This is a genomic window from Micromonospora desertarenae (genome assembly GCF_056150265.1).
In genome coordinates, this window is sequence record NZ_JAXCFQ010000009.1 from 115,343 (window position 1) to 173,013 (window position 57,671).

51 protein-coding genes and 1 pseudogene (1 of these 52 cut by a window edge) are annotated in these 57,671 nt (G+C 70.8%); 31 read left to right on the plus strand and 21 right to left on the minus strand.

Annotated features, from left to right (window positions below):
* Positions 1–182 precede the first annotated feature (182 nt).
* Together SM577_RS19670 and SM577_RS19675 are read left to right on the plus strand one after the other, a co-directional pair.
* Positions 183–860, plus strand: coding sequence for an HNH endonuclease family protein (locus SM577_RS19670; RefSeq protein WP_474587645.1), 678 nt, complete (start codon positions 183–185; stop codon positions 858–860).
* 256 nt (positions 861–1,116) lie between these two features.
* Positions 1,117–1,467, plus strand: coding sequence for a histone-like nucleoid-structuring protein Lsr2 (locus SM577_RS19675; protein WP_474587646.1), 351 nt, complete (start codon positions 1,117–1,119; stop codon positions 1,465–1,467).
* A gap of 132 nt (positions 1,468–1,599) precedes the next feature.
* Here the strand turns inward: SM577_RS19675 and SM577_RS19680 are convergent, their stop codons facing one another.
* On the minus strand, positions 1,600–1,797 hold the full coding sequence (locus tag SM577_RS19680; RefSeq protein WP_474587647.1) for a hypothetical protein: 198 nt from the start codon (positions 1,795–1,797) through the stop codon (positions 1,600–1,602).
* A 187-nt stretch (positions 1,798–1,984) separates the two neighbouring features.
* Between SM577_RS19680 and SM577_RS19685 the strand changes: the two genes are divergently transcribed.
* Both SM577_RS19685 and SM577_RS19690 read left to right on the plus strand, forming a co-directional pair.
* Positions 1,985–2,296, plus strand: a complete 312-nt coding sequence (locus SM577_RS19685) for a hypothetical protein (protein WP_474587648.1) — start codon at positions 1,985–1,987, stop codon at positions 2,294–2,296.
* A gap of 638 nt (positions 2,297–2,934) precedes the next feature.
* On the plus strand, positions 2,935–3,150 hold the full coding sequence (locus SM577_RS19690) for a hypothetical protein (RefSeq protein ID WP_474587649.1): 216 nt from the start codon (positions 2,935–2,937) through the stop codon (positions 3,148–3,150).
* Between the two features lie 21 nt (positions 3,151–3,171).
* On the opposite strand, the gene SM577_RS19695 is transcribed toward SM577_RS19690, so the two are convergent.
* Complete coding sequence (locus tag SM577_RS19695) at positions 3,172–4,212, minus strand: endonuclease/exonuclease/phosphatase family protein (RefSeq protein ID WP_474587650.1); 1,041 nt, start codon at positions 4,210–4,212, stop codon at positions 3,172–3,174.
* A 700-nt stretch (positions 4,213–4,912) separates the two neighbouring features.
* On the opposite strand from SM577_RS19695, the gene SM577_RS19700 reads away from it, so the two are divergent.
* On the plus strand, positions 4,913–5,275 hold the full coding sequence (locus SM577_RS19700; RefSeq protein ID WP_474587651.1) for an ArsR/SmtB family transcription factor: 363 nt from the start codon (positions 4,913–4,915) through the stop codon (positions 5,273–5,275).
* A gap of 16 nt (positions 5,276–5,291) precedes the next feature.
* On the opposite strand, the gene SM577_RS19705 is transcribed toward SM577_RS19700, so the two are convergent.
* From SM577_RS19705 to SM577_RS19715, 3 genes and pseudogenes are all read right to left on the minus strand, one after another.
* On the minus strand, positions 5,292–5,465 hold the full coding sequence (locus SM577_RS19705; RefSeq protein WP_474587652.1) for a hypothetical protein: 174 nt from the start codon (positions 5,463–5,465) through the stop codon (positions 5,292–5,294).
* 448 nt (positions 5,466–5,913) lie between these two features.
* Positions 5,914–6,275 (minus strand): annotated as a pseudogene (locus SM577_RS19710) (multicopper oxidase domain-containing protein); the annotation flags it as partial.
* A 304-nt stretch (positions 6,276–6,579) separates the two neighbouring features.
* The gene (locus SM577_RS19715) at positions 6,580–6,837 is read right to left on the minus strand and encodes a transcriptional regulator (RefSeq protein WP_474587653.1); all 258 of its coding nucleotides are present in this window, start codon (positions 6,835–6,837) and stop codon (positions 6,580–6,582) included.
* 66 nt (positions 6,838–6,903) lie between these two features.
* Here SM577_RS19715 and SM577_RS19720 point away from each other — a divergent pair, with 66 nt between their 5' ends.
* Complete coding sequence (locus SM577_RS19720; protein ID WP_474587654.1) at positions 6,904–7,539, plus strand: hypothetical protein; 636 nt, start codon at positions 6,904–6,906, stop codon at positions 7,537–7,539.
* 28 nt (positions 7,540–7,567) lie between these two features.
* On the opposite strand, the gene SM577_RS19725 is transcribed toward SM577_RS19720, so the two are convergent.
* From SM577_RS19725 to SM577_RS19735, 3 genes are read right to left on the minus strand one after another with little or no spacing between them, the layout of a single operon-like run.
* The gene (locus SM577_RS19725) at positions 7,568–8,317 is read right to left on the minus strand and encodes a hypothetical protein (protein WP_474587655.1); all 750 of its coding nucleotides are present in this window, start codon (positions 8,315–8,317) and stop codon (positions 7,568–7,570) included.
* Between the two features lie 18 nt (positions 8,318–8,335).
* The gene (locus tag SM577_RS19730; protein WP_474587656.1) at positions 8,336–8,653 is read right to left on the minus strand and encodes a hypothetical protein; all 318 of its coding nucleotides are present in this window, start codon (positions 8,651–8,653) and stop codon (positions 8,336–8,338) included.
* 10 nt (positions 8,654–8,663) lie between these two features.
* Entirely contained in the window at positions 8,664–9,152 is a 489-nt protein-coding gene (locus SM577_RS19735) for a hypothetical protein (RefSeq protein ID WP_474587657.1), read from the minus strand.
* A 460-nt stretch (positions 9,153–9,612) separates the two neighbouring features.
* Here SM577_RS19735 and SM577_RS19740 point away from each other — a divergent pair, with 460 nt between their 5' ends.
* The 3 genes from SM577_RS19740 (at position 9,613) to SM577_RS19750 (ending at position 20,697) form a co-directional block, all read left to right on the plus strand.
* Positions 9,613–10,065 (plus strand): hypothetical protein, encoded by a 453-nt coding sequence (locus SM577_RS19740; RefSeq protein WP_474587658.1) that lies wholly within the window; start codon positions 9,613–9,615, stop codon positions 10,063–10,065.
* A 536-nt stretch (positions 10,066–10,601) separates the two neighbouring features.
* Positions 10,602–13,814, plus strand: coding sequence for a LamG-like jellyroll fold domain-containing protein (locus SM577_RS19745; RefSeq protein WP_474587659.1), 3,213 nt, complete (start codon positions 10,602–10,604; stop codon positions 13,812–13,814).
* 64 nt (positions 13,815–13,878) lie between these two features.
* Complete coding sequence (locus SM577_RS19750) at positions 13,879–20,697, plus strand: RHS repeat-associated core domain-containing protein (protein WP_474587660.1); 6,819 nt, start codon at positions 13,879–13,881, stop codon at positions 20,695–20,697.
* A gap of 717 nt (positions 20,698–21,414) precedes the next feature.
* Here the strand turns inward: SM577_RS19750 and SM577_RS19755 are convergent.
* Positions 21,415–22,182 carry an IS5 family transposase gene (locus SM577_RS19755; RefSeq protein ID WP_474587661.1) on the minus strand — a complete coding sequence of 256 codons (768 nt, stop codon included), beginning with the start codon at positions 22,180–22,182 and terminating at the stop codon, positions 21,415–21,417.
* A gap of 173 nt (positions 22,183–22,355) precedes the next feature.
* On the opposite strand from SM577_RS19755, the gene SM577_RS19760 reads away from it, so the two are divergent.
* Positions 22,356–22,607, plus strand: coding sequence for a hypothetical protein (locus tag SM577_RS19760; protein WP_474587662.1), 252 nt, complete (start codon positions 22,356–22,358; stop codon positions 22,605–22,607).
* 153 nt (positions 22,608–22,760) lie between these two features.
* A complete protein-coding gene (locus SM577_RS19765) occupies positions 22,761–23,027 on the plus strand; it encodes a VOC family protein (RefSeq protein ID WP_474587663.1) in 267 nt (88 codons plus the stop codon).
* A 67-nt stretch (positions 23,028–23,094) separates the two neighbouring features.
* Here the strand turns inward: SM577_RS19765 and SM577_RS19770 are convergent, their stop codons facing one another.
* The 3 genes from SM577_RS19770 to SM577_RS19780 form a co-directional block, all read right to left on the minus strand.
* The gene (locus tag SM577_RS19770; RefSeq protein WP_474587664.1) at positions 23,095–23,652 is read right to left on the minus strand and encodes a GtrA domain-containing protein; all 558 of its coding nucleotides are present in this window, start codon (positions 23,650–23,652) and stop codon (positions 23,095–23,097) included.
* A 451-nt stretch (positions 23,653–24,103) separates the two neighbouring features.
* Positions 24,104–25,000, minus strand: a complete 897-nt coding sequence (locus tag SM577_RS19775) for an RNA polymerase sigma-70 factor (protein WP_302921277.1) — start codon at positions 24,998–25,000, stop codon at positions 24,104–24,106.
* Positions 25,001–25,232: 232 nt separating this feature from the next.
* On the minus strand, positions 25,233–26,426 hold the full coding sequence (locus SM577_RS19780; RefSeq protein ID WP_474587665.1) for an NAD(P)/FAD-dependent oxidoreductase: 1,194 nt from the start codon (positions 26,424–26,426) through the stop codon (positions 25,233–25,235).
* 169 nt (positions 26,427–26,595) lie between these two features.
* Here SM577_RS19780 and SM577_RS19785 point away from each other — a divergent pair, with 169 nt between their 5' ends.
* Together SM577_RS19785 and SM577_RS19790 are read left to right on the plus strand one after the other, a co-directional pair.
* Positions 26,596–27,051, plus strand: a complete 456-nt coding sequence (locus SM577_RS19785) for a hypothetical protein (RefSeq protein WP_474587666.1) — start codon at positions 26,596–26,598, stop codon at positions 27,049–27,051.
* The gene (locus SM577_RS19790; protein WP_474587667.1) at positions 27,038–27,622 is read left to right on the plus strand and encodes a DUF3995 domain-containing protein; all 585 of its coding nucleotides are present in this window, start codon (positions 27,038–27,040) and stop codon (positions 27,620–27,622) included. Before SM577_RS19785 ends, SM577_RS19790 begins: the two co-directional genes overlap by 14 nt.
* Here the strand turns inward: SM577_RS19790 and SM577_RS19795 are convergent.
* Positions 27,606–28,613: an endonuclease/exonuclease/phosphatase family protein gene (locus SM577_RS19795; RefSeq protein ID WP_474587668.1), complete on the minus strand. Its 1,008-nt coding sequence runs from the start codon at positions 28,611–28,613 to the stop codon at positions 27,606–27,608. The two genes, SM577_RS19790 and SM577_RS19795, sit on opposite strands and share 17 nt — an antisense overlap.
* 60 nt (positions 28,614–28,673) lie before the next feature.
* A complete protein-coding gene (locus SM577_RS19800; RefSeq protein ID WP_474579702.1) occupies positions 28,674–29,804 on the minus strand; it encodes a DNA glycosylase AlkZ-like family protein in 1,131 nt (376 codons plus the stop codon).
* 253 nt (positions 29,805–30,057) lie between these two features.
* On the opposite strand from SM577_RS19800, the gene SM577_RS19805 reads away from it, so the two are divergent.
* Complete coding sequence (locus SM577_RS19805) at positions 30,058–31,011, plus strand: sulfite exporter TauE/SafE family protein (protein WP_474587669.1); 954 nt, start codon at positions 30,058–30,060, stop codon at positions 31,009–31,011.
* Between the two features lie 114 nt (positions 31,012–31,125).
* Here SM577_RS19805 and SM577_RS19810 read toward each other — a convergent pair whose 3' ends face one another.
* A complete protein-coding gene (locus SM577_RS19810; RefSeq protein ID WP_302921283.1) occupies positions 31,126–32,169 on the minus strand; it encodes a LacI family DNA-binding transcriptional regulator in 1,044 nt (347 codons plus the stop codon).
* Positions 32,170–32,406: 237 nt separating this feature from the next.
* Here SM577_RS19810 and SM577_RS19815 point away from each other — a divergent pair, with 237 nt between their 5' ends.
* From SM577_RS19815 to SM577_RS19860, 10 genes are all read left to right on the plus strand, one after another.
* Entirely contained in the window at positions 32,407–33,513 is a 1,107-nt protein-coding gene (locus SM577_RS19815) for an amino acid ABC transporter substrate-binding protein (RefSeq protein WP_302921284.1), read from the plus strand.
* An 8-nt stretch (positions 33,514–33,521) separates the two neighbouring features.
* Entirely contained in the window at positions 33,522–34,409 is an 888-nt protein-coding gene (locus SM577_RS19820) for a branched-chain amino acid ABC transporter permease (RefSeq protein ID WP_474587670.1), read from the plus strand.
* Positions 34,393–35,712, plus strand: a complete 1,320-nt coding sequence (locus tag SM577_RS19825) for a branched-chain amino acid ABC transporter permease (RefSeq protein WP_474587671.1) — start codon at positions 34,393–34,395, stop codon at positions 35,710–35,712. The genes SM577_RS19820 and SM577_RS19825 overlap by 17 nt, the downstream gene beginning before the upstream one ends.
* Before the next feature lie 70 nt (positions 35,713–35,782).
* Positions 35,783–36,523: an ABC transporter ATP-binding protein gene (locus SM577_RS19830; protein ID WP_474579699.1), complete on the plus strand. Its 741-nt coding sequence runs from the start codon at positions 35,783–35,785 to the stop codon at positions 36,521–36,523.
* Entirely contained in the window at positions 36,513–37,262 is a 750-nt protein-coding gene (locus SM577_RS19835) for an ABC transporter ATP-binding protein (RefSeq protein WP_302921288.1), read from the plus strand. Before SM577_RS19830 ends, SM577_RS19835 begins: the two co-directional genes overlap by 11 nt.
* A gap of 139 nt (positions 37,263–37,401) precedes the next feature.
* Positions 37,402–38,358: a LamG-like jellyroll fold domain-containing protein gene (locus SM577_RS19840; RefSeq protein ID WP_302921289.1), complete on the plus strand. Its 957-nt coding sequence runs from the start codon at positions 37,402–37,404 to the stop codon at positions 38,356–38,358.
* A 37-nt stretch (positions 38,359–38,395) separates the two neighbouring features.
* Positions 38,396–40,486, plus strand: a complete 2,091-nt coding sequence (locus tag SM577_RS19845) for a PQQ-dependent sugar dehydrogenase (protein WP_474579698.1) — start codon at positions 38,396–38,398, stop codon at positions 40,484–40,486.
* A gap of 112 nt (positions 40,487–40,598) precedes the next feature.
* Positions 40,599–41,753 carry a Gfo/Idh/MocA family protein gene (locus SM577_RS19850; protein ID WP_302921291.1) on the plus strand — a complete coding sequence of 385 codons (1,155 nt, stop codon included), beginning with the start codon at positions 40,599–40,601 and terminating at the stop codon, positions 41,751–41,753.
* 76 nt (positions 41,754–41,829) lie between these two features.
* Positions 41,830–42,981 (plus strand): DUF993 family protein, encoded by a 1,152-nt coding sequence (locus SM577_RS19855; RefSeq protein WP_474587672.1) that lies wholly within the window; start codon positions 41,830–41,832, stop codon positions 42,979–42,981.
* Positions 42,978–43,781, plus strand: coding sequence for a sugar phosphate isomerase/epimerase family protein (locus tag SM577_RS19860; RefSeq protein ID WP_474587673.1), 804 nt, complete (start codon positions 42,978–42,980; stop codon positions 43,779–43,781). Before SM577_RS19855 ends, SM577_RS19860 begins: the two co-directional genes overlap by 4 nt.
* A gap of 120 nt (positions 43,782–43,901) precedes the next feature.
* On the opposite strand, the gene SM577_RS19865 is transcribed toward SM577_RS19860, so the two are convergent.
* The 4 genes from SM577_RS19865 to SM577_RS19880 all read right to left on the minus strand — a co-directional run bounded on the left by SM577_RS19865 (position 43,902) and on the right by SM577_RS19880 (position 48,202).
* Positions 43,902–44,468, minus strand: coding sequence for a CBS domain-containing protein (locus tag SM577_RS19865; protein ID WP_302921294.1), 567 nt, complete (start codon positions 44,466–44,468; stop codon positions 43,902–43,904).
* A 101-nt stretch (positions 44,469–44,569) separates the two neighbouring features.
* Complete coding sequence (locus tag SM577_RS19870) at positions 44,570–45,064, minus strand: Hsp20/alpha crystallin family protein (protein WP_474587674.1); 495 nt, start codon at positions 45,062–45,064, stop codon at positions 44,570–44,572.
* Between the two features lie 87 nt (positions 45,065–45,151).
* A complete protein-coding gene (gene groL, locus SM577_RS19875) occupies positions 45,152–46,777 on the minus strand; it encodes a chaperonin GroEL (RefSeq protein WP_474587675.1) in 1,626 nt (541 codons plus the stop codon).
* Positions 46,778–46,960: 183 nt separating this feature from the next.
* A complete protein-coding gene (locus SM577_RS19880; protein ID WP_474579692.1) occupies positions 46,961–48,202 on the minus strand; it encodes a PucR family transcriptional regulator in 1,242 nt (413 codons plus the stop codon).
* A gap of 85 nt (positions 48,203–48,287) precedes the next feature.
* Between SM577_RS19880 and SM577_RS19885 the strand changes: the two genes are divergently transcribed.
* The 7 genes from SM577_RS19885 to SM577_RS19915 all read left to right on the plus strand — a co-directional run bounded on the left by SM577_RS19885 (position 48,288) and on the right by SM577_RS19915 (position 56,204).
* On the plus strand, positions 48,288–49,376 hold the full coding sequence (locus tag SM577_RS19885; RefSeq protein ID WP_302921298.1) for a ferredoxin reductase: 1,089 nt from the start codon (positions 48,288–48,290) through the stop codon (positions 49,374–49,376).
* Between the two features lie 13 nt (positions 49,377–49,389).
* On the plus strand, positions 49,390–50,556 hold the full coding sequence (locus SM577_RS19890; RefSeq protein WP_302921299.1) for a fatty acid desaturase family protein: 1,167 nt from the start codon (positions 49,390–49,392) through the stop codon (positions 50,554–50,556).
* A 314-nt stretch (positions 50,557–50,870) separates the two neighbouring features.
* Positions 50,871–52,046 carry an alanine--tRNA ligase-related protein gene (locus SM577_RS19895; RefSeq protein ID WP_474587676.1) on the plus strand — a complete coding sequence of 392 codons (1,176 nt, stop codon included), beginning with the start codon at positions 50,871–50,873 and terminating at the stop codon, positions 52,044–52,046.
* A 75-nt stretch (positions 52,047–52,121) separates the two neighbouring features.
* Positions 52,122–52,646 carry a SigE family RNA polymerase sigma factor gene (locus SM577_RS19900; protein WP_302921301.1) on the plus strand — a complete coding sequence of 175 codons (525 nt, stop codon included), beginning with the start codon at positions 52,122–52,124 and terminating at the stop codon, positions 52,644–52,646.
* Positions 52,643–53,800 (plus strand): hypothetical protein, encoded by a 1,158-nt coding sequence (locus SM577_RS19905; RefSeq protein ID WP_302921303.1) that lies wholly within the window; start codon positions 52,643–52,645, stop codon positions 53,798–53,800. Before SM577_RS19900 ends, SM577_RS19905 begins: the two co-directional genes overlap by 4 nt.
* 182 nt (positions 53,801–53,982) lie before the next feature.
* Positions 53,983–55,803, plus strand: a complete 1,821-nt coding sequence (locus SM577_RS19910; RefSeq protein ID WP_302921304.1) for an acyl-CoA dehydrogenase — start codon at positions 53,983–53,985, stop codon at positions 55,801–55,803.
* Between the two features lie 41 nt (positions 55,804–55,844).
* Entirely contained in the window at positions 55,845–56,204 is a 360-nt protein-coding gene (locus SM577_RS19915; protein ID WP_474587677.1) for a hypothetical protein, read from the plus strand.
* Positions 56,205–56,269: 65 nt separating this feature from the next.
* On the opposite strand, the gene SM577_RS19920 is transcribed toward SM577_RS19915, so the two are convergent.
* Positions 56,270–57,277 carry a hypothetical protein gene (locus tag SM577_RS19920; protein WP_474587678.1) on the minus strand — a complete coding sequence of 336 codons (1,008 nt, stop codon included), beginning with the start codon at positions 57,275–57,277 and terminating at the stop codon, positions 56,270–56,272.
* Positions 57,278–57,416: 139 nt separating this feature from the next.
* Positions 57,417–57,671, minus strand: the end of a protein-coding gene (locus tag SM577_RS19925; RefSeq protein ID WP_474587679.1) for a polyamine aminopropyltransferase. The gene runs 465 nt beyond the window's last position; only the last 255 of its 720 coding nucleotides appear in the window; its start codon lies off the right edge, out of view — the gene reads right to left on this strand; it ends in the stop codon at positions 57,417–57,419.

Consider the following 57,671-nt stretch of genomic DNA (forward strand, 5'->3'; position numbering starts at 1 on the left):
TACCTGCCACCGGCCGTCGCCACCATACGCAGGGATCGATCTCCCTAGCGAGGGCCAAACATCACGGCGAGGGCCGCCGCGATCGTTCGTCTTGTGGTTGCCCGCCTGTTACGAAATCACCGAACCGCGGCCATACTCATCGGAGACCGTCAACTTCCGCGCGGGCGGCTCAGGAGGTTCCCATGAGACTGGCTCGACTCTTCGCACCGCAGTTGGGCCTACGGCGCACCCGCGTCGCAGTAACCGTGATGGCGATGGTCGCCGGTGCCGGCCTCGTCAGCGTCGGCGCCACAGCGGCTGCGGCCACGCCCCCGGGCATCCCCTCGAAAGCCACCGCACAGTCGCAACTCAACGCCCTGCGAGTAGCGGCGCAGGGATCCACCAGCGGCTACTCGCGGGACCTGTTCCCGCACTGGATCACGATCAGCGGAAGCTGCAACACCCGCGAGCAGGTCCTCAAGCGCGACGGCACCTCCGTGGTCGTGGATAGCTCCTGCGTGGCCATCTCCGGTCGCTGGTACAGCCCGTACGACGGGGCGACCTGGTACGCCGCTTCCGATGTCGACATCGACCACGTCGTACCGTTGGCCGAGGCGTGGCGGTCGGGCGCGAACTCCTGGACGACCAGCCGTCGGCAGAGCTTCGCCAACGACCTGACCCGTCCGCAGCTGATCGCGGTCACCGACAACGTCAACCAGGCCAAGGGCGACCAGGACCCGTCGACGTGGCAGCCGCCGCTGTCGTCCTACCGCTGCACCTACAGCAAGATGTGGATTACCGTGAAGTACAGCTGGGGCCTGACGCTGCAGTCGTCGGAGAAGTCGGCGTTGCAGAGCATGCTCAACACCTGCAGCTCCTGACCGCGCACCCTGCTCCCGGCTATCCATAAACCGTGCCATGCCGACCCCAGGACGTTCGTCGCCGGACGAGTAACCGTCGGTCGTCTTCAACGCCTGGAAGCTTTCGTTCGATGGAGCATCTTCGTCGAGATTTAACTGCCAATCGTCGACCTATGCGGATCGGTGCGATCCCCGGTTGTCGCTGGTGCAACAGGCGGGGCGTACCATTTCCCCCCCGGTTCAAGCTCAACCAACGAATTCGCCGGGAGTGACCGCCATGGCTCGGAAAATGATCACCGTGCTGACCGACGATATCGACGGAGGACCGGCGGACCGGACCATCGAATTCAGCCTGGACGGTGCCGCCTACGCCATCGACCTGTCCGACCACAACGCCGGCGCCCTGCGGAAGGCCCTCGACGTGTACATCACCGCGGGCCGGCGCATGGGGCGGGGCGGCATCGACTCGGGTCGGGTGGCGCGACGCGCGCTGCGTCCCGCGACCTCCGGCAGCAGCAGTCGTGCTCACACTCGCGCGATCCGCGAATGGGCCGCCGAGAACGGCTACCAAGTCTCCGAACGGGGCCGCATCCCGACCTCCGTGGTAGAGGCCTACAACAACCGCTGAGCAGACGGGCAACTCAGGGCGCTGCCAGCAGGCCTCGTTTACAGCTGGCCCCGAACCGCCGACTTGGCAGCGTCGTGCGCCGGCAGACAGGCGTACCTCCCGGGCATGCGTGTCGCCCTCCTAGCGCTCCGCTTATTCGCAGCGATCCTCCGCGCCGCGCCCGTACGGCTGACAGCAGTCCGGCCGGTGCTGGTACACGCGCAGGTCCCGCCCACGAGAGCGGCCAATGTCCGACGTCCGCTCGTAGAGGCAGGAACCGCAGACCACAGCTTCGCCTCCGCCGACGACGACTCGCCCATCACAAGGCCCGCCACGCAACAACACCTGCACCTGACTGACGTACCACGCGAAGCTCCTTCGCGGTGGCGAGAACGGCCAAGGTGCCGAGGCAACACACCGGGCGCCGCAGTCGCAGCCGCTCAGTGGCGGCGAGACTTGGGGTGGGCGACATGCGTGAGCATCATGGAAAGCGCCACGCGTGGGGAGGGGCATCGTGGATCCGTACACCCTGGCTGAGGTGGATCAGTGGCTTGACTGGATCCATTCGCATCACGACGAGTTCGACTACCGGCACATCTACTTCGCCTACCTGGCGGTACGCATCGGCCAGCCCCGCGGCGGTGAGGTGACGATGACGATCGACCCAGACGGCAGCTACCTGCTCCAAGCCGGAGACGGCGATCGCGGGATCCGACTGGCGACCGACGGCGAGCGCGCCGCGTTCGCCGACCACCTGCGGCGGCGGTACTGCGGTGACCGATACCCGAGCATGCGGGAGTGGGAGGCAGCCCGGCACGCGGGCTACCTCGAGGACCGCTGGTGGATCTGACACCTGACAACGCCGCCCCGCTGACAGCCGATCCTCGGGCCGAACTCGCTGGCATCGGATGTCTCCAAGGACGCTGGTGCCAGGCAGCGAGCCGGCTTCGCTTGGCGAGGCCCAAGCTCACGGGCGGATCCGGCGTGTAGTGACGGGATGACGTGGGCGTCATACTCATGCTTGGCTATGCGTATGCAGGCGGGGGAGGCGCGGCCGGCGATCGACTGCGGCACCACCACCACGGTCGCGATGCTCGCCTGGCCCGGCGGCCACGCCGCCCCCTTGTCCTTCGACGGGACGACCCATCTCCCAGCGCTGTCTACGTGTCCGCCGATGGTGAGGTCTGGACGGGGCAGCGGGCGTGGCAGGGCGCAGCCGGGCAGCCGCAGCGGTTCGTGCCGAACCGCGCCTCCCCGCCGACGACGTCATCACGGTCGAGGAAACGCGTGTCGAGGCTGCCGAGCTGACAGCGGCAACCTTGCCCCGCGTCACCGCCAAAGCCGAACGCGTCGCCGGTGGCCCGGTACGGGATGTGCGGTTGGTGGCCCCGGCCGGGGGTGGCGACCACGCCGGCGCACATGGATGCGGCAGGTCGCTCACCGCGCTGGCCTGCCGCAGCCGCGTCTGGTGGAGGCCGACCGGTCAACATGGCGAAAGCGATAGGGATCGCCGCAGCCTTCGCCGAGCCGTACCGCTACACCCTGGTCAGAACAGCGGACTTCTACGACGACGCCGGATTCTGCGGGCCCTGCGACGCGCCGTACTGCCGCCACCATTGGAACGTCTCCAGCAGCGGTTACGGCACCTACCTCCGCGGCCACGGCAAGAGCATCGGCCCTCACTCGTGGCGCGAGGACCTCTAGCCGCAGGCGACCTGCTGGCGGTTAGTGCAGGTCGAGGTCGATGTAGGCGGGGTCGTGGTCGGATCCGTCACCGCTGATTTGGGTGCGGCGCATGACGTGCGCGGCCGTGACTGTCAGGTCCGGGCTGGTCCAGATCTGGTCGTAGAGGGCGAATGTGGTGACGCCCTTCGCGCGGTGACGGTGCGTCCACATGGTGGGGGACAGGTCGGCGAACTGGTCATCGACCAAGGAGCCGCTGCGCTTGGGGCCGGCGACCGTGGAACCCCGGTGAATCTGCTCGGTAAGGCTGACCTGCCGTAGGCCGCCGAGGCTGGCGGCGTCGGGTTCGTCGTTGAGGTCGCCGGTGACCACGACCCGGCGGGTCAGCCGCTGCCGACGCAGAATCTGCCTGATCGCCGTGGCCTGCTCGGTACGTCGCCGGACGATGTCCTCACGGGCGGCGGCGACCTGGTCGGGGGTGAGGGTGTGCTCGTCGGCGATGAAGTTGCTCTTGAGGTGGTTGACGAAGACGTGCAGCGGTCGGCCGTCCGGGGCGGCGATCTGCGCTTGGAGCAGATCCCGGCCGAACACCGGCTCCCCTTGAGAGTCGGGCCAGAACCGCCACGAGCTGACACGGGTGATCGGTAGCCGGGAGCAGATCGCGACGTCGATACGGCGAGGGTCGTTGCCGTCCACGACGACCCGGTAGCGGTAGTCGACGCCGAGGGGACGCAAGTCGTCATGGTGGAAGGCGTCCAGGGCGTCCTGGTCTTCGACCTCCTGCAAACACAACACGTCCGCGTCGAGTGCGGCGATACGCCGGGCGATCCACGCCCGAGCCTTCGGATCCTTGCCCTGGACGAGCTTGCCGCGGAACGTGCGCAGCACCCCGCTCATCCGTGTGCCGTCAGGCAGGACCACCTCGACCACCGACGGTTGACCGCTCGGCGTGCCGGTCCCGCCCGCTGTGCCGGTAGCGATCTCAGCCACCGGCGGCTTGGCCAGGGACCGAGGAAGCTCCGCCTGGAACGACCAGCGGGAGAACAGGTTGTTGGCGTTGAACGTCGCAATCCTCACCGCCACCGCCGACTTTCCACTCTGACGCTCGATCTTCCCTACGTGAACCCGACGATACGGTCTGTGCTGCTTAGTGGACCGGCAACTATCAGCAAGCCGCCAGTACGCCGCCGTCAGCTTGGGCGGCGGCTGGCTTCGGAGACGCCCCTCCTGACGGCGTTCCGGCGCTACCTTGGCTTTGTGTAGGGAAGATGAGCTGTTCGTGCATGGGCCGGTAGGTATCCCGTCGTTGTTGGCTCCGCTGCACAAGCACGGTGCTAAGCGACAGGCCCACGGCGACGGTTGCGATGACTACACCAAGCAGGTCCTTGTAGGTGCTCACCCACTGAGGTCAGCGACTCATCAGGTTGAACGGACGGCTTGCCGGGGCCGCAACTTAGTCTCGATCTCGTGACGCATCTCGCGGCTCCGGCCCGCCGGATCCGGCCGCAGCCTCCCAGCCCTACCGCCACCACCATCGGGATGCGACTGGGCGTCGAGGACGCGTACTCCAGACCGGCGCGGCGCAGGTAGTACCCCGCCGCCAGACCCCGCCTGCCCACCCCTAACGACCACCACGTCACACGAGCCGGGCACGCTCGACACCTCCCTCGATCCGTAGATCATCCAGCCGAGACGGTAGAAGCGGTGGGCTCCTACACGAACTCACGGTGATCCTGCCCTCGTTCACCAGCTGATCCATGGTGTTTGCTGCAACGATGCAGACGTGGGAACTGTGAAGACTGCGACGCCCGCCATCTCGCCCCTCGCCGGCGAGCCGATCGAACGCGCCGACGCCGAACGGCTCGCGGGAGTGCTCAAGGCGTTCGCCGACCCGGCTCGGCTGCGACTGCTCAGCCTGATCCAGTCGGCTCCGCAGGGGGAGGCGTCCGTCAGTGATCTCACCGCGCCCCTCGGACTTTCCCAGCCGACCGTCAGTCACCACCTGCGGATCCTCACCGAGGCCGGCCTGCTCGAGCGTGACAAGCGCGGCGTCTGGGCGTACTACCGCCTGGTGCCGTCCGCCATCGCCACGATCGCCGACCTGTTGACGCCACCCCGCAAGCGAGTAACGAAGAAGACCCGCTGACCAGCGCCATCGAAGGTCACCGCCGGCGCCGCCTGACCCGGCGTCCGGTCGCTGCGCGTGAGCGGCCTTCACGCCGGAAGAACCCGTCGAACACGCACCTGACCTCGTGGCCGTTGCGTTCCAGGTAGCTGGCCATGACCGTGCCCAGGCTCTGCTCGTCGTCGACCACCAGTACACAGGTCGCGTCCATCCTGCGGTCGTGCCGCTCACCTCGGGGAACGCCAGGGGAGCATTCAGCCTCGCGGAAGCGGTTGCCGGCGGTGCCTGCGGCTCAAAAACGGGCAGCGTGTCTTTCGTGATCTGTGCGGCTGCCGGCTGCCGACGGGCTGGACAGGACAACCGACAGTCGGGGTTCGACCGGGGGCGGGAGTCCGGGAGGCGTAGCTGATTCCATTCGGCTGATCGCCCACCTTGATCGTGGCGACCGTGGCGCGAGTGGCCAGGGCGACGCTCGCGACCAAACGGGTCGCCGGGAGCCCGCCTGCCCTGGGAGCGCGCGTTATACCAGGGCGTAGCGGCGAGTCCACGTAGTCCCGCCGTCGGTGCTCGCCACGATCTCGTCCCCGCTCACCGCCGCGAAGACGGTGGGCTCGTGCGTGGTCAGGGCATGCGGCTGGGCCGGCAGCCGGCAGCGGCCGCGCCGTGCCGTGCCAGTGAACGCTGGTGTCAGCGGGCAGGTCGTTGACCACGTCGACCCGAATCAGATCACCGGCGCGAGCCCTGATCAGCGGACCGGGCAGGTCGTCCGTGCAGCCCAGGTTCGCACCTGCTGCCCGCCCAGGTCGATGGTGACCGGTCGGGGATTCAGCGACGAGGCCACCGTGGCCGCGTCAGGACTGCGTCGGGCCGCCTCGACGCGGGACGTCGGGTCGAGCTGCGGCCTCGCTTGCCGAGGATTGAAGGCATCGCCGGCCCGGTAGGCGCTGGCAGCCGTTCCGACAAGCCCCACCGTGCCCGCCAATCCGACCAGCAACCGACGGCGGGTGATGGCGGGTGTCATGGCATCTCCTCGGTCGACAACGGCGGCGACGGCAATCGCCGGCGCGGCGGTGCTGTCATGAGCGAGTCTCGCTGTGACGGTCCGTATGAGGGGGGTTTCACGGGTGGTTGCCCTGGCTGTTGGGCCCACATCTGGTTCCGACAGATGGGATGCCGCACCCGGACGGCGACCGCCTGCACCGCGAGCCTGACAACGTTGGACGCCTTCGACAGCTAAGCCCGCGGCCGGTTAGGCCCATGCCTAGACACCTGGCTCTGCGAATCAGTGGAATCGTTCACCCCTGCCCCTAGGAGGCGGGCGGGTGTCAACGTCGGCGCAGGATGGCGTGGACTGTTCTGTTGCTGCCGATCTCGGTGATCGTCACGAGTTGCCAGCCTGTCGCCTCGAGCGCCTCGGCCGCGGCCAGAGCTTGGGTCACCTGGTCCGCTCCGACACCGCGGTTCACCGCCACCGACAGCAACCGGTAGGGGTAGCCACGCAGGTCGACGCGGTTGGCGAGGACCGCCTCGGCGGTGACCGTGCGGGTGCGCATGATCTGTTGGGGTGTTTCCTGCGGGCCCACGTCCTGCACCGTAGCCGGATCGTTGACGGGCCGTCCTCCGGGGCCGTCCGCCGGTACGGTCATGGCGTGCGTCACTCGCTGCGTCGCTCTGGTCTGGCCGCCACTCTCACCGCCCTCGTCGCCGTCGCCGGGGTCGGCGGATGCGACCGCGTCGAGGATCCACCGGACGCCGCACCCACGACTCAACCGTCGACAGTTGCGCCGGCCAGCCCTTCATCAGCCGCCGGGCCCTCCTACGCGGCCGACGGACTGGACCTGTGCGCACGCACGAACCTGGCGCCGCTGGCGGACCTGGAGTTGACGGTGACGCGCGCCGACCCGAAGCCGCCAGTCGGGCGACCCGGCGCGGCCTGCCTGTTCGAGATGCGCACGAGGACGGGACACCAGGCGAACCTGCGAATCGAGGCGTCCACGCCCGCGACCGCGAACGAGGCCCGCCATCTGTATCGGGGTACGCGGCAAGCGACGGGGATGACCCCGGCGGGCTCGGTGACCGGGGTGGGGGAGGAGGCAGAGGCCTTTACCAAGCAGTCGAGTCCCGGGTTCAAGTACGCCGAGTACATGGTGCATGCCCGAAGCGGTAACCTGGTGGTGAAGGTGTGGCTTGCCGTGGGCGGCGACTCGTTCACCCCCACCAAGACCTTGGCCGAGAAGTCCCTGGCCATCCTGACCGCGACGCAGGCGGCGATCCCGACGGCCTGAACCCACCCGCGCGATGCGGCGGGAGGCGCTATCCGCGCACCGCGTGCGGCCACTGACCGCCGGGCAGCTTCGAGTGGTCCCCGACCTGCGTGGCGATGTCCCGCACGTTGCCCAACGCGTCAACGAACCGCTGCCCGATCGTTAGCAGGGTGTCGAGGCCGTCGGTGACCAGGTCACCGACAGACTTGGCGAGCGTGGAGATGGCCCAGGGCAGATCGATGACCGTGCCCGCCTCGGTCGCGGCCTGCACGAGCTTGCCCGCCAGCCCGGTGACGATCTTGGCTAGTTCCACGGCGTAGTCGACGTTCGCCTTAGCGATGTTGAACAGCCACTGGCTGATGAACTCCGACTTGAGCACCGTCTCGTCGACGGCGGCCTTCTGCTTCACCGCCTTGGCGGTGTAGGCGCTCGCCGCGTCGCCGGTCCACTTGGCGAGGTTCTCGTTCACCGGCTCGGTGGTGACGAACGACAGCTCGGAGACAGGCGTCTTCACGTCGTTAACCCACCGGAAGCTGATATTGATCAATGACAGGACGGGTATCTGGTGTTCCAACGCTCGGTCGACCCGGTCGAGCACACCGTCCAACGCGTTGCGGACGCTATCGAGGTTGTGCTTGATCCACCACAGCGCCGCCGGGCCCAGCAGCCACTTCCAGTCGTTGACCTGCTCGACGATCTTGTTGAACGTGCCCACCGCGGTGTCGATGCCGGAGCGGATCTGGTCGAACGCCTTGTTCAACGGCTCGCCGTACTCGAGGTCAGTCGTCGTTGGCTGCACGTGCTCGTGTCCTCCCGGTCAGGCCGTGTAGATCTTGTTGAGATCGAGCGAAATGATCTCATCGGCGCGGTCGTACTCGTCGGCGATCCGCCGCAGCGCCTCCCCGACCTGCTCGAACTCCACCACCGCCCCACCGAGAACCTCGACCATGAAGGCGTGGAAGTCCCGGTACGCCATCGAGTGGATCAGCGTGTTCGCGTCCCCGATGAAAAACGCCGACGCGTCCAGGTCCAGCTGCTCTGCTGCGGTCTTGATGGCGGCGATCCGATCGGACAGGGTCAACCACTTGCCGCCCTCGTCGCGGACCGCGTCGGTGATGACGTTCAGTTCCTTCATCGCGGGCACCTCACGATCGATCCCGGGAACGGACCAGGGCGCAGGTCCGCAAGAGCGAAAGGGCTTCGAACTGCAACTGCCCGGCGTCCAGACCGGCAACCCGGTCAGGATCGCCGGCGACAGCCACGATGCTGCCGGCCCGAAGCCGAGCGGTGAGGCCTCCGTGAGGGCTGGTAACGGTCTGCTCGGCGACCGCCTCCGGCTGCCGGGCCAACCGGTCCAGGTCGGTGTCAATGTCGTGCAGGGTGCGCCACACCCGACGCAGCCACAGATGCTCATCCACCTCATCGGCGGTTGCCGACTCCGGCCCGGAGACGGCCGGGGAGACCACCACCGGCTCGCGCCGCAGCTGTCGCGCGGCCGCGGCCTCCAGCGCGGACTGCACCCCCCTCGCGTACGCCTCGAACACCGCGTCCCCGACGGCAGCGGGACCGACCCGGCGGCGCCAGTCCCGGCTGACCGTCACCTCCCGCACCTCGCCGTCGTCGCCGACGAGCACGGTGACCGTCCCAGTCTGATCCCGCCCGGCGTGCGGGCCGGTCAGTTGGTGAGCGTCCCGCTCCTGGAGCGCGCCCTCGGCGTTAGCGCGCAACTGGGCGTCGTCTCCGAGGACGTCCAGACTCGCCAAGGACAGGCGTACGTTGCGTCTGTCGCGCTGCATCTTCCCCCGACCATCACACCGACCAACGCGGCCCACATGCGCCTGCCACAACCAAGCAAGCACCACCGTACGACAAGCCCCCGCCACTGGGGGACCCCATGATCGCTCGGCCACCTCCGACCACCACCCAGATCCTGATATCGGACTGTCAGGCACGCCCTACCTACCCCGGCACGGACTGACAATCGTCTGTCATCGATCATCAACCGAAACGGGCCATACTGACTCCCATCGCGGTCGATTCGGCCGCCCGGCCCAATACTGGAGTCCAGAGGGGATCAACATGCGGGTTACGCGGGTGATCGCGGGGCTGACAACCGTTACCACTGCCGCTCTAGGGCTGAGTTTGGTGACCGCCCACCCCGCCGCAGCCGCGGAGAGAGGCGCGTGGCGTGCCTATGGCAACACCAACCCGATCACCTCCAGCTCCAGCACGTGGAAGTGCGGCGTCACCGGGACGGTCGCCATCAACGTGGTCGCCCAAGCCTGCGCGATCCGCTCACCCGGCGGGCAATACGTACAGGGGGCAGTGATCGTTCGCAACAACCGATCCAGCCTCTACTCAGCGACGGCAAATACCGACCTGAGAAACGAGAACGGCCAATTCCTGGGGGAGTGGGAATGCCCATCGTCCGGGGTTGCGGCGAACTCGTGGTCCGTATGCTTCGGGCAGACTATCTACGAGTATCTCTCTGTGCTGTCGGAAGGCATGGTCAACGGCGGATACCTCGAGTGGTCACCGTACGTCTGAACTTGGCCGCGTCGATATGGCACGAAGCCGGGGCGTTCCCACATCCGATTCGGCCCGCAGTGGCTCGATGGTGTCAGCAGTGGGCTACGACTGCTTCGAGCCCGGCCGTGTTCGCGGTGGCTCCAAACGCCGCCTGTCGTCCAGGAACTCCATGCGGCCGTCTTCGAGGACCGGCGGATGCAGGCGCCGCCTCTCGTTCAGCGTTGCCGGGTTTTCCATCCGGCTGATCGCTGGTGTGGAGGGCGCAGCTGTCGTGGTCGGCCCTTACGTTGCCTAACGGGCCGGGGTGGCACAGGCTAAGTCGCGTCAGTGCGTATCGCAGTCAACATAGTTACGGTGGGCGACCATGTCGCCAGTCTTCTACCTACCTGCCCGATTTGTGGTGTCAGGTTGTGACGGGTCTTTACACCTGTTCTTAGGGATCTTTAAGGTCGCCGTGATCTTCCAGCTTGATCACGGGGGCTGCTGTGGATACGTGGGTGAGGTCTGTCCTGGTTCGGCGGGTCGGGGGTCGGGGTAGGTGGTCGCTGGCTGTCGTGGCGGCGCTGGCCGTGGCGATGGGGCAAGCGGTGGCTGTCGCTCAGCCGGTGCTGGCTGCGGCGCCACCGCTGGTACAGCAGCGGCCTGCCGGGCAGTTGGAGGCGGGGGACGAGTCGTCGGCGATGGCGCTGGCGTATCGGTCCCGCAAGCCGGTGCTGGTAACGGGTCTGACCTCGCCGACGTCGATGGTGTGGGCGCAACCGGATGGGACGTTCCGGGCGGAGATGCATTCGTCGCCGGTGCGGGTGGCGTCGGCGACGGGTTGGGTTGCTGTTGACCTGACGCTGGAGCGGAAGGCCGACGGGTCGGTGGCGCCGAAGGCTCACCCGTATGGGCTGTGGCTGTCGGGCGCGAGGTCGGCGGAGTCTGACGCGTTGGTGCGTGTGGGCCCAGGTGCGCAGCGGACGACGCTGGGCTGGCGCGGAGCGTTGCCGGAGCCGCAGCTCGACGGACCGAAGGCCCTCTACCCAGATGTGAAGCCGGACGTGGACCTGGTTGTCGAGGCGCGACCGACCGGCTTTCAGTATTCGTTCGTGGTGAAGACGCCGCAGGCCGCGGCGGGCATGGCGACGGTGAGCATGCCCTGGTCCCAGGGCGAAGAGACAGCGCCTGCGAGCAGGTTGACGGGGCCGGAGCCGCCGGTGGCGGTGTCGCAGGGGGAGATGTGGGACTCGCGGCTGTCGGAAGCGGGCGAGCCGCTGCATCACGCCCCTGTTGATGTGTCGACTGAGGTGGTCAGCGGCCGCACCGAGCTGGTACTCCGTCCCAACCAGGAGTTTTACGAGGATCCCGGGCTCACCTTCCCGGTGACCATCGACCCGTCGATCAACTTCAGTCCCTCGTTCGACACGTATGTGCAGGACACGATCTCCAGCACGGACAAGTCCGGCGATGACGAGTTGCGGTTGGGTTATAGCGATGACGCGGACGAGGGCTGTGGTAGTGGGTGTCTCGCCCGGTCCTTTCTGAGCTTCCGCAATCTGGGCGGCTACTCGGGGACGACGGTGCTGTCGGCGGAGCTGTTCTTGTGGAACTTCTACTCCTGGCAGTGCGACGCGGCGTCCTGGCAGACGTGGCGAGTTGGCGCAGTCAACTCCTCGGTGCGGTGGGGGAGCCAGCCCTCGTGGATCAAGCACAACGGCACATCGAGTGGCACGGCCGGCTACAACTCGAACTGCGGGGATGACTGGGTGTCCGCCTCAGTGAAGGACGTGTTCCAGACGGCCTTCACCGGCGACGACGATGTCGCCTATGTGGGGCTGCGCGCGAGCAGCGAGACGAACCACAGCGGGTGGAAGAAGTTCCACTCCTCAGAGGCGTCGAAGAAGCCCTACGTGCAGGTGGTCTACAACCGGACGCCGAACGTGCCGACCGGGCTAGCGGTGGACTCCTGCTACTCGTCATGTGCCTCGCCGGCGGTCGTCCGCTCGGGTAAGCCGCAGCTGTCGGCGACGGTGTCGGATCCGGACGGCGGCACGCTGCGCGCCGAGTACGAGGTCTTCGATCAGACCGGCACCACGGTGAAAGCGAGATCGGGCACCGCGCTGACTGGTGTTGTGTCGGGTACCGCGAAGCCGTGGCGTGTCGTTCCGCTGTCCGGCACCACGTTGCCTGATGGGAGCTACGCATGGCGGGCGAAGGCGTGCGATTCGTACACCTGCGGCGGCTGGTCCGGCTGGTTCTACTTCGACGTGATCACTTCCGATCCGGCTGCGCCGACCGTGACCGGCACCCCATACGCCGAGGCATCGACGGGCACGTGGAACGGCGGCCCCGGCCAGGCGGGAACCTTCACCTTCGGCCAGCCGCTGGTCGGAGGCGTTGAGGAGTACGTCTACAGCCTGAACGATGGACCGTCGGTGACCGTGCCCGCGGGTGTGCCTCAAGCGGAGCAGCTCACGCTCAATCAGCGGCAGGTGTCGACCGACCTGACGGGATTTTCGGGCCACAATGCCACGATCGCTCGGGACACCACCCGGGGGCATGACAGCGGGGAGTCCTTGACGGTGACGCCGCTGGCGTCGGGTGGGACGCCCACGGCGTCGCAGGGCGACACGTTCGCCTCGCTTGGCGGCGACTACGGGGGCATGCGGCTGGGCATGTACGCTGGCCAGCGGTACTCGATCACCGGTTGGATCTACGTTCCCGCCAGCACGGGATTGAATACCACGGGCACCTACGGGACCAGCCGCGGCTTGCGGATCGTCGCCTTCTACAAGACCGGTACCACCACGGTCGAGGTCGCCTCAGCGAAGGCCACGGTTACCGACGGTTGGCAACGACTGTCCCTGACCCTGAAGGTTCCTGCTGACGCGACAGAGGCGTTTGTCCGGCTCTACAACGGCTTCTCCACAGGGCAGACCAGCAAGCCGGTGTACTGGGACGACCTGTCCGTGCGACGGCTCCTGTTCACCTACACCACCCAGACGATCACGCCGACCAGCGACCTTCTCAATGTGCTGTCAGTGCAGGCGCGAAACGAGGCGGGAGCGACGTCCGACCCCCGCATCTACCAGTTCCTGGTCAACCCCAGTGACGGCAGTTGGACCTGGACCTTCGACAACGACCCTCCAGGGAATGCCGCCTCAGTGCCGGATACCGTCCCCGCAGCGCACAGCCCGACCGGCGTAGCGCCGCTGACACCGGGACGTGTCGGCGACGGTGCGGTGTCTCTCGATGGGACGGGCGACCTGACCACCGCATCACCAGTGCTTAACACCAGCCATACCGCCGGGTTCACGGTGGCCGCCTGGGTACAGCTGACCAACTTGACCACTGCACGAACGGCCCTCGCCCAGCTGGGTAGCACCACGGAGATGTTCCGACTCGGCTATCGCAACGATCGAGACGTCGACGGCGACTCGGTCGCGGACCAAGCCTGGTGCTTCACCCTCACCCGTTCGGACTCCGCGACGGCAGACGAGGTCAACGCCTGCACCACCGACGGGGTCACTCAAGACGTGTGGGTCAGCCTGGTCGGCGTCTACGACAAACCCGCCGGCGAAATGCGGCTCTATGTCAACGGCGCCGCGAACGTCGATGGAACGGAAGTCACTCTCCCCTACAGCAGCGGCTGGTCCGCCACCGGAGCGTTCACGATGGGACGCGGCTTCGGAAACGCCGGAAGGTGGATTGGTGGCCTCGATCATGTCTACGCCGTGCAGCGAGTATGGGCCACCACCGAGATCAACCGACACGCCGCGCTGTGATCCCACGATGACCTCATCCCAACGCTCTATGCCTGCCTTCACCTCTCGCAGGAAGGGAACTCCCGTGACGTCTGCTGATGCCACGCCCCTCACCGCTCGACGCCCGACGATGCGGGGCCGAATCGCCGGCGCGCTGGCCCTGGTTCTCGCGGCGACCCTCGCGCAGGTGCCGGCTGACGCGGCAGCGGCAGCGCCATGGAATCCGCCGAAGCCACAAGAGACCACCGGTATTGCGGTGACGCCGGTCAAGCACACGGTGCGCCCGTCCTGGACCGCGAAGGACCGGGAGGCGAAAGCACCAGCCAAGGTCACTTGGCCGGCGGGCGGCTCCGCCACCGTCGACCTGACCGGCGCCACAGCCCGCACCTCCGACGGCACCAGCGCGGCGGGTGCGCTGCCGGTCCGAGTTCGGGCCGCATCGGCGCCGGGAGCGGCGGCGCGCGACGCCGCCGGCCGGGACGCGGTGCCGGTCGCACGGGTCAAAGTTGAGGTTGCCGACCGCGCCGCCACCGCACGTGCCGGTGTCTCCGGGCTGGTAGCCAGGATCGCACGTACCGACGGACGCCGGCAGGCTGGTGTGGTCGAGGTGGACTTTGACTACTCGGCTTTCGCCGGGGCGTACGGCGGTGACTGGGCCTCACGGCTTCGCGTCATCTCGCTGGCCGACGGCAAACAGCTGCCCAGCCGCAACGACCTGACGTCTCAAACAGTGTCGGCGACCGTGCCGCTCGCTGCCACCGGCACTGCCACCACCGTCGCCCTGGCCGCGGCCGCCTCGGGTGATAACGGCGATTACTCCGCGACCAGCCTGTCACCGGCCGCGACGTGGCAGGTGTCGGCGCAGACCGGCGACTTTTCCTGGTCGTACCCGGTCAATGACCCGCCCGCTATGGGGGGTCCCGAGCCGGGCTTGGCCTTGTCCTACTCGTCCTCATCGGTTGATGGGCGGTCGGCCGGCACGAACACGCAGGGCTCGTGGATCGGTGACGGGTGGGAGCTGTGGCCGGGCTTCATCGAACGGAAGTTCAAGGCCTGTGCGGACGACAAGAAGGCAATCCGGGGCGGCGAACCCAACAACAAAGACATCTATGGCGGTGACCAGTGCTGGTACAAGCCGGAAGGCAACGCCACCGTATCGCTGAATGGCAAGGCCACCGAACTGGTCATGTCGACCGGCAACACCTGGAAAGGCGTTGCCGACGATGGGTCGAAGATTGAACTGCTGACGGACACCAAATTCGACAACGGCGACGCCGACGGCGAGTACTGGAAGCTCACCAAGCCTGACGGCACCCAGTACTTCTTCGGCCGCAACCGCGGGCAGGGCGGATCGTCCGCCACGACCGCGACGAACTCGGCATGGACCCTGCCGGTGTACGGCAACCATCCCGACGAGCCTGGGTATGCGGCCGGGGACTTCGCGGGGTCCCGCACCACGCAGGCATGGCGGTGGAACCTCGACCTGGTCGTCGATCCGCAGGGCAACTCCATGACCTACTTCTACGAGAAGGAAGGCGGAGCCTACGGCCGCGAAGGCGACAAGGACAAGCGCACCACCTACGACCGCGGCGGCTACCTCACCCGCATCGAGTACGGCAGCCGCACCGACGACCCTTCCACCACCCGCCCCGCCGCCCAGATCCTCTTCGACACCGCCGACCGCTGCGAGAGCAACTGCTGGTCCGGCACCGACCCGGTCACCGCGTCCTGGCTGGACACCCCCTGGGACCAGTACTGCAAGGCCACCCCCTGCACCGAGCAACTCTCGCCCACGTTCTGGACCGCCAAACGCCTGTCCCGCATTCGCGCGCAGGTCTACTCCGGCACCGGCACCACCTACCAGGACATCGAGTGGTGGACCCTGCGACACACCTACCTCCAGTCAGGGGCCAACGAGGGCAAGCCCATGTGGCTGGCCGGCATCACCCGCACCGGCAAGGTCACCACCGCCGGCGGCGCCGAGGCCAGCGACCCGGAAATCGTCTTCGATCCAGGTGAAGAAGCCCTCGCCAACCGTGTCGACGGCGGTTCGGCCGACGGCCGGTCGAACCTGTTCCGCTACCGCATCAACACCATCACCACCGAAACCGGTGCGCAAATCAGCGTCACCTACTCGCCCACCGAATGCACCCGCAGCACCCTGCCGACTGTGCACGCCAACACCAAGCGCTGCTACCCCCAGTACTACGGCCCAAAGGGCGTCGAACCCGTCCTGGACTGGTTCCACAAGTACCGCGTCGACCGCGTCGACGTGTACGACAACACTGGCGGCTTCAGCCACGAGCAAACCAACTACGACTACCTCGACACCCCCGCCTGGCGCTACGACGACTCGGAGTTGACCGACGAGGAGAAGCGCACCTGGGGCGAGTTCCGCGGCTACGGCAAGGTTCGTGTCCGCACCGGTCTCGAGTCTGGCGTCCAGTCCGCGACGGAGTTCCTGTACTTCCGCGGGATGGACGGCGACAAGCAACCCGGCGCGGGCGACGACGAGAACGACCCACCCACGGGCACCCCTCGCGACGTGTGGATCACCGACTCCCAAGGCAGCAGAGTCGAAGACCATGACGCCTACTCGGGCACGATCCGAGAGGAGACGACCCTGCTAGGCGCCGGTGGAACATGGATCTCCGGCACCATCACCACTCCAGGTAAACAGGGACCCACGGCGACGTCGGGGCCGCTCAAGGCGTGGATGACCTACACCGACACGGTGCGCAGCCGCATGAAGATGTCCAACGGCACCACGCGCTGGACCAAGACAGTCACCACCGTCAACGCCGACAACCTTCCCACGGAAGTTGACAACCTCGGCGACGAGTCAACCCCCGACGACGACACCTGCACCCGCACCTGGTACGCGCGTAACGCCTCAACCTGGATGCTCGACCTGCCGAAGAAGACCGAAACGGTCGGGGTGAACTGCTCCTCCAACCCGACCCTGCCGGGTGACATGCTGGCGTCGGTCCGCACCACCTACGACGCTGACACCAACAATTGGGACACCTACCTCCCGGTGAAGGGCAACGTCGCCAAGGTCGAAGTAGTTGACTACTGGGACGGCACCACCCCCGTCTGGGCAACCGTCGGCCAATCCAAGCACGACGCCATCGGCCGCGTTACCGAAAGCACCGACGCGCTCGGTCGCACCTCGACCACCGCCTACACCCCTGCCAGCGGTGGCCCCGTCACCGCGATCACCAGCAGCAACCCTCTGCAGCAGTCCAGCACCATCACCTACGCCAGCGCCTGGCACCTCCCCACCGCTGTGGTCGACGCGAACGGCATCCGCACCGACCTCACCTACGACGGACTCGGACGCCTTACCAAGGTGTGGCTACCCGGACGTTCCAAGACCAGCTACCCCAACGGTCCCAGCACCGAATACACCTACCTGGTCCGCAACACCGCGCCCACCGCCATCACCACCAAGACGTTGATGCCCGTCGGCACCAGCACCTACGCCACCTCCATCACCCTGTATGACGGGCTCCTGCGAGCCCGCCAGGTTCAGACGCAGGCACCAGGGGGCGGCCGTACGGTGACCGACACCGTCTACGACTCGCGCGGCCTGCTCGAGTGGTCCTCGGCCCCGTACTACGACACGACGAACACCCCGCCCAACACCACCCTCTACGGCGGCCCCGGCACCCCCGCCATCCCCGCGCTAACCGAGAACATCTACGACGGCGCCGGCCGGTTGACTAACTCGATCTTCAAGGTCGGTGTGAACGAGACCTACAACGAGAAGTGGCGCACCGTCACCACCTACAACGGCGAGAAGACCAGCACCCTCCCACCCGAGGGCGGCATCGCTACCACCACCATTACCGACGCCCGCGGCAAGACCACCACCCTGCGCCAGTACAAGAACCGCGCCGACGTCGGCAGTGACGACCCCGCGACCTTCGACGCGTCCCACTACCGCTACACCGACCGCGGTGAAACCTCCACCATCACCGACCCCGCCGGCAACACATGGCGCTACCACTACGACCAGCGCGGCCGCAAAATCAAGGACGAAGACCCCGACCGGGGCATCACCACCTACACCTACAACACCGCCGGCGAACTCACCACCACGACCGACGCCGAAGAAAAGGTGCTCGCCTACAAGTACGACGACCTCGGCCGTACGACCAGCGTCCACGAAGGCTCCGCCACGGGACCCAAGCGCGCCGAGTGGACGTATGACACGCTCACCAACGGCATCGGGAAACTGACCAGGTCGACTCGCTACGAGCCAGCCGGCTCGACCAACGCCTACACCAGCGAGATCACCGCGTACGACGCCGCTGGGCGACCGACCTCCAGCAGCGTCACCATCCCGGCCTCCGAAGGCGGCCTCTGCGCATCCGGCACACTCACCCCCTGCACCTACACCTACACCACGACCTACCGAGCCAACGGCCAAGTCGCCACCGCCGAACAACCCGCAGCCGCCGGCCTGGCAAAGGAAAAGCTGACCTACACCTACAACGAGGTCGGCCTGCTCAACGGCATCTTCTCCCCGTCCCAGATCTACCTCTACGACGCGACGTACAACAGGCAGGGACGCCTCAGCCAGCAGATGACCGGAGAGTTCGGCAAGCGAACCGCCACCACCCACATCATCGATCCACACACCGGCCGCCTGACCAACACCACCGCCACCCCCGAGCTGAAGCCCGAAATCTTTAACTTCGAGTACAGCTACGACAACGTCGGCAACCTCGAAAAGATTAAGGACACACCCGCCGGCGGCACCTCAGACACCCAGTGCTACGACTACGACTACCTGCGCCGGCTCACACATGCCTGGACCCCCGCCAACGGCGACTGCACACCCACTCAACGCAGCATCGATAGTCTCGGCGGCCCCGCAAAGTACTGGCACTCCTACACCTACTACCCCGGCACCGACAACCGGCACATCGAAACCCACCACAACACCACCTCCACCACCCGCACCTACACCTACCCCGCCCAAGGAGGGACCCCCGGGTCTCGGCCGCACGCCGTCACCGCCGTCGAAACCACCGGCGCCGCCACGAAGAGCGAAAACTTCACCTACCACGACACCGGCAACACCAAAACCCGACCCGGGCCCAACGGAACCCAGGAACTCACCTGGGATCACGAGGGACGACTCTTCGCGGTCGCAGACGACACCGGCACAACCAGCTACGTCTACGACGCCGACGGTAATCGAATCATTCGCCGGGACCCGGCTGGCTCGACGCTCTATCTGCCCGGCGGCACCGAAGTCCGCAAACCCACAACGGGCACCGCCATCGGAACTCGCTACTACAGCGGACCGACCGGCGCGATCGCGATCCGTACGTCGACCGGCAGCCTCGACTGGATCGCCAGCGACCACCACGGAACCGCCGAGGCCACCATCAACAACACCACCCTCACCGCCACCCGACGTCGCAGCTACCCCTTCGGCGGGGACCGCGGAGCTCCCCCGGCCGCATGGCCCGCAGCCATGGACAAGGGCTTCCTCGGCGCAACCGCTGACAACACCGGACTCACCCACCTCGGCGCTCGCGAGTACGACCCCCAACTCGGCAAGTTCATCTCCGTCGACCCCATCCTCAATATGGCCGACCCCCAACAATGGAACGGCTACGCCTACTCCCACAACAACCCCGCAACCTTCAGCGACCCATCCGGCCTCATCGACTCCGACTGCACTGAAATCCCCGGCGGCTGCCCAGGATACGAGCCCGGCAACGAGAAGAAGAATCGCGACCGGAAAGATCGCGGAGGCTGCTGGCCCCTCAGCAATTGCGGCCAGCTTCCGGTTAACGAGGATCCCTACGACCCCGACACTTGGACAGACGAAATGCCCGACGGGCGCGACGCGCCTGGGAAGGGCTACGTCACACTCGAAGTCTGGGCGCAGCTGTACTACAACACCCACATCAGCAACCTCACCGCGGTCCAACTCGAGCGCGCACGCTGGGACGTCTTCTGCTACAACTACGGCGACATCTGCAGCCAAATGATGGCAGCAGACCAGGCGGCATTCGAAAACTTCCTAGGCGAAGTATCCGGCGTCAACGACGCCGTGGATTGCTTCAACGGGAGCATCGGAGGCTGCGCATGGACCGCCGTCGGCCTTGTCCCAATTGGCGGAAAAGTAGCCACCGGCCTGAAGGGTACCGTGAAGGGCGGCGGGGCAGCCGCAGACGGCGCCAGAGCCCTCTGCAGCTTCTCCGGCGAAACAAATGTACTCATGGCCGACGGAAGCGCCAAGCCTCTACATGCAATTCGAGTCGGCGACATGGTCATCGCTCGAGACCCCGAAACGGGCGAGCAGGGCGCGCGCGAAGTCACTCATGTATGGATCCACGAGGACCGACTTTATGAACTGCGTCTGGAAAACGGGAGCGCGATCGAAACCACGGAAGATCACCCATTCTGGAGCCAAGCTGATCGGCAATGGCGTCGAGCCAAGGAACTAGTTCCGGGTGACCTTCTGTCTGCGTGGCCCAACCGTACGGTGCAGGTCGGGGAACGGGCGAAAGGGCTCGGTCGCGATGAGATCCTTTACAACCTCACCGTGGCAGGAATTCACACCTACTATGTGATAGTCGGCAACGCCTCTGTGCTCGTGCACAATACGTCAGGGGCTTGTAAGTACGAGGACATTACCGATCCAAATAGCCGTATCGCAAACAGGCTTACTGGCGTCGGTCATGAGGAGTTTGGTGATACCCTGATGTCGAATGGGTGGAGCAGGTCGGTGTCGAAGGATGGTAATGTTCAAATCTTCCAGAAGGACGGCGCAAAGTACGCACTTCGAGGTAACGCCAAGACCTATGATGGTTGGACCGCAGAGTTCACGCCAGCTGGTGCTAAGAAGGCCACTCTAAAGATCCGGCTGGGAGGTTGAATTGAGTTCTAAATTGGCGTCAAGTCCTCAGGAGTTTGAGGCAATTCGCGAGGCTGTTGCAGGGGCGTTCGATATTCATGCTCGTCTGCCGGATATGGTGTTCAGGAGGCCTTCGTCAACCTCGCTATTCTGTGAATACGAAGCGTTGTTTGCGGCGGACTTCTGGCCCGCTCTGACGGCGGTAGCAGCTGTTCACGATGATCAGGTAGTCCACCTGGTCGTGCTCGAGCCGAGTACGGCAACATACTATGTGCCCGAGTACAGGATGTACCCGGCATTCTCGCTGTCTGTGAAGTCGCATGAGGACTGCTATTGGGATGCCTTGAATGAGGAGCCGGGTGGCGATATTACGGGTGCCATCATTCATTCTGCCAACGTAGTCGCCTTAGCGGGACGCTCAGCGAGCTGGGGTGTCTGGGGTGATCGTGGTCTGGGTATCGCGGTAGTGCAAGGTATGCCTATGGATGGCGACGCGGGAAGTTGGCGTACAAGGTATGGGCCGTTCTTGGAGGTTCAAGGTGCATTGGCGCACTATGTCGCTCCCAACTTCGGCGGCCGGGTGCCGTCCGACCTGGCCGGAGCGTTGGTAAGTCACTTCACTAACAAAGGGTAGTGCTATGTAGGCCCTGAGCGCATGTTTGTGATGGGGTTATCAGCTCCAGGTGAAGGTGCGGCGGGCTTGCCGTCGGGCTGGTCGACCGCGGGTGATGTGGCGGGTCATGCCGGCGATGGCTGCCCACCGGATGAGGCTTCGGAGACGGCCGGGTGGCGTTCGTAGTCGCGGGCCAGCCGGCGGGAGGCGGTGAGCCAGGCCAGGGTGCTTTCCACGACCCAGCGGCGTGGGTGGATCGCGAAGCTGCGCTGGTCGGCGGACTTGCGGACGATCTCCAGCGTGGTGCGCAGGGTATCGCGGGTCCAGTCGACCAAGCGCCCGGTGAAGCCTTGGTAGGCGAAGACGTGCCGGATCGGGGCGGTCATGTAGGCGCCCAGCAGTGCGGTCTTGGCGCCGTCGCGGTCCTGCCAGCTCTCGGCGAGTACGGTGACGGTGACCAGCAGGCCCAGGGTGTCGGTGATGATGAACCGCAAGCGGCCGTTGATCTTCTTGCCCGCGTCGTAGCCCCGGCTGCCTCGCCCGACGGTGTCAGCGCCCTTCACCGTCTGGGAGTCGGTGATCCCCGCCGACGGCTCCGGAGCTCGGCCCTGCTGCACCCGCACCTTGACCCGCAGCGTGGCCAGGAGTCTCTCCGTCACGCCGGCTTCTTCCCACCGGGTGAAGTACCAGTACACCGTCTGCCACGACGGCAGATCAGCGGGCAAGTACCGCCACGGGCAACCCGGCCGCACCACGTACAAGATCGCGTTGACGATCTCCCGCCGCGGGTGCTTCTCCCGCCGGCCGTCCGTGTTCGGCTCCGGCAACAGCGGCTCGATCAGCGCCCACTGGGCGTCGGTCAGGTCGGAGGGGTAGCCACGACGAGCAGACACCGCGCCAGGTTCTCGTTGTAACCGACACTCAGCTGCCTACCCTTCCCGGTCGTCGTCTGGAGGGTACGACCGACACGCGGACCTTTGGGGAGCGCGATCGAGCGCTGACCGGCGAGAATCGACTTGTGTCGAACTCTCCCGCGGCATCGGCTCACCGACTATTCGTCTGGCCCATGCTGCTGACCGCATGCACGCTGGTGGGCTGCTGGGGGTGGCTACGTGGATACACGGTCTTTCGTGATCCGGCCTGCGGCTGGCGGCGGTGGGCGGGCGTCGTCGCGCGGGTGGCGGTGCTCGCAGCCGCGTTCAGGGCGGCCAACCTGCCGGGCTCTGTGCGCTGGTGGGGCTTTGCCGTGATCATGCTTTGCGGGGCGCTGGGCTGGCTGGCGTTCCTGCGTCTCAGGGAGGACCGGGATGATCCCTGACGACTGCAGTACTTCGATTGTTATGGTTACGATCCAAAGACGGGTTGTCCCGGCGGCTGTGGCTCAACTGACAACGTCAACTGGGGCAAGAAGAATGGCAAGACTAGCACCAAATCAAAGCGTAAGCGGAGCAAGGTCGAGATCGGCTCCTGGGTGCCGACCGTCGAGGACGTTCGGGCCCGCCAGATGCCGCCCACCCTGCTGTTCATCCGGGTGCCCGAGGGCAAGGCCGGGAAGAACCGGCTCCACCTCGACGTCAGCCCGATCGACCGCAGCACCGACGACGAGGTGACCAGATTGCTCGGCCTCGGTGCCACCAGGACGGACGTGGGCCAGGGCACAGACCGGAACTGGGTGGTCATGGCGAACCCGGAGGGCAACGAGTTCTGCGTCCTGCGCACCCTGGCGCCCCAGGACTAGACCGGGCGCGGGCACCCCCACCCCGTCCACACGCGGCAACCGTCACCTTGCCGAGAAGACCTCGTCGTCAGCTCCTGGTCAGCATACGGCCGTCACACGCGACGGCCGCTCGGCCGCGGATGGCGCGCCCTCGGCGCGGCGCTACGGCAGCGACAGGGCCGGGTCGACGACCGCCCGGTGCGGCGCCGGCACCTTCCGGCCGCGCACCCTCCAGGTCGGAGCTCGGGGGGCGGCGGTGGGCGAAGACATGCAGGCGGAGCACCAGGAACCGCCCGGCTCCGGCGAGTCCGGAGGCGCCGAGGTAGACGGCCTGCTCCCAGCGGATACCGGCCGACGGCTGCACCGCGTGCAGGGCGAGGATGGCAGCCGAGGTGACCAGATAGGCGGCGGTGGCCGAGCCGGCGGACTGCAGGTGCTGGTGCCATCGCGCGCGCCGACCGGTGCCGAAGGTGAACCGGGCGTGCAGTTCCGTGCCGAGCAGCGTGGATGCCACGGTGATCAGCGCGTTCGCGACGGCCCATGGCATGAGCGTGGCCACCGCCGACACCGCGATGCTGGAGGCGAGCCCGACACCGCCGCCGAACAGAACGAACCTGGCGAACGAGCCGAATGCGCTCGGGCCCACCGGTCGAGCTTCGGACGCTCCGGCTGGCTTCGGCGGTAGCGGCGCCGCGGTCGGCTCACCGTCGCGCCCCGGAGCAGCGCGGCGGCGATCGGGTCGCAGCATCGACGGAACGTCCGAACGGGAGCATCTCCCTCGACCGGCCTGCCGGTGCCGCTGCGGCCGGCAGCGCGCGCCGGTCGCGGCCATGCCGGCCAGCCGCCTGCCCGGCACTCCTCGCCGGAACAGCGGAGATCGGGGCGGCGGTGTCCTGCTTCGCATCATGCTCTCCAACGGGCGGTCGTGGCTGGTGCTCCGCGGCTCGTGTCCGCCGCGCACACCGACCATGGCTGCCACCACTGACACCGCCCTATCAGCGCGCTGACGCGGCCGGCTCACCCGCAGCAGCGCGATGTCAGCAGCGCGGAGCGGTGGCCGCTTCACCTGGCCTCCGCCGGCCGGAGCTGGCGCTCGGTCAGCGCCGGGTGAGCGGGGTCTCGGACGCGATCCGGGTCAGCTTCTCGGGGTTGCGGACGTAGTAGAGGCCGGTGATGCGGGCCTCCTCGACCCGGACCGCCATGATGCCGTCGAGCTCGCCGTCCAGGCGTACGAGCAGTGCCGGGCTGCCGTTGACCACCGTCGGTTCGGTGGTGAGCGTGCCGTCGACCCTGTCCAGGCCCCGGAAGAACATGCGGGCCACCTTCTCGACGCCGGTGATCGCCCGCAGCGCGGCGTGCTTGACGCCGCCACCGTCGCTCACCAGGACGACCTCCGGGGCGAGCACGTCGAGCAGGCCCTGCAGGTCCCCGGTTTCGATCGCGCGCTGGAACGACTCCAGCGCCGCCCTGGTCTCGCTCGGCGAGACCACCCCACGGGGGCGGCGGGCATCGACGTGCCGGCGGGTGCGGTGCGCGATCTGGCGCACCGCCGCGGGGCTCTTGTCGAGGGCGGCGGCGATCTCGTCGTAGCTGATGCCGAACGCCTCGTGCAGCACGAAGACGGCGCGCTCGGTGGGCGACAGGGTCTCGAGGAGGATCATGAGCGCCATCGACACGCTCTCGGCGAGTTCGACGTCCTCGGCCACGTCCGGGGTGGTGAGCAGCGGTTCGGGCAGCCAGGGGCCGACGTACGCCTCCTTGCGGCGGCTCATCGTGCGCAGCCGGTTGAGCGACTGCCGGGTGGTGATCCGGACCAGGTAGGCGCGCTGGTCGCGTACCTGCTCCAGGTCGGCCTTGACCCACCGCAGCCAGGTCTCCTGCAGCACGTCCTCGGCGTCGGCCGCCGATCCGAGCAGCTCGTACGCGACGGTGAAGAGCAGGTTGCGGTGGGCGACGAAACTCTCCGTCGCCGGGTCAGTGCCGTGGTCGCTCATCTCGACCTCTCTGCTCGGTGGGCGTGCGATCCGCCCCGATCGGGAGTGGGACACCAGCCGGCCATCTCGACGATGATCCGTCATCGCGGCCGCTGACGAACGCCTGCGTGCGGCGACGCCCGACCCGGGCGTCGCCGCACGACCCGCGCTCGGATCCGTTGCGCTCGGCCGGACCGAGTGGGGGTGCCTCGCCGGGGCGGTCCCGCGCCGGCCGGCGCCCGGCCGGGCCTCGCTAGACCCGTGGCGCGCCGGCCGGTGCGCCGCCGCGCCTGGCCCGCAGCACCTCCTGGCGCTTGTCGTCCTTGACCCAGGTGAGCGAGCCGGGCTTGCGTGCCTCGTTCGCCAGGTGCCTGACGGTGTGCGTGCAGACGAACTCCTTGAGCTTCGCGCCGGGCCGGCCGCCGAGGTGGACCCCGGTCGCGGTGTCGTCCCTGGCGGCGAACTGGAAGATGCCCGCGCGCCGGCCCAGGCTGATGCACTGGCCGAAGAAGCCCAGGTTGATGGGCGCGGGTCGGTCACCCGCGATCCGGCTGAGCACGGTGTCGGCGGCGTGTGCGCCGATTCTCGTGGCGGCCTGGCAGCTCATCCGGAACGGCAGGTCCGAGGGGGCGGCCGCGTCCCCGGCCGCGACGATGCGCGGGTCGTCCACGCTGGTCAGCGTCTCGTCGGTGAGCAGCCGGCCCAGGGCATCGGTGCGCAGCCCGCTGCGCTTGGCCAGGTCCGGCACCCCGAACCCGGCGGTCCAGATGGTCACCCGGCTGGGCAGCTCCCGGCCGTCAGCCAGCCGCACGGCGTCGGGCGTCACCGCCGTCACCGTCGCCTCGGGGCCTTCGAGCACGGTCACCCCGAGCCGGGCCAGCCGCTTGGCGACCGAGCGTCGGCCGCGCGGGTGCAGGTACGGGCCGAGCACCCCGCCGCAGGCCAGGGTCACCCGGCGGCCCGCCTCCGCCAGCTCGGCGGCGACCTCGATGCCGCTCGGTCCGGCTCCGACGACCGTGACCGTGGCCGTCGCCGGCGCGGCGGCAACGGCGGTACGCAGCCGCTGGGCGTCCTCCAGGCTGGCGATCGGGTACGCGAACTCGGCCGCTCCGGGCACGCGCAGGTCCGCACCGCCACTGCCCACCGCGTAGATCAGGTAGTCGTAGTCGAGCGTGCCGCCGGACGCCACCGTCACGCTGCGCGCGGTGGGGTCGATCCGGGTCACCGTGTCGACCACCAACCGGACGCGTCCGGCCAGGACGTCCCGGTAGTCGACCACCGCGCCGTGCGAGCCGCCGACCAGTTGGTGCAGGCGGATCCGTTCGACGAAGCTCGGGCGCGGGTTGACCAGGGTCACTGTCACGTCGTCGCGCTGCGTCAGGCGGTTGGCGGCCAGGACGCCGGCGTATCCGCCGCCGATCACGACCACGTCGGTACTGCCCATCATGGTGTCTCCTCCGTCTGGCGGGATTCGGCATCGAGACACCGCCCGGTCGAGCCGCGTGACGGCGGGTGAAGCAGATCACGCCGCCCCGGGCTCGCTCCCTCCCGCGGGGGAGAAACCTCCCCTCCCTTCGGGAGTCGGGGCCCGGTGCGGGGTGGCTAGCGTCGTGACCATGGTCGATCCTGCTTCCTCCCGGCGGTGGCCGGCGTACGCGATGGCGGTGGTGTTCCTCGGTTACGCCGTGGGGAAGGCCGCCTTCGCCGCGCAGTCCCGGCTCGGGTTTCCGGGCGGCCCGCCCGTCTCGGCCGCCGAAGCCGACGCCTACTTCCTGGATCCGGCGGTGGCGCAGTGGTCCGCCGCCGCGACCGGTGTGCTGGGCGCGAGCCTCGCCCTCGCCACGGTCACGCCGCTGGGTCGCCGGGTGCCGCGGGCCGTGATGCTGCCGGCGCTGGCCGGGATGCTGCTCGCCGTCGGCGGCGGCGCCGTGATCATGATCCTGGACGGGTTCGTCGGTCTCGGTGTCGGCTGGCGGTGGTACCACGGCGTCCTCGGGCTCGTCGTGATCGGGCTGCTGCTGGCGACGATCCGCTCCTACGAGACGGCGACGAGGCGACGTGTCGCGGGCTGACCGGGGGATCCTCGCGGCGTACGGGGCGGCGGCGGGCGCGGCGGCGTACGGATCGATGAAGCTCGCGCAGGCGCTCGGCGCCAACGCCCTCGCCGACAAGGACCCGCTGCCTCCGCAGCTACGCGAGCGGCTGTTGGCCCGTGATCCGCTGTTCGTGGCGAGCCACTGGGTGCTGGGCGGGGCCGCGGTGGTCGGCGTCGTCGTCGCGCTGGCCGCCGTACGCCCGTGGGGTGCGCTCGTGCCGCGTCGGCTGCTGCTGGCGGTCGCGTGGGTGTTGGGGATCTTCATGATCGCCCGGGCGGTCGGGGCGCTGGGGTTCGGTTTCGTCGGCGACGGGCTGCTGCTGGCCGGGGTCCGCCCGCCGCCGGTCGAACAGGCCGCCCTGGCCCGCGACCTGGCGCGCTGGGACCTGCTGCTCTGGTCGCCGTTCTTCCTGCTGTGGGGGATCTGCTGGACGGCGACGGGATGGGCGCTGGCGGCCCGCGTTCCGGCTCGGGACCGACCCGAGCCGGGCCCGGCGGACCGGTTCCGGCGGGACGGGCGGCCGGGAGCGGTCAGAGTTCGCCGCTGACGAACCAGCCGTTGTGGTCGGTGCGGCGCATCGGGTAGGAGCGGGCGTCGGCGAGGTCGAGGTCGCCGGTGGCGATGACGTGCTGGACGTTGCCGTTGCCGACGTGGTGGTAGCCCGCGGGGACGCAGTCCCGCACGTCCGGCGAGCCGCCGGCGGTGAGGTTCAGGTCGCCGGCGACGAGCACCGGTGCCGACGACCCCGTGGCCGCCCGCATCGCGGGTATCTCCACCCGCAGCAGGTGCTGGCACTGCCGGATCGCCACCGCTGCCGAGGCGAAGGTCAGGTGGGTGGTGCAGGCGTGGTAGCGGTCGGCCGCCGCCACGCAGAGCCAGACCCGCAACTCGTCCGGGCCGTCGGCCTGCTGTGGGTAGAGCCCGTTGAACACCGAGACGCCACCCCGGGCCGCCGGGTCGACCCGGCCGAGGATCCCGATGCCGTACGGCTCGCCGTTACGGCACCGGTAGGACCGTGCGGGTACGACCCGCTCGGCCGCCGGCTGGAACGCCCAGAACACCGGGTCGCCCGGGAACGCGCGGACCATCGCCGGGTGCAGGCCGCTCACCACGTCGTCCCGGCAGACCTCGTTGAGGGTCACCACCTGTGGACGCAGCGCGGTGATCGCCGCGAACGCCTCGGCCACCGCCCGGCCGTTGTTGACCTGGCCGTAGCAGGCCGCGAAACCGCTGTTGCAGAGGTTGAGCTGCAACACCGCGAACGGCGTGCCGGGCCGCCGCGCCACCGGCTCGTCCCGGGTACGGCCGGTCGAGCCGCCGGTCAGGCCACCCAGCTCTGCGCAGGGGCCCGACGCCGGACAGAACGCGCGTACCTCGGACGCCGGCCGCCCGGCCGGGGCGCCGGGCCGGACGTCCGCGTCCCCGGCAAGCGCCGCCACCAGCAGCAGACCGGGCACCGCCAGGGCTCGGCGGAGGTGCCCCCGGCGGCCGCCGGGCGGCGGGGCCGTGACCCGAGGTGTGCCGTGGGGCCGCGTCATGGCCGCCACGTCAGCGTGCCCGGCTCGGCCCCGACGGCTGTCGTCTCCCGGCGCATCGGGCTAGCCGGACGACGGTCGTGGGGGACGGCCTCCGGGCAGCACGAGGTCCAGTTCGAGCCAGCCGGCCAGCTCCCGGATCTCGGCGTGCACCGCGGCGGCGGTGGCCCGGTCGAAGGGTTCGTCCTCGTGGATCGCGTCGACCCGGAGCACGCCGGCCGTGCGGTCGGCGGTCGCGTCGAGCTTGCCGACCAGGCGGTCGCCGGACAGGATCGGCAGCGCGTAGTAGCCCCAGCGCCGCCTGGCCACCGGCTTGTACATCTCCAGCTGGTAGTCGAAGCCGAACAGCTCGGTCGTGCGCCTGCGGTCGTGGATCAGCCGGTCGAAGGGGGAGAGCAGCGCCACCCGCCCCGAGAACGGCTGGGCCAGGTACGACGGGTCCACCCGCCACAGCCCGGCGACGCCCTCGACCACGGCCGGCTCCCCGGCCACTCCCACGTCCACCGGCTCCACCGGGCACTCCGGCCCCTGCGCGCGGGCGATGCCGAGCGCGCGTAGCCGTCGTCGGTCGCGGATGCGGCGCGCCTCGTCGGCCGGGACGACGGGGTCGGCCGGGTAGACCCGGGTGGCGAGGTCCCACAGCCGCTCCCGGCCCCGGCGCCCGGCGGTCGCCACCTCGCCACGCCGCACCATGAACTCCAGCAGCTGGGTGACGTTGCGGTGGTTGGTCCAGCCGGTGGACGTCCACGGCACCGCGCAGGTGTCGGGGATCTCGCGGGAGGTCAGCGGCCCCTGGGTGGCGAGGCGCTCGAGGATGTCGCGCCGGCAGGCGTCGTTGGCGCGTACCCAGTCGCGGGTGTCCTGCTGCCAGTCGCGCAGCCCCCCGCGCCCGGGCCAGTCGGCCATCTCGGCGCGGTAGAGCGCCAGGTCCTCGCTGGGCCGGATCATCGCGCGGAGTTCGAGCAGGACCCGGTCGGCGAGGGCGGCCGCCAACCGCGCCGGCGAGTACGACGGCCCGAGCCGGCTGAACGCCACGAGGTCGGCGCTCGGCGCGACGGCGGCGGTCGGGTCGATCTGGAGCAGGGTGAGGTGCCGCACCACGTCGAGCAGGTCGGTCGGCCGGGAAGCGTCCAACAGCTGCGCCCGTACGGCGATGCGGCGCGCGTCGGTGCGGGACAGCTCATGGACGGTCACGGATCGAGGCTAGGGGACCGGTACGACGCAAGGCCACGCCGGCGACCGGGTCGGCGACCAGTTGCTGGGACGAGGGCTTGTCCCGGCCCGGCGCGGCTCCTATTCTCCACCTAACCAGTGGGAAATATCGGGATGCTGGGCTCCGCCCCGCCGGCCCGCCCCGCGTGGGTGCGCGACCGGGCACCGCCGCCCGACCGCCCGACGACCGATCGACCGACGAACCTGAACCCCCTCACCCGGACTGGTGGTTGACATGCGAAAACTCATCCTGCTCGCGCTCGTCGGCCTGGGCGCCCAACTCGTCGACGGCAGTCTCGGCATGGCGTACGGGGTCACCTCGACGACGCTGCTGCTGGCCATCGGCACGAACCCGGCCGCCGCGTCGGCCACCGTGCACCTGGCCGAGATCGGCACCACCCTGGTCTCCGGGGCCGCGCACTGGCGGTTCGGCAACGTCGACTGGAAGGTGGTCTGGAAGATCGGCATACCGGGCGCCGTCGGCGCGTTCGCGGGCGCCACGTTCCTGTCCAGCCTGTCGACCGAGACCGCCGCGCCGCTGATGTCGCTGATCCTGCTGGCGCTCGGCCTCTACATCCTGGTCCGGTTCACCGCTGTCGGCCTGCCCAAGGGCAACCTCGGCAAGCCGCTGCGCAAGCGCTTCCTCTCCCCGCTCGGGGTGGTGGCCGGGTTCGTCGACTCCACCGGTGGCGGCGGTTGGGGTCCGGTCGGCACGCCGGCCATCCTGGCCAGCGGCCGGCTGGAGCCGCGCAAGACGATCGGCTCGATCGACACCAGCGAGTTCCTCGTCGCCGTCGCCGCGAGCATCGGCTTCATCGTCGGCATCGGCTCGGAGGGCGTGAACTTCGCCTGGGTGGCCGCCCTGCTCCTCGGCGGCATCATCGCCGCGCCGATCGCCGCCTGGCTGGTGCGGCACATCCCGCCGCGGGTGCTCGGCTCGGCCGTCGGCGGCATCATCATCCTGACCAACACCCGCACCCTGCTGCGCAGCGACTGGATCGACGCCCCCGACAGCGTCCGCTACCCGGTCTACGCGGCCATCTACGTCGTCTGGGCGGCCGCCCTCGCCTACTCCGTGCGCCGGTACCTGGCCAACCGCGAGGAGGAACGGCGCATCATCGCCGAGGCCGAGGCGGCCGCGACCGCCACCACCGAACCGGACGACAAACCCGTGGCCCCAGCCCTCTGACCCCAACCATCGGCCCCGCCCTCCCGGGCGGGGCCGACCGCTGCCCGCTGCCCGCCGGCATCGCGTCGATCATGAAGTTGTCGACGGCGACGTCGGCGTGTCGGGTCGACAACCTCATGATCGACGGAGGGTCGGGGCGGGGCCGGTGGAGTCGCGTACCACCAGGGAGTGGCCGGTGGAGCGGCGGCGGGGGCGGGCCGCGCGGGGCTTGAGGGCGAGGCCCAGCGCCATCCGGCCCATGTCGGTCATCGGCAGCCGGATGGTGGTGAGGCTGGGCGCCAGGTCGGCGGCCACCGAGACGTCGTCGAAGCCGACCACCGACATCCGTTCGGGCACCGGGACCCGGTGCGCGCGCAGCGTGGACAGCACGCCGATGGCCATCGCGTCGTTGAGCGCGATGATCGCGGTGGTCTCGGGGTGCTCGCGCAGGATCTGTTCGGCGGCCGCCCGGCCACCGTCGCGGGTGAAGTCGCAGTGGACCACGGGCAGGTCGTCGAGGGTGAGCCCGTGCCGGCCGAGCGCGGCGGAGACGCCGGCGAGGCGGTCGGCGACGGTGGTCAGCGCGGCGGTGCCGGCGGCGACGGCGATCCGCCGGTGGCCGAGTTCCAGCAGGTGCTCGGCGAGCGCGCGGCCGCCGGCCTCGTTCTCCGGCAGCACGGCGTCCACGCCGAGGGCGTGCCGGCCGATGACGGCGACCCGGCCGCCGCCGCGCTGGAACTCCGACAGCTCGGCGCGCGCCGCCGCCTCGATCCGGGGATCGTTGTAGCCGGAGCCGGCGATCAGGATGATGCCGACCCGCTGGGCGATCAGGTGCCGCAGCTGTTGCAGCTCGTTGTCGGGGTCGCGGCCGGAGTGGCAGATCTGCACGAGCAGCCCCTCCTCGGCGGCGACCTGGATGACGCCGCCGGCGATCTCCGAGAAGTACGGGTCGTCGACCTGGTGCACCACCAGGCCCACCGTGGAGCTGGCGCCGCCGGCCAGGGTGCGGGCGTACGGGTTGGCGACGTAACCCAGTTCGCGGGAGACCTGCCGGACGTGCCGGGCGACCTCCTCGCTGACGCCCTCGCGCCCGGAGAGCGCGCGGGACGCGGTGGCCAGCGAGACGCCGGCGCGTTCGGCGACGTCCACGAGGCGCAGCCTCGGGCCAGGTTTGGGCATCCGCAACTCCCCGGAAACAACAACCCATCGACGGTATTGCCAGTGGCGCAGGACACAGCTTAGGCTACGAAAGCGCTTTCGTAAGCGCTTCCGTCCCGGGCAAAGGAGCGTTGCGGGATGACGAACCGATACAGGCGAATCCGATGGCTGACGGCTCTCGGCGCGACGATGACGCTCGCGTTGACGGCCTGCGGTGGTGACGGCGGCGGGGACTCCGCCGGAAGCGACGATCCGATCGTGGTCGGCATCTCCCTCCCGCTCACCGGAGACTTCTCCGAGCCGGGCAAGGGCGTGCAGCGCGGGTACGAGGCCTGGGCGAAGATCACGAACGACAAGGGCGGTCTGCTCGGCCGCAAGGTCGAGTTGAAGATCCTCGACGACCAGTCCAACGCCGACCGGGTGGTCGCCGACTACGAGCAGCTCATCGGCTCCGACCAGGTCGACCTCGTGGTGGGGCCGTTCTCCACCCGCCTGGTGGTGCCCGCGGCCCGGGTGGCCGAGGAGTACGGCATGCTCTTCGTCGAGCCGGCCGGCGCCGCGAAGGAGGTCTTCGAGCAGGGCTTCAAGAACCTGTTCTACGCGGCCCCGGCGGTGGCCAACGACCACTACAACCACCTGGCCGAGTACCTGCTGGCGCTGCCGGCCGACCAGCGGCCGAAGACCGCGGCGTACGCGGCCATGGACGACCCGTTCGCGCAGGGCACGGCGTACGGGCTCAAGGAGAAGCTGGAGGCGGCCGGCATCCGGACCGTCGTCGACGAGGTCTACCCACCGAACACCACCGACTTCGGCAGCATCGCCGCGAAGATCGCGGCCTCGCGGGCCGACATCGTGGTGGGCGGCTCGCAGTACCAGGACGGCGTGAACCTGATCGTCGCCCTCCAGCAGTTGAAGTACCAGCCGAAGCTGGCCGCGTTCTCCACCGCACCGACGAACCCGGAGTTCGCGGCGGCCATCGGCAACAAGACCGAGGGCATCCTCTCGCCCACCGGCTACACCCAGAAGGCGCCGTACCCCAGCAACAAGGAGTTCGTCGAGAAGTACACCGCGCAGTTCGGCACGCCGCCCGAGGAGGACGAGGCCAACGCGTACACGACCGGCCAGGTCGTCGCGGCGGCGGTGACCGCGGTGGGCTGCGCCGAGCAGGGCGAGTGCCAGAAGAAGCTGGTCGAGTGGGTGCGCGGCAACACCGTCGAGACGGTCGTCGGCCCGCTCTCCTGGGACGAGACCGGCAAGCCGAAGGGCGCCCACATGATCCAGCAGTGGGTGGGCGGCGAGATCCAGATCGTGCTCCCGGCCGACGCCAAGGAGACCGACCTGGTCTACCCGAAGCCGGCCTGGTAGGCGCGGCGATGCCCTCCGGTGCGCTGCTCTTCCAGAGCGTCATCCTGGGTCTGCTGCTGGGCGGGCTCTACGCCCTCCTGGCGGCCGGCCTGACCCTCTACTTCGGCATCATGCGGGTGGTGATGATCGCCCACTCGGCGTTCCTCATCCTGGCCGCGTACCTGGCCTGGTGGTCGCACACCCGGCTGGGGGTGGACCCGCTGCTGTCGATGGTGGTCACCGTGCCGCTCTTCTTCGGCGCCGGCGTGCTGCTGCAACGGCTGCTGCTGGCCCGGCTGCGCGCGGCGACGCTGACCATGATGTCGGTGCTGCTGACCTTCGCCATCGCGGTCACCATCGAGGGGCTGCTCGGCTACGCCTTCACCGGCACCCAGCGGCGCATCCAGCTCGGCTACGGCTCGGCCAGCTTCGGCCTCTTCGGCGCCCGGATCGCGGTGGTGAAGCTGATCGCGTTCGGCCTCGCCGCCGTCGCGCTGCTCACGCTCTACCTGCTGATGAAGAAGACCACCTTCGGCTGGGCGCTGCGCGCCACCATCCAGCACCGCGACGCGGCCCGGCTGGTCGGCATCGAGACCGAGAAGGTGGCCGGGTACGGCTTCGGCATCGGCCTGGCCACCGCCGCCGTCGGCGGCACCGCCCTCGCCCTGGACACCACCATCTACCCGTCGCTGCACTGGCACTGGATCGGTCCGCTGATGGCCATCATCGTGGTCGGCGGCCTCGGCAGCGTGCCGGGCGCCGCGATGGCCGCCATGGTGCTCGGGATGGCGCAGAGCCTGTTGCAGATCCCGCTCGGCACCACCTGGGCGCAGACGATCTTCTACCTCGCCCTGTTCGCCACGCTGGCGTTCCGGCCACAGGGATTCTTCGGAGGTCGCCTTGCCCAGCACTTCTGACCCGACCGTCACCCCGGCCACCACCGGGCCCGACCCGGCCCCCACCTCGCCGGAGGCGACCACCACCGCCCCGAAGCCGCCCACCGCCGCCGCCGAGCCGGCCGCCGCCCGACCGGGGCCGGCCACCGCGGCGGGGCCGCACCCGGCCGCCACCGGGAGGCCGGAGTCGGGCGCCGCGCCGGACGGCGGCACCACGACACCGGCCACGACCAGGGTGCTCGCCCGCGGGCGGGTCGGCTGGATCGTGCGGGCGGTCGCGCTGGTGGCGCTCGCCGCCGCGGTGCTGTCCTTCCCGTCGCTGGCGCCCAACCCGTACATCCTGTCCGCGGGCGTGGTGGTGCTGAACTACGCGGTGCTCTCCACGTCGTGGAACTTCGTGGGCGGGTTCACCGGCTACATCTCGCTCGGCCACGGCGCGCTGGCCGGCCTCGGCGGCTACGGCACCGCGCTGCTGGTCACCAAGGCCGGGCTGCCCAGCTTCGTGGCGCTGGCCGTGGCGGCGCTGCTGGTGGCCGTGCTGGCGGTGCCGATCGGCTACGCGGCGCTGCGGGTACGCGGCGCCTCGTTCGTCATCGTCTCCATCGCCCTGGTGCTGATCCTGCTGCTGGTCTTCCAGAGCTGGGCCTCGCTCACCGGCGGCTCGCGGGGCCTGGTGGTGCCGCGACCGTTCCCCGGGCTGCTGCGCCCGGAGCACCACCGGGTGTTCTACTTCCTCTTCGCCGGGCTGCTCGGGCTCGCGCTGCTGGCCTGGTGGCTGATCGACCGCTCGCGGTTCGGCCTCGGGCTCAAGGCGATCCGGGAGGACGAGGACAAGGCCGAGGCGCTCGGCACGCCGACGTTCGCGTACAAGCTCGTGGTGTTCGTCGTCTCGGCCGGGTTCACCGCGCTGGCCGGCGGGCTCTACGCGCTCTGGTTCGGCGACCTCGACCCGGTCTTCCAGTTCTCCATCCTGACCGGCTCCTACCTGGTGCTGATGGCGCTGCTCGGCGGGGTCCGGCACCTGTTCGGCCCGCTGGTCGGGGCCCTGGTGGTCGGCATCGCGCTGGAGTACTTCAAGGTCGAGTTCGGCAACACGCCGCTGCACCTGGTCGCCACCGGCGTGCTGCTCGCGCTCGTCGTGCTGTTCATGCCCGACGGCGTGCTGCCGGCGATCGGCGCGCTGGCCAACCGGCTGTTCGGGACGACACAGAGTTCCATCCGCGAGGTCACCGCCGCCCAACTGCGCGAGGAGCGTACGGCGGGGGCGCGGGTCGACGCCGTCGCGGTCCCCGGCGGCGCGCAACCGACGAAGGAGCGGCCATGAGTGGGCGAGACGTCAGACGACGCGGCGCGGTGGTGCCGCCAGGCGGCACGCGGCGATGCGGAGTGCCGGGATGAGCGAGCCGCGCAGTCTGGCGACCGAGGGGCTGACCAAGGCGTTCGGCGGCGTGGTCGCGCTCGACGGTGCCACGGTGACGTTCCGGCACGGCCAGGTCAACGCCCTGATCGGGCCGAACGGGTCGGGCAAGACGACGTTCTTCAACTGCGTCACCGGGATGATCCGGCCGGACGCCGGGCGGACGACGTACCGCGGGCAGGAGATCACCCGGCGGTCGCCGCACGCCATCGCCCGCGCCGGCATCGGCCGCACCTTCCAGCTGTGCCGGGTGTTCCCCCGGATGTCGGCCCTGGACAACGTGCTCGCGGCGGTCCGCCCGCACGGGCTGGCCGGGTCGCTGCGCGGCGCGCACACCCGGGCGGAGGTGGACCGGGCCCGGGCGTGGCTCACCCGGCTGGGCATCGAGCACCTCGCCGGGTCCGAGGCGCGCACCATGTCCTGGGGGCAGCAGAAGCTGCTGGAACTCGCCGGGGTGCTGATGAGCGACCCGGAGACCGTGCTGCTCGACGAGCCGGCCGGCGGGGTCAACCCGGCGCTGCTGGACCGGATCGGCTCCCTGGTGCGCGAGCTCAACGCCGAGGGGCGGACCTTCGTCATCGTCGAGCACAACATGGACCTGGTGATGAGCGTCAGCGACCACATCGTGGTGTTCGACCGTGGTCGCCCGATCGCCGAGGGTCCGCCGTCGCTGATCCGCTCCGACGAACGCGTCCTGGGGGCCTACCTTGGCGTCTGAAATCGAACTCGTCGACGTCCACGCCGGCTACGGGCGCGCGGCGCCGGTGCTGCGCGGCCTCACCGTCTCGGTGCCCGCCGGCACGATCGTCTGCCTGGTCGGCCCGAACGGAGCCGGCAAGTCCACCGTGCTGAAGGTGGCCAGCGGCCTGCTCAGGCCGCGCTCGGGGCGGATCCTGGTGGGCGGGGAGGACGTCACCGGCCAGGGCCCGCAACGGATGCTCGCCGCCGGGGTGGCACACGTCCTGCAGGGGCACAGCGTCTTCCGCGAGATGACAGTGGCGGAGAACGTGCTGCTCGGCGGCTACACGCTGCGGAACAAGGCGCTGATCGCCGAGCGGACCGAGTTCGTCCGGGAGCTGTTCCCGGTGGTCGCGCAGCGCTGGACCGCACTGGCCGGGCTGCTCTCCGGAGGCCAGCAGAAGCAGGTGGAGTTCGCCCGCTCGCTGATGGTCGACCCGAAGGTGGTGCTGCTCGACGAGCCCTCGATGGGGCTGGACCCGAAGGCGACCAGCACGGTGTTCGAGCAGGTGGTGCGGATGCGCGACGCCGGCACCGCGGTGCTGCTGGTGGAGCAGAACGCCCGGCGGGCGTTGGAGACCGCCGACCTGGGCTGCGTCCTCGACCTCGGCCGGGTGCACATCTCCGGACCGGCGGCGCAACTGCTCGCCGACCCCCAGCTCGGCGAGCTGTACCTCGGCGGGCGGCCCGCCGAACCGGCGGTCACGCCCAAGCGCTGACCCGACCCCGACTGTCCACCGAGCCCGCGACTCCCGAGGCGACCCCGCGACGAACGGCACGACGAGATGACCCGGCGCGACACGTAAGCGCTTACGGAAGCGGTTACGTGCCACGCGGACCCGAGGAGAGGTGTACGCGATGACCCGAACCAGACGCGCCGCCGCCGTCACCGCCGCCCTGCTGGCGGCCGGTGTCCTGGCCGGCGCCGCCACCGCGCCGGCCCAGGCGGACCGGAACCGTCCCCGCGACGTCCACCCCACCCTGCGCGAGCACCTGGTCGCCTACTACGACTTCGACCACCCGGTGCCGGGCGACGTGGCGCTGGAGCGCGACCAGGGCCGCTCCGGCACCGAGATCGAACTGGTCAACGGCGGCGCCGCCATGCGGGTGCCGGACCGCGCCTACCCGGGCAGCGGCAGGGCGTTGCAGACCCGGCAGGTCGACCCTGACCGGGCCGGCAACGACGACTGGAAGGCCGGCATCTTCTCGGCCAGCGGCGTACGTACGCTGCGCCCGTTCAGCGCCGTCGCCGGCACCACCGTGATGGGCTGGTTCAAGCTGGAGATGGACGCCCCGCTGCCCAACTCCACCACCCCGAACCCGGACGACCGGTTCAACGCCATCGGCCTGGCCGGCGTGCTGACCGGCGACTCCGACGGCCACGGCGTCCGGGCGCTGCTGGAGCTCATCGACGTCAACGGCGAACTGCGGCTGGTCGCCCTCGGCCGGCGGCTCGACGGCGGCAACTCGCAGACCTTCGCCGCGAACGCGGACTGGCGCACCCTGCTGCCGAAGGGGGAGTGGGTGCACCTGGCCGCCACCTTCGACTTCGGCACCGGAACGATGGCGCTCTACCGCAACGGCCGGCCGCTGGACGGCTTCTACACCCGCACCGACGACCCGTGGCTGGTGTCCGGGCCCGGCCCGCACGTGACCACCGCCTCCGACCCGCGGGGCATCAAGATCGGCGGGAGCTTCCCGCAGGACAACCTGGAACGCAACCCGTGCGACTGCCGCATGGACGCCCTGATGTTCCTCGACACCGCGGTCTCCGCCCGCGACGTCGAGAAGCAGTACCGCTACCTGGCCCGCTGACCACCCTCGGCACGACCCCACCGAGAAGGAGACCCGCGTGCACAGTATCGGCAGCATCCGCAGATCCGCGCTGGCGGCCGGGCTCACGGCCGCCGCCCTGGTCCTGTCCACCCTGGTCGCCGCGCCCGCCCGGGCCGCCGACCCGATCGACGATCCGGTCATCGAGATGCCCACCCAGTCCCGGCTCGGCCTGGTGCTCACCGAGTACGCCAGCTTCCCGCAGTCCGTCCCCACCCCCGCGCCGACCGACCAGCGGCTCATGCGCACCGCCCGGATCAACACCATCATGGAGCTGCCCGACGGCTCCGGCCGCCGGGCGGTGCCCGACCTCAACGGCAAGCTCTACCTGGTCGAGGACGGCGTGCCGCACGTCTACCTGGACGTCGCGGCGACCTTCGCCCCGCGGTTCTTCTCCGGCCGCGGGCTCGGCCAGGGCTTCGGCTACGTGGCCTTCCACCCCGAGTTCGGCAGCAACGGCCGGTTCTACACCATCCACACCGAACAGGCGTCGGCCACCACCGAGGTCCCCGACTACGTGCAGTCCAGCACACTGTTCCACGGGGTGATCACCGAGTGGACGGCGAGCGACCCGGCCGCCGACACCTTCGCCGGCAGCCGGCGGGAGATCCTGCGGATCGGGTTCGGCGGCCAGATCCACGGCGTCCAGGAGATCAACTTCAACCCGACGGCGAAGCGCCACGACAGCGACTACGGGCTGCTGTACCTGGCCGTCGGCGACGGTGGCCTCGGGGTGCGCAACAGCGACCCGCAGAACCTTTCCATGCCGCACGGCAAGCTGCTGCGCATCGACCCGCGCGGCACCAACTCCGCCAACGGGCAGTACGGCATCCCGGCCACCAACCCGTTCGTCGGCCGGGCCGGCGCGCTCGGCGAGATCTACGCGGTCGGCTTCCGCGACCCGCACCGGTTCAGCTGGGACCGGGCCACCGGCCGGATGTACCTGGGGCACATCGGCGAGCACGCCGTCGAGGCGATCTACGAGGTGCGTGCCGGCGACAACTTCGGCTGGAGCGAGCGGGAGGGCGCGTACGTCTTCGACAAGACGGCCAGCAACCCCTGCGACAAGCTGCTGCCGCTGCCCGCCGACGACGCCAGCTACGGCTACACCTACCCGGTCGCCGCGTACGACCACGACCCGGCGCCGGGCTGGAACTGCACCTCCGACGTCGGGGTCGCGGTGGCCGGCGGCTTCGTCTACCGGGGTAAGGAGCTGCCCGCGCTGCGCGGCAAGTACGTCTTCGGCGACCTGGTCGACGGCCGGGTGCTCTACACCGAGGCGAACCGGATGCGCCGGGGTGCGGGCCTCGCCCCGATCCACCGGCTCGCGCTCTTCGACGCCGCCGGCAACCCGGTGCGCATGCAGGACCTCTCCGGCCCCGGCGCGCCGGGTGACCCCAACCGGGTCGACCTGCGCTTCGGCACCGACGCCGCGGGCGAGCTCTACATCCTGGCCAAGGCCAACGGCAAGGTCTGGAAGGTCACCGGCACCCGGGTCTTCGCCGCCGGCGACGTCGGCGACACCCGGCTGCGCAGGACCGCCGGCGCGCCCAACTGGGCGCCGGTCACCCCGGCCAAGTGGCGGTTCACCAGGGACGAGGTGATCCTCGCCGAGGCCGGGGTGAGCCGGCCCGGCCCGCGCCGGCCCTTCGAGTACGCGGTGCTGACCGCCGGGCCGGCCTGGTCGTCGGTCGAGGTCGAGGCGCGGGTACGGCTGGACACGCCGGTGGAGGTCACCAACCGGGACGTCATCATCGTCTTCGGCTGGCGGTCGGACACCGAGTTCTACTACGCCCACCTCTCCACCGACCACACGATCTACCCGCACAACGGCATCTTCAAGGTCAACAACGCCGACCGGGAACGCATCGACCACCAGTGGAACGGCCGGTCCCGCGGCGCCAACCCGGCGATTACCGATGCCGACTGGCACAAGGTGCGGGTGAAGCACCTGCCGGCCACCGGGGAGATCGCCGTCTACGTCGACGGGCGCAAGGACCCGCTGATGACCGCGAAGGACACCACCTTCGGCTCCGGCCGGGTCGGCTTCGGCTCCTTCGACAACGTCGGCCGGCTGCGTCACCTCACGGTGACCGGCACGCCGGCCTGACCCGCGCCGGTGGGGTGCGGCGGCGACGTGGCCGCCGTACCCCGCCGGGGCACCCCGAGACGCGGCACCCGGTCGGGTGCGCGAGAACCCCGCTTACCTGGAGGGCGAGGCGATGACGGCACGTATCCCGATAGGGATCGTCATGAACGGCGTGACCGGGCGGATGGGCTACCGGCAGCACCTGGTCCGGTCCCTGCTGGCGATCCGCGAGCAGGGCGGCGTCCCGCTGCGCGGCGGCGGGCGGCTGTGGCCGGAACTCGTGCTGGTCGGCCGCAACGAGGCCAAGCTGCGGGACGTCGCGGACCGGCACGGGCTGACCGACTGGACCACCGACCTCGCCGCGGCGCTGGCCCGCCCGGACACCGCGATCTACTTCGACGCCCAGGTGACCAGCGAGCGGGAGAAGGCCATCGGCCTGGCCATCGAGGCCGGCAAGCACATCTACACCGAGAAGCCGCTGGCCACCACCCTGCACGGCGCCGTCGAGCTGGCCCGGGCCGCCGACGCGGCCGGGGTGCGGCACGGCGTGGTGCAGGACAAGCTCTTCCTGCCCGGCCTGCGCAAGCTCGACCGGCTGGTGCGCGGCGGGTTCTTCGGCCGGATCCTGTCGGTGCGCGGCGAGTTCGGTTACTGGGTCTTCGAGGGCGACTGGCAGGCCGCGCAGCGCCCGAGCTGGAACTACCGGGCCGCCGACGGCGGCGGCATCGTGGTCGACATGTTCCCGCACTGGCACTACGTGCTGGAGCAGGTCTTCGGGCCGGTGCGGGCGGTCACCGCGCACGTCACCACGCACATCCCGCGCCGCTGGGACGAGGACGGCGAGCCCTACGACGCCACCGCCGACGACGCCGCGTACGCCATCTTCGAACTCGACGGCGGCATCGTCGCGCAGATCAACTCGTCCTGGGCGGTCCGGGTCAACCGGGACGAGCTGGTCGAGTTCCAGGTCGACGGCACGGAGGGCAGCGCCGTGGCCGGGCTGCGCCGCTGCCGGGTGCAGCACCGGGCCAGCACCCCGAAGCCGGTGTGGAACCCCGACCTGCCGTCCACCGACGACTTCCGGTCGCAGTGGCAGGAGGTGCCGGACAACGAGGTGTACGACAACGGGTTCAAGACGCAGTGGGAGATGTTCCTGCGGCACGTCGCCGAGGACGCCCCGTACAGCTGGGACCTGTGGTCCGGCGCGCGCGGCGTGCAACTGGCCGAGCTGGGCCTGCTGTCCGCGCGGGAGGGCCGGCGCGTGGAGATCCCGGAGCTGGCGGCATGAGCGAGCGGAGCGAGCGGATCATCGGGCTCGGTGCGGTGGTGCCTCATGGCGGCACGGAGCGAAGCGGAGTGCCGGCATGAGCAACACGGTTCGGCTGCCCGACGGGGCGTACACGCTCTCCGGGGCGGGCGGCGAGCACGCCACCCCGGGCGCGCCGTTCACCAGCCGGGTGGCGTACGCGGCCGCGCACGTGGTCGCCGACCCGCGGGCCGAGAACGTGCCGGGCGCGCCGGCGGCCGTCGACTGGGACGCGACGCTGGCGTTCCGCCGGCACCTGTGGTCGTACGGGTTCGGGGTGGCCGAGGCGATGGACACCGCCCAGCGGGGGATGGGGCTGGACTACCCGACCGCGCGGGAGCTGGTGCGGCGCTCGGCGGCGGCGGCCCGGGCCGAGGGCGGCGCGATCTGCGCCGGTGTCGCCACCGACCAGCTGCCGGCCGGCCCGGCCACTCTGGACGAGATCCGCGAGGCGTACGCCGAACAGCTCGCCGACGTGCAGGAGGCCGGCGCCCGGCCGGTGCTGATGTGCAGCCGGCACCTGGCCGCCGCGGCCCGCTCCGCGGAGGAGTACCTCGACGTCTACGGCCGGCTGATCGACGACGCGGACGGGCCCGTCGTGCTGCACTGGCTGGGGCCGGCGTTCGACCCGGCGCTGGCCGGCTACTGGGGTGACGCCGACCCGGCGCGGGCCGCGGAGACCGTGCTGGCGCTGGTCGCCGGCCACCCCGGCAAGGTCGACGGGATCAAGCTGTCGCTGCTCGACGAGGCGTTCGAGGTGGCGCTGCGCCGGCGCCTGCCGGCCGGGGTGCGGCTCTACACCGGCGACGACTTCAACTACCCGGCGCTGATCCGGGGCGACGCGCGGGGCCACTCCGACGCGCTGCTCGGCGTGCTGGCGGCCATCGCCCCGCCGGCGGCCGCCGCGCTGCGCGCCCTCGACAACGGTGACCTGGCCGGGTACGACCGGCTGCTGGCGCCGACGCTGCCGCTGGCGCGGCACCTGTTCGGCGCACCGACCTTCTACTACAAGACCGGCATCGTGTTCCTGGCCTGGCTGGCCGGCCACCAGGACCACTTCACCATGGTCGGCGGCCTCCAGTCGGGCCGGTCGCCGGCGCACCTGGGCCGGCTGCTGCGGCTCGCCGACGCCGCCGGCCTGCTGCCCGACGCCGACCTGGCCGCCCACCGCGCGCGGGCGTTCCTGACCACGGCGGGGGTGGCGCAGTGAAGCGGTTCGCGCTGAACTCGGCCACCACCCGCCGGTGGCCGCTGCCGGACCTGGTCGCCGGCTGCGTGGACGCCGGCGTGGGCAACGTCGGGCTGTGGCGCGAGGACCTGTCCGCGTACGGGGTCGAGGCGGCCGCCGCCCTGGTCCGGGACGCCGGCCTCACCGTCACCTCGCTGTGCCGCGGTGGCTTCTTCGACGCGCCGGGCTGGTTCGACGAGAACCGGCGGGCGATCGACGAGGCGGCCGGCGTCGGCGCGCCGGTGCTGGTGCTGGTCTCCGGCGGGCTGCCGGCCGGCAGCCGGGACCTCGACGCCGCCCGGGCGCACGTCGGCGAGGCGGTCGGCGCGCTGGTGCCGCACGCGCTGGCCGCGGGCGTACGGCTCGCGGTCGAGCCGCTGCACCCGATGTTCTGCTCCGACCGGTGCGTGGTCGCCAGCCTCGGCCAGGCGCTGGACCTGGCCGAGCCGTACCCGCCGGAGGCGGTGGGCGTGGTGGTGGACACGTACCACCTGTGGTGGGACGACCAGGTGTGGGCGCAGATCGCCCGGGCCGGGCGGGCGGAGCGGATCGCCTGCTTCCAGGTCGCCGACTGGGTCACGCCGCTGCCGGCCGGCGTGCTGCTCGGCCGGGGCCTGCCCGGGGCGGGCTGCGTCGAGCTGCGGCGCTTCCGCGAGGCGGTGGACGCCGCCGGCTACACCGGCCCGATCGAGGTGGAGGTCTTCGCCGAGGAGGTCTGGTCCCGGCCCGGCCGGGCGGTGCTGGACGAGGCGATCGCCCGGTACCGGGAGCACGTCGCCTGAGCGGGGCGGGCGGGCCGTCCGGCCCGCCCGTGGTGTCGCTGCCGGGGGATCCCGGACCGTCCCACGTCGACCTCGCGCCGCGGCGGGCCGGTCACCGGGCGACGTGGCGTACCCGATGCGTCAGGCCGGCAGGAGGCGGTCGCCGGCGGCGGCCGGCGGTTCGCTCGTCCGGGCAGGCGGACGACGCCGGGGCGTGCCCGGGGCGGTGCCGAGTTCGGCACGGAGGGTGGCGCGGGCCAGATCGCTCGGAGTGATCACGCCCACCACCCGGCGGTGGTCGTCGAGCACCACCACCCGCCCGCGGCACGCCGGGTCCCGGGCGTCGATCCGGGCCGCCAGCGCGGACAGCGGCTCACCGGGGGCGGCGGTGACCGCCTCGTCGGCGGGCGTGGCGATGTCGCCGAGCCGGGTCCACCAGCGCCGGTCGGCCGGGACGGCGCGGATGTCGTTGAGGGTGACCAGGCCGGTGAAGCGCCCGTCCAGGTCGACCAGGGGATAGGTGGAGAAGGGCCGGCACAGCACGGTGTGCTCCACGAACGCGGCGAGCCACGCCGACGGTACGGCGGTGACCGGATCGGGGGTCATGACGTCGTCGACGCGCAGACCGCCGAACTGGTCGGGGTCGGCCCGGCGCGACCGGGCGCCGCGCAGGCCGGCGACGGCGCCGAGAGGTGACCGTGAACGCATGGCGAGCAACTCCTTCCGGTCCGGCCGGCCCGGGGTGGTGACCGCCGGCCACCACCCCGGGCGCTGCTGCGATGGGTCGCCGATCCGCACCGGCGGGCGCGTCAGGCGGTGGACGTCTCCGCCTGACGGCTGTGGTCGGCCGCGGCGTCGGCGCCCTCGATCTGCCGGACCGGCGCCGCCGACCGGACGGCGATCTTCCGGGGCTGCTCCATCGGCCGGGTCACGTCCCTGACCCGGATGGCCAGCACCCCGTTGTCGTACTGCGCCTCGACCCGGTCGGCGTCGACCCCGTCGGGCAGCTGGAAGCTGCGCCGGAAGGTGCCGTAGCGCAGCTCCCGAACCAGGAGCCGGCCACGTTGCTGGTCCAGGGTGTCCCGGCGCTCACCCGAGACCGTCAGCCGGCCCGGGACGACCTCGATGTCGACGTCGTCCGGGTGCACCCCCGGCAGCTCCATGCTGATGACCACGTCCGAACCGTCGGTGGCCATGTCGACGCCCGGCACGTAGTGCTGCGTCCGGGTGCCGAAGCTCTGCCGGATCAGCTCATCGAACGTGCTGTCCAGCCGGGCCAGCGCCGTGAACGGATCCCAGCTCATCAGTGCCATGTGAACATCACCTCCGATGTGACTCGTCCCGCCGGTCGGCGGGACATCCGACCCATCACCCGGCCTCCGGCCGCGGCCTCACATGTCGAGGTCGCCCGCGCCGGCGGCCGGCGTCTTCTTCTCCTGCTGCGGCCGCTCCGCCACGACCGCCTCGGTGGTGAGGAACAGCGCCGCGATCGACGACGCGTTCTGCAGCGCCGAGCGGGTCACCTTGGCCGGGTCGATGATGCCCGCGGCCAGCAGGTCGACGTACTCGCCGGTCGCGGCGTCCAGGCCGTGCCCGTCCGGCAGCGTCTTGACCTTCTCCGCGACGACGCCGCCCTCCAGGCCGGCGTTGCGGGCGATCTGCCGCAGCGGCGCCTCCAGCGCCGACCGCACGATCTGCGCCCCGGTCGCCTCGTCGCCGGTCAGGTCCAGCTTGTCGAAGGCGGTCTTGCCGGCCTGCACCAGCGCGACACCACCACCCGGGACGATGCCCTCCTCGACGGCGGCCTTCGCGTTGCGCACGGCGTCCTCGATGCGGTGCTTGCGCTCCTTCAGCTCGACCTCGGTGGCCGCGCCGACCTTGATCACCGCGACGCCACCGGCCAGCTTGGCCAGCCGCTCCTGCAGCTTCTCCCGGTCGTAGTCGGAGTCGCTCTTGTCGATCTCGGCCCGGATCTGGTTCACCCGGCCCTGGATCTGCTCGGCGTCACCGGCACCGTCGACGATCGTGGTCTCGTCCTTGGTCACCACGACCTTGCGGGCCCGGCCCAGCATGTCCAGGGTGACGTTCTCCAGCTTCACCCCGATGGTCTCGCTGACCACCTGGCCGCCGGTGAGCACCGCCATGTCGGCGAGCATGGCCTTGCGGCGGTCACCGAAGCCCGGCGCCTTCACCGCCACCGACGAGAAGGTGCCCCGCACCCGGTTGACCACCAGCGTGGCCAGCGCTTCGCCCTCGACGTCCTCGGCGATCACCAGCAGCGGCTTGCCCGCCTGCATGACCTTCTCCAGCAGGGGGAGCAGGTCCTTCACCGCCGAGATCTTCGAGTCGGCGATGAGGACGTACGGGTCGTCCAGCACCGCCTCCATCCGCTCCGGGTCGGTCATGAAGTACGGCGAGATGTAGCCCTTGTCGAAGCGCATGCCCTCGGTGAGCTCCAGCTCCAGGCCGAAGGTGTTGCTCTCCTCGACGGTGATGACGCCTTCCTTGCCGACCTTGTCCATCGCCTCGGCGATCACCCGGCCCACCGCCGCGTCGCCGCCGGCGGAGATCGTCGCCGTCGAGGCGATCTGGTCGCGGGTCTCCACCTCCTTCGCCTGCTGCAACAGGTTCTCCGTCACCTGCGCCACGGCGGCCTCGATGCCCCGCTTCAGGGCCATCGGGTTGGCGCCGGCGGCCACGTTGCGCAGGCCCTCACGAACCAGGGCCTGGGCCAGGACGGTCGCCGTCGTCGTGCCGTCACCGGCCACGTCGTCGGTCTTCTTCGCGACCTCCTTGACCAGCTCGGCGCCGATCTTCTCGTACGGGTCCTCGAGCTCGATCTCCTTGGCGATGCTCACCCCATCGTTGGTGATGGTGGGGGCACCCCACTTCTTCTCGAGCACGACGTTGCGGCCCTTGGGGCCGAGGGTCACCTTCACGGCGTCGGCGAGCTGGTTCATGCCCCGCTCGAGGCCGCGGCGCGCCTCTTCGTCGAACGCGATCATCTTTGCTGCCATTACTTGCCCTCCGCACACACCGGTCCGGCGGTCAGGCGGCGCCCGCGACGGCAACCCCGGCCGGCGCGCACCGCGCACGGCAGGGCCCACCGCCCGTCCCCGGTACCGTTAGCACTCACAGGGTTGGACTGCTAATCCCGGATATAGCACCAACACCACCGGCTCGGCAACCCGATCCGGGGATCAGACCCGATCCACCGCGTCGGGCCCGGGCGGCTGCCGGAACGCCAGGGCCACCGTGAGGTCGAGGACGCTGGCCGGGTCGGTGAGCCGGTCGCCGTACAGCTCGCGCAGCTTGCCCATCCGGTAGCGGACGGTCTGCGGGTGGACGAAGAGGTCGGCCGCCACGTCGTCGCGCCGGCCGTGGTGCAGCAGCCAGGAGCGCAGCGTCTCGGCGAGCCGGTCGGCGGTGGCCGGTGGCAGCCCGGCCAGCGGCGCCAGCGCCCGGGCCCGCAGGTCGGCCAGCGCCTGCGGGTCGGTACCGAGCAGCAGCTCGGCCAGGTGCTGCTCGGTGTCCAGCGCGGCGCCGTCCGCCGGGTGGTCGATGCCGAGCGCGTGTGCCCGCACGGCCCGCTGGTAGGCGTACGCCGCCCGGGTCCAGGGGCGGGCCGGGCCGAGCACGGCCCGCCGGCCGTGCAGCACCCGGGCGAGCTGGCGCCGCCGGTCGCCGTGCGCGTCCGGGACGAGCAGCACGGCGAGCTCCGCGTCCGGCTCCGCCGTGGGCAGGTCCTCCGCGCTCTCCAGGGTGTGCTCGTCGAGCAGCGCCAGCGCCGAGCGCAGGTTGGCCCGCGGCAGCAGGACGACGGTGAGGGTCTGCGGCGGCGGCCAGTCGGCCCGTTCGGCGCTGCGCAGCAGCACCTCCTCCGGCTCGCCGGTGAGCAACTGCTGGGTCAGCCGTTCCAGGTTGCGCCGCCGGGCCCGCCCGGCGCTGGCCAGCTCGTCGGAGTGGCCGGCGACGCTCGCGGCGGAGAGCTCGTCGATGTAGGCGAACATCAGCTCGGCGAACTCGGCGACGGTCGCCGCGGCGAGCCCGCCCTCGACGGTGGTGGCGGCCATCTCCCGCCAGGAGACCCGGGCGCCCACCCGGTAGGCGGCCAGCAGCGCGTCCATGCTCCGCCCGGAGCGCGCCTCGCCGCTGCCCAGCGCGTACGCGGCCTCCAGCGCGGGGACCAGCGGGGTGCTCGGATCGGCCGTCCGGGGCCGCTCGATCAGCTGGAGGAAGGTGCCGAGCGCGATCTGCACCGCGTTGGCGATCTTGGCGCGCATCTGGCCGGTGAGGGCGCCGGAGTAGCTGGGCACCTCGGCGGTGATCGCGGAGACCGTACGCTCGGCGAGCAGCGGCAGCCGGTCGCGCAGCGCGTCGGCCACCCGCTCGTCGAGCTCCAGCCGGGCCGCGCGGTGCGTCGCCCCGGTACCCTCCGTCACGAGTTGTTCCCTCCGCACAAGAATGCGGGACCGCTTCACCCGCCTGGGCCAAGATTTTATGCCAGGGCGCCGCGACCATCGAGGTATGACCACGACAGTCCCCGCCTCTCGGGCAAAGCGGTCCGTCCGGGGCGGACTGCTCCGGCTGGCCGCCGCGGTCACCACCCCGCTGCTGCCCGAGGACTACCTCGACCTGGTCGCGCCGCTGCGCTCGGCGGACCTGCGCGGCCGGATCCTCGCCGTCCGCCCGGAGACCCCGGACGCGGCGACGCTCGTCATCCGGCCGGGCCGTGGCTGGCGCGGGCACACCCCGGGGCAGTACGTGCGGCTCGGCGTCGACGTCGACGGCGTACGCCAGTGGCGGGCCTACTCGGTCACCTCGGCGCCCGGCCGGCGCGCCGACCCGATCACCGTGACGGTCAAGGCGATCCCCGACGGGCTGGTCAGCAACCACCTCGTCCGCCGGCTGCGACCCGGGACGGTCGTGCAGCTCGACCAGGCCCAGGGCGACTTCGTGCTCCCGGAACCGGCCCCGCGGCGGGTCCTCTTCCTCACCGCCGGCAGCGGGATCACCCCGGTGATGGGGATGCTGCGCGCGGGTGCGCTCGCCGGTGCGGACGTGGTCGTGGTGCACTCCGCGCCCACCGCGACCGACGTGATCTTCGGCGCCGAGCTGCGCCGGCTCGCCGCCGACGGGGTGATCCGGTTGGTGGAACGGCACACCGACACCGACGGCCTGCTCGGCGTCGCCGACCTCGACGCCCTGGTGCCCGACCACCTCGACCGAGAGACCTGGGCCTGCGGGCCGGTCGGCCTGCTCGACGCGCTGGAGGAGCACTGGACGTCGCGGGGGTGCGCCGACCGGCTGCACACCGAGCGGTTCCGGCCGACAGTGGTGACCCCCGGCGAGGGCGGGACGCTCACCTTCGCCCGGGCCGCGGTGACCGTCGAGGCCGACGGCGCCACCCCGATCCTGGACGCCGGCGAGCGGGCCGGGGTGCTGATGCCCTCGGGCTGCCGGATGGGCATCTGCTTCGGCTGCGTCGTCCCGCTGCGCCAGGGGGCCGTCCGCGACCTGCGCAACGGCCAGCTCACCACCGCCGTGCCCGGCGACGGCGTGCTCGTGCAGACCTGCGTGTCCGCGGCCGCCGGGCCCTGCGACCTCGACCTCTGATCGGAGCCCCGACATGACTGTGCTGCAGAAGAAGCCCGACAACCCGATCGCGCACCTGACGGCCGAGGACATCGAGACCATCGGCCGGGAACTGGACGCGATCCGCGACCGGGTGGTGGCCAGCCGGGGCGAGCGGGACGCCGCGTACATCCGCCGGGTCATCACCACCCAGCGGCGGCTGGAGCTGGGCAGCCGGGCGGTGCTGTTGTTCTCGCTCTTCCCGCCGGCCTGGGTGGTCGGCACCGCCGGTCTCGCGGTCGCGAAGATCCTGGAGAACATGGAGATCGGGCACAACGTCCTGCACGGCCAGTGGGACTGGATGCGCGACCCGAAGATCCACTCGACCACCTGGGAGTGGGACCACGTCTCGCCGGCGGACCAGTGGAAGCACTCGCACAACGAACTGCACCACCGGTACACCAACGTGGTCGGCAAGGACAACGACCTCGGCTACGGCATCATGCGGGTCGACGAGGACCAGCCGTGGCACCCGATGCACCTCGGCCAGCCGCTGTGGAACTTCCTCAACGCGTGCTTCTTCGAGTACGGCATCGCCGCGTACGACCTGGAGCTGGGCAAGAACCTCCAGCGGGGGCGGCACCGGGACCCGCAGTTCCGGGCCCGGGCCAAGGCGGTCGGGCGCAAGATCCGCCGGCAGGTGCTGAAGGACTACGTGCTGCACCCGCTGCTGTCCGGGCCGTCGTTCCTCAGCACCCTGGCCGCCACCTTCACCGCGAACCTGATCCGTAACCTGTGGAGCCACTCGGTGATCATGTGCGGGCACTTCCCGGAGGGCGTGGAGACCTTCGAGAAGCGCTCCATCGAGGGGGAGACCCGCGGCGAGTGGTACCTGCGGCAGATGCTCGGGTCGGCGAACATCAGCGGCAGCCGGCTGCTGCACCTGATGACCGGGAACCTGTCCTTCCAGATCGAGCACCACCTCTTCCCGGACCTGCCGAGCAACCGCTACCAGGAGATCGCCCCCGAGGTGCGGGCCCTCTTCGACCGGTACGGGCTGCGCTACACCACCGGGTCGCTGCCCCGGCAGGTCTTCTCCGCCTGGAGGAAGGTCTTCCGGCTCTCCCTGCCCAACCGCACCCCGGCCGCCGCGAGCCCGGCCGACCCGAGCCCGGCCGACGACCGGCCGGCGCGGGTCCTCGCGCCGTCCCTGGGCGGCTGATCCGGCACCCGCGGTGCCGTCCGGCGGGCCGACCCCGGCCCGCGGTCGGCTCGCCGGCACCCGGGGAGGGGCGGGCGCCGGCGGAAACCCGGTGGGCGGCGGCGCCCGGGCGACGTACAGTCGGGGGCATGGAGTCCAGGCGCCGACGCATCGCCGCGGCCGCACGAGCTGCCAGCTCGTCGGTCGCCGCCGCCTGATCTCCCGACCCCTTCGCCGGCGACCGGAAACGGTCCGCCGGCTTCTTCGCGCTCCGGGGCAGCCCTTGCCGCGCCAGCGGACCCTTTCCGGTCGTCACGACCCGAAAGGCCACCGCCGTGAACCGCGACCAGATCGTCAGCACCTTCCTCGACTACTACCGCGAGCGCGGACACCTGCCGGTCCCGGACAGCTCGCTCATCCCGCCGCCGGGTGACCCGGTCCTGTTCACCACCTCCGGGATGCACCCGCTGACGCCCTTCCTGGCGGGCCGCCCGCACCCGCTGGGCCGCCGGCTGGTGAACGTCCAGCGCTGCCTGCGCACCACCGACCTGGACGAGGTCGGCGACCGCACCCACCTGACCGTGTTCGAGATGCTCGGCTCGTGGTCGCTCGGCGACTACGACGTCTCGCAGAGCCTGCGCTGGGGCCACCAGCTGCTGCGCGAGGGTTTCGGGGTCGACTCCCACCGGCTGCACGCGACCGTGTTCGGCGGCGACGACCAGCTCGGACCGGACCGGGTCTCGCTGGAGACCTGGGCGGAACTCGGCGTACCGGTGGAGTTGACCCGCGGCGAGGACAACTGGTGGTCCAACGGCCCGACCGGACCCTGCGGGCCGGACTCGGAGATCTTCGTCTGGACCGGGGACGGCCCGCCCAGCGGCACGCCCGGCACCGACGAGCGCTGGATGGAGGTGTGGAACCACGTGCAGATGCGCTACCACCGGCACGACGACGGCCGGCTGGAGCCGCTGCGGCAGCCCAACGTGGACACCGGGATGGGACTGGAGCGGCTGGAGATGGTGCTGGGCGGCACCCGGTCGGTCTTCGAATGCGACGGCCTGCGACCGTGGGTACGCGGCGTCGGCGGCCTGTGGCGGCTGGACGAGGTGCCGCTGCGCCAGGTCTGCGACCACCTCCGCTCCGGCGTGGTCGTCGTCGGCGACGGCGTGCGCCCGTCGAACACCGGCCAGGGATACGTGCTGCGCCGGCTGGTCCGCCGGGTGCTCACCACGCTGTGGCGCGACGACGCGTCCCGCAGCCTCGGCGACCTGCCGACCGAGCCGATCCGGCACACCCTCGACGGGTTCGGGCAGCGTACCGGGGTCGGCGAGGTGCGCGACGTGTTCGGCGACGAGGAGCGCCGGTTCCGGGAGCTGCTGCGGCGGGGCCGGCCGGTGGTCACCCGGCGGCGCTCCCGGGGGCCGCTGACCGGCGAGGACTACCGCTGGCTGCACGACACCCACGGCCTGCCCCGCGACCTGGTCGACCACCTGGTCGGTCAGCTGGGCTGACCCGTCGCGGGCGCGTGCAACCGGATCGGGGGCCGCGCCCATCCCTACGGTGACGGCGGCGGACGGGAGTGATGGATGCAGGCGACACAACGGCACGAGTACGTCGAATTCGTCACGGCCACCACCCCGAAGCTGCGCCGCACCGCCTACCTGCTCACCGGCGACCAGCATCGGGCCGACGACGTGGTGCAGCAGACGCTGACCAAGCTCTACCTCAAGTGGCCCCGGGTGCGGGGCGCCGACGACGTCGAGGCGTACGTGCACCGGATGCTGGTGCGCGTCTTCCAGGAGGAGCGGCGGTCCCGCTGGTGGGGGGTGCGGCTGCTGGACCGTACGCCCGAACCGGTGCCGCGCGGTGATCCACCCGGCGCGGACGAGGCCGTGGTGGACGCGGTGACGCTGCGCCGCGCGCTGGCGTCGGTGCCGCCGGGGCAGCGGGTCGTGCTGGTGCTGCGGTTCTACGCGGACCTCTCCGTCGAGCAGACCGCCGCGGTGCTCGACTGCTCGACGGGCAACGTGAAGAGCCAGACCGCGCGGGGCCTCGCCGCGCTGCGCCGCTGGCTGCCGGTGGACACGGACTCGGAGGGAGTGGCGCGGTGAACGACAACGAGGAGCGGGCGGTCCGCCTCCTGCTGCACCGGGTGGCCGACGAACTGCCGCCCGGCGGCGTGCCGGCGCAGGAGCTGGTCACCGGCGGCCAGCGGATGCTGCGGCGGCGGCGGTTCGCCGTCGCCGGGGCGGCCGCCGTGCTGACCGTGGTCGCGCTGCTCGGCGGGACCGTCCTCGCCGGTGGCCCCCGGGCCGCGCGGACGGTCCCGCCGGCCGACAGCGCGTCACCGACGGCCGGGCCGCCCACCGTCGCGCCCGAGCGGTTCGACCCGACCCGCCAGCCGTTCCGGCTCGGCTCGCTGCCCCCGAACGTGGGCCACCAGACCTACGAGACGGACGTCCGGATGGTGACTGTCAACGCGAGTGTGCCGGACGCGATCAGCCCGGGCGGACCGGTCGAGGCGGGCCCGATCATGGCGTTCTCCGCGTCGGTGACCGTCCGGATGGGTGCCCGGGGGGTGGACGTCTTCTTCAACGAGCGGGAACGGGTCGAGGACCGGCGGATGGGCGGTCCCCCGCCAGAGGTTCCGCTGCCCGGCGCGCCCGTGGCGCCGGTGAACGGCAAGCCCGCGTTCTTCTACACCCACCAGCACGCTGCCGTGCTCTCCTGGCAGTACGCCCCGGACGGCTGGATCGCGATCAGCGTCTGGGAGTACGACCGCCCGGAGGAACTCGCCCGCCAGATCGCCGAGGGGTTGGTCTGGGAGGAGCGGCCGGTGACCGTGCCCTTCGCGTCGGTCGCCGCCCCCGGGGGAGCGGTCCTGGAGGGCACCGAGATACGGACGTTCCGGGGCGGGTGGCTGGACGCGAGCCTGCGGTACGTGCTGCCGGAGAACGTCGGCTCGGCGGAGGTCCGCTCCGACTACATGCTCGGCGTGAGCAACGGGATCTTCAAGGACGGCGAATTCAAGGCCGGGCTCACCGTGGCCGGCCGGCGGGCCATGGCCGACGAGTTCTCCAACGGTACGGGCGTCTACCGGGTCGGCGAGTTGCCCGGTGGCTGCACCGGTTGTGTCGCCGAGGTCAACCCGGAGACGGTGGCGGGGCAGGCGGCGGTGGGCGGCCGGACCGGCGCGCTCGAGCTGGCCGCGTCCCTCCGGCTGGTGGACGGGTGGGACGACCCGGCGTCCTGGCGGCCGGTGTAGCCGACGGGGGCGGCGGGCGGGCAGGCCCGGCGGGACGGGGGCGGGCCGGCCCGAGCGGATCCGGCGCGGGCGCGGCACGGACGCGCGGTTGCTGCGTCGGGCGGCGCGATCGGTCAGGATGAGCTGCGGACGGGTGGCCGGACCGGATCGCGGTGCCGGCGGCCCGCCGAGGAAGGAGACCCGTGCCGTCCACCCTGCTCTCCCGCCGTGACCTGAGGTTCCTGCTGCACGAGTGGCTGGACGTGGTGCGGCTGACCGAACGGCCCCGCTACGCCGAGCACTCGCGGGAGACCGTCGACGCGGCGCTGGACCTCGCCGAGCGGGTGGCCACCGAGCGGTTCGCCCCGCACAACCGGGCCGCCGACCTCACCGAGCCGACCTTCGACGGCCAGCGGGTGCGGCTGATCCCGCAGGTCAAGGCGGCGCTGGAGGTGTTCGCCGAGACCGGGCTGCTGGGCGCCAGCCTGGACTCCTCGGTCGGCGGCATGCAACTGCCGCACGCCGTCTCGGCGGCCTGCTCCGCCTGGTTCCAGGCCGCCAACGTGGCCACCTCGGCGTACCCGTTCCTCACCCTGGGCAACGCCAACCTGCTGCTGGCGCACGGCAGCGCCGAGCAGGTCGACACCTGGGTCCGGCCGATGGTGCAGGGCCGCTTCTTCGGCACCATGTGCCTGTCCGAGCCGCAGGCCGGCAGCTCGCTGGCGGACATCACCACCCGGGCGGAGCCGCAGGACGACGGGACGTACCGGCTGCACGGCACCAAGATGTGGATCTCCGGCGGGGACCACGAACTCGCCGAGAACATCGTGCACCTGGTGCTGGCCCGGATCCCCGGCGGCCCGCCGGGGGTCAAGGGCATCTCACTGTTCATCGTCCCCAAGGTGCTGGTGGACGCCGCCGGCGCGCTGGGCGCCCGCAACGACGTGGTGCTGGTCGGCCTGAACCACAAGATGGGCTACCGGGGCACCACGAACACCCTGCTCAACTTCGGCGAGGGGGTGCACCGCCCGGGCGGGCGCGCCGGGGCGGTCGGCTATCTCGTCGGCGAGCCGCACCAGGGGCTGGCGCAGATGTTCCACATGATGAACGAGGCGCGCATCGGGGTGGGCGCCGGCGCCACGGCGCTCGGCTACACCGGCTACCTGAAGTCCCTGGCGTACGCCCGGCAGCGCCCGCAGGGCCGGCCGGTGGCCGACAAGGACCCGACCGCGCCGCAGGTGCCGATCGTCGCCCACGCCGACGTGAAGCGGATGCTGCTGGCGCAGAAGAGCTACGTGGAGGGCGCGCTCGCGCTGGTGCTCTACTGCGGCCGGCTGCTCGACGAGCAGCGGACCGCGCCCGCCGAGGCCGACCGGGACCGGGCCCGGCTGCTGCTGGACGTGCTCACCCCGATCACCAAGAGCTGGCCGTCGCAGTGGTGCCTGGCCGCCAACGACCTGGCCATCCAGGTGCACGGCGGCTACGGCTACACCCGCGACTACGACGTCGAGCAGCACTGGCGGGACAACCGGCTCAACGCGATCCACGAGGGCACCCACGGCATCCAGGCGCTGGACCTGCTCGGTCGCAAGGTGACCATGCGCGACGGGGCGGGGCTGGCGCTGCTGGTCGACACCGTCCGGGCCACCGTCGCCCGGGCCTGGAAGGCCGAGGGGGAGCCCGCCGAGCTGGCCGCCCGGCTCGGCGCCGCGCTGGACCGGGTCGCCCTGGTGACCCGGCGGCTGTGGGAGCGGGGCGATCCGGAGCTGGCGCTGGCCAACGCCAGCGTCTACCTGGAGGCGGTCGGCCACGTGGTGATCGCCTGGATGTGGCTGGAGCAGCTGCTCGCCGTCGACGCCGCCACCGGCCCGACCGACACCGCCGAGGACGTGGCCTTCTACGCCGGCAAGCGGCAGGCCGCCCGGTACTTCTTCCGGTACGAGCTGCCCCGTACCGGCCCGCAGTTCGACCTGCTGGAGAGCCTGGACCGGACCACCCTGGAGATGCGCGAGGACTGGTTCTGACCCGGCCGGCCGGGTGCGGCGGCGACCTATCCTTGCCGGTCATGGACTCCGGTGAGGCGATGGCGGCGCGACCCGCCGAAGACGATCGGATGACGGCGCTGCGAGGCTGGTGGCGGCTGCCGGCCGCGACCCGCCGCGAGGTCCGGCGGCTCAGCCGGCGCGGGGAGCCCCACCCCGACCCGGAGGTGGCCTGGATCGCCTGGCGGTGGGCGCAGGTGGTGCTCCCGCCGGGCGCGCCGGAACCCGGTCGGGCCCGCAACATCGGCAGCGCCGCCGGCTTCTGGGTGCTGATCCTGCTCGACCTGGTCACCGGGGCCGAGCCCACCGACCCGCCGGCGCCGCACTGGCTGGACCGGCGGCGGGCCCGGCGCGTCCTGCGGATCGGCCCACCCGTCGGCTGACCCGCCGGTGGCCCGCGACCGCCGGACGACGGTCGCGGGCCACCTCCCGCGAGCGGGGTGCCGCGTCAGCAGCCGGTCCAGCGGACCGGGCTGATCCGGGTGCCGTTCTGGAAGCCGACCACGATGCCGTTGTCCGAGATCGCGGTGGCCCCGATGCCGACGCCGGTGCCGCCGCCCGGCAGGACCACCGAGCCGGTGCCCCGGCTGATCCGGTCCCCACCGACCACCACGCCGTGCCGGTTGACGTCGGTCAGCCACTCGAACCGGGGGTCGATGCCGATGCTGGCGCCACTGGTCAGGTCCCAGCGCACCTTGACGGTGTTCGGGCCGCCGAGGTCGACCCAGCCGATCGCGTACCGGCCGCCGGCGCCCAGCACACGCGCTGACCGCGCACCCGGGACGGTCAGCTCCCGGACCTCGCCGTCCGGGGTGCGCACCCAGCCGGTGGGTTCGGTGAACGAGCCGCCCGTGCCGACGATGGTGCCTTCCTCGGTGATCCCGTCCGTCTGCCCGGTGGCGGGGGCGTCGAGGACCTCGACGGTGCCCGGTCGGGCGGCGGGCCACAGCAGCGGGAAGCTCTCGTTCGTCGTGGCGGAGGTGCCGTACCCGACGATGTCACCGGCGCCGTTGATCCCGGTCACCCAGATGCCGTACGAGGGCACCACGGGCAGGAACTCGACCCGGCCCGCCTGGTAGCGCCACGGCCGGCCGATGCTGTTCTCCCAGCCGTTGCCGACCACCACCCCGCTGGAGTTGACGTCGACCACCGTGTCGGCGATGGCGGACTCGACGGTGGTCAGCCGTCCGCCGTCCCAGACCAGCAGCAGCCGCTGGTTGACGCCACCGGTGGTCCGCAGCCCGGAACCGGCGATGTACCGGCCGCTCGGGTCGATGGCGTCGGCCGACGCCCGGTAGGAGTCCGCCGGGTAGGCCAGCGGGCGCAGGGCGCAGAGGCGGATGCTCCGGCCCGGGTCCGCGGTGGCCGCACCCGGCGTGCTGGCGACGCCGAGCGCGGCGGTCAGCAGGCCGGCCGCGACCCCGGCCAGGATCCGGCGTCGAGCGATCTGGGTCATGGGTTCCTCCCCCGTGTACGGCCCGGCTGTCCGGGCCTTGGCACACGCAAGACGCGTGGTCGCGGGGGAAGGTTGCGGCGCTGTCGGATCGGCGACCGGTCCGCTGTGGACCTCGGTCGCCCACCCGCCCGGCGGGCGGTCAGGCCGGGGTGTGCGCCACGTAGACGGTGTTGGCGGACTCCCCGCCGGTCAGCGGGTTGGCGAACGGCACCACGTGCGCCCGTGCGGCGGTGAACACCTCGGCGAGGACCGCCTCGAAGCCGGCGTCCGGCGGGTCGTCCGACCAGAGCGCGAACACCCCGTCCGGGTGCAGGCAGGCGGCGAGCCGGCGCAGCCCGTCGGGGGTGTAGAAGTCGGCGTGGCTCGGGTGCAGCACCTGGCGGGGGGAGTGGTC

What these genes read in the sequence shown, in the direction of transcription:
- SM577_RS19675 (WP_474587646.1), top strand. Translation starts at nt 1,117, where the DNA reads ATGGCTCGGAAAATGATCACCGTGCTGACCGACGATATCGACGGAGGA.
- SM577_RS19830 (WP_474579699.1), top strand. Translation starts at nt 35,783, where the DNA reads ATGAGCGAGCCGCGCAGTCTGGCGACCGAGGGGCTGACCAAGGCGTTC.
- SM577_RS19855 (WP_474587672.1), top strand. Translation starts at nt 41,830, where the DNA reads ATGAGCAACACGGTTCGGCTGCCCGACGGGGCGTACACGCTCTCCGGG.
- SM577_RS19900 (WP_302921301.1), top strand. Translation starts at nt 52,122, where the DNA reads ATGCAGGCGACACAACGGCACGAGTACGTCGAATTCGTCACGGCCACC.
- SM577_RS19705 (WP_474587652.1), bottom strand. Translation starts at nt 5,465, where the DNA reads ATGGACGCGACCTGTGTACTGGTGGTCGACGACGAGCAGAGCCTGGGC.
- SM577_RS19840 (WP_302921289.1), top strand. Translation starts at nt 37,402, where the DNA reads ATGACCCGAACCAGACGCGCCGCCGCCGTCACCGCCGCCCTGCTGGCG.
- SM577_RS19785 (WP_474587666.1), top strand. Translation starts at nt 26,596, where the DNA reads ATGGTCGATCCTGCTTCCTCCCGGCGGTGGCCGGCGTACGCGATGGCG.
- SM577_RS19885 (WP_302921298.1), top strand. Translation starts at nt 48,288, where the DNA reads ATGACCACGACAGTCCCCGCCTCTCGGGCAAAGCGGTCCGTCCGGGGC.
- SM577_RS19870 (WP_474587674.1), bottom strand. Translation starts at nt 45,064, where the DNA reads ATGAGCTGGGATCCGTTCACGGCGCTGGCCCGGCTGGACAGCACGTTC.
- SM577_RS19920 (WP_474587678.1), bottom strand. Translation starts at nt 57,277, where the DNA reads ATGACCCAGATCGCTCGACGCCGGATCCTGGCCGGGGTCGCGGCCGGC.
- SM577_RS19760 (WP_474587662.1), top strand. Translation starts at nt 22,356, where the DNA reads ATGCTGCTGACCGCATGCACGCTGGTGGGCTGCTGGGGGTGGCTACGT.
- SM577_RS19670 (WP_474587645.1), top strand. Translation starts at nt 183, where the DNA reads ATGAGACTGGCTCGACTCTTCGCACCGCAGTTGGGCCTACGGCGCACC.
- SM577_RS19810 (WP_302921283.1), bottom strand. Translation starts at nt 32,169, where the DNA reads ATGCCCAAACCTGGCCCGAGGCTGCGCCTCGTGGACGTCGCCGAACGC.
- SM577_RS19795 (WP_474587668.1), bottom strand. Translation starts at nt 28,613, where the DNA reads ATGACGCGGCCCCACGGCACACCTCGGGTCACGGCCCCGCCGCCCGGC.
- SM577_RS19805 (WP_474587669.1), top strand. Translation starts at nt 30,058, where the DNA reads ATGCGAAAACTCATCCTGCTCGCGCTCGTCGGCCTGGGCGCCCAACTC.
- SM577_RS19730 (WP_474587656.1), bottom strand. Translation starts at nt 8,653, where the DNA reads ATGAAGGAACTGAACGTCATCACCGACGCGGTCCGCGACGAGGGCGGC.
- SM577_RS19820 (WP_474587670.1), top strand. Translation starts at nt 33,522, where the DNA reads ATGCCCTCCGGTGCGCTGCTCTTCCAGAGCGTCATCCTGGGTCTGCTG.
- SM577_RS19890 (WP_302921299.1), top strand. Translation starts at nt 49,390, where the DNA reads ATGACTGTGCTGCAGAAGAAGCCCGACAACCCGATCGCGCACCTGACG.
- groL (WP_474587675.1), bottom strand. Translation starts at nt 46,777, where the DNA reads ATGGCAGCAAAGATGATCGCGTTCGACGAAGAGGCGCGCCGCGGCCTC.
- SM577_RS19850 (WP_302921291.1), top strand. Translation starts at nt 40,599, where the DNA reads ATGACGGCACGTATCCCGATAGGGATCGTCATGAACGGCGTGACCGGG.
- SM577_RS19915 (WP_474587677.1), top strand. Translation starts at nt 55,845, where the DNA reads ATGGACTCCGGTGAGGCGATGGCGGCGCGACCCGCCGAAGACGATCGG.
- SM577_RS19775 (WP_302921277.1), bottom strand. Translation starts at nt 25,000, where the DNA reads ATGAGCGACCACGGCACTGACCCGGCGACGGAGAGTTTCGTCGCCCAC.
- SM577_RS19865 (WP_302921294.1), bottom strand. Translation starts at nt 44,468, where the DNA reads ATGCGTTCACGGTCACCTCTCGGCGCCGTCGCCGGCCTGCGCGGCGCC.
- SM577_RS19690 (WP_474587649.1), top strand. Translation starts at nt 2,935, where the DNA reads ATGGCGAAAGCGATAGGGATCGCCGCAGCCTTCGCCGAGCCGTACCGC.
- SM577_RS19780 (WP_474587665.1), bottom strand. Translation starts at nt 26,426, where the DNA reads ATGATGGGCAGTACCGACGTGGTCGTGATCGGCGGCGGATACGCCGGC.